We start from the raw sequence: 57,228 nt of genomic DNA on the forward strand, positions 1-57,228 counted from the left end.
GGCTCCCAGTAGACGACTGGGTTGATAGGCCGGATATGGAAGCCCTGTGAGGGGTGGAGTTGACCGGTACTAATAGGCCGAGGGCTTGTCCTCAGTTGCTCGCGTCCACTGTGTTGTTCTGAAACAACGACCCCCATGCCATGGTCACGGTGTGGGTGCGGTGAAAAGTTTCATAGTGTTTCGGTGGTCATAGCGTGAGGGAAACGCCCGGTTACATTCCGAACCCGGAAGCTAAGCCTCACAGCGCCGATGGTACTGCAGGGGGGACCCTGTGGGAGAGTAGGACGCCGCCGAACAATCATTCCAGAGAAGCCCTGACCGGTCACCGGTCAGGGCTTCTCTGCGTTTCCGGGACTTTCCGGGAGTTCTCGGACCGGCCGGCTGACGGGGTTTCTTCCGATGGCTGAACATTCGTTGACCCCGGTCGGGGCCGCTGCGACGCTGGGGGCGTGAGCCAATCCGAGCGCCTTGTGGGCCGCCTGCACGTCGATCTGCGACGTCACGCGAGCGCCCTCTGTGCTGTCTGTCGCTGACCGGCCTGCCGTGCCGGCGCAGTTCGCCGCGCTGACTCACCTGTCGGGCTGACCTTCTCGCCTGGCCATGCCGCCGCCGTTCCGCTTCCGGATGTCCGGACGTCCGGTGGCGCCGTCCGTCACCAGCGGGTGCCTCCGTCCGCCGCGTCCCCGCTCCCCGGCTTCCGTCCCCGTAGAAGCTTCCGTACCCGTAAAGGACCAGCCATGCCCGCTGCTGCTCAGCCGTCCCGCCGACACTTCCTCGCCCTGTCCGCCGTCGCGGCGGCGGCCGCCGCGTGCGGTCGGGCCACCGCGAGCAGCGGAGGAGGCACGGAGACCAGGAAACTCAGATACCAGGGCACCGTGGGGCAGGTGACCCTGCCCGAACTCGCCGAGGATCTGGGCTACTTGGGCGATGTGAAGCTGGAGTGGGTGGGCAACACCATCAGCGGGCCGCAGGACATCCAGTCGGCGGCGACCGGCCAGACCGACTTCGGCGGCGCGTTCAACGGAGCGGTGGTGAAGCTCATCGCGGCCGGAGCGCCGGTGAAGGCGGTGATCAGCTACTACGGCGTCGACGCCAACCTGTTCAGCGGCTACTACGTGCTGGAGGACAGCCCGATCCGGTCCGCGCGGGACCTGGTCGGCAAGAAGGTCGCGATGAACACCCTGGGGGCGCACAGCGAGGCGGTGCTCGACACCTACCTCCAGCGCAACGGCTTCGCGGCAGGGGAGTTGGGCAGGGTCGAGCGGATCGTGCTGCCGCCGGTCAACACGGAGCAGGCGCTGCGGCAGAAGCAGATCGAGGTCGCGGTGCTCGGCGGCATCCTGCGGGACAAAGCCGTGGCGGCCGGCGGGATCCGGCCGCTGCTCAGCGACTTCGACCTGCTGGGCTCCTTCAGTGCCGGTACCTACGTGCTGACCAACAGGTTCCTCAAGGCGAACCCCACCACCTCGAAGACCTTCGTCACCGGTGTGGCCAGGGCCGTGGAGTGGGCCAGGACGACGCCCCGCGAGGAGGTGGTCGCCCGCAGTGTGGAGATCGTCAGGAAGCGCGGCCGCAACGAGGACACCGCCACGCTGCAGTACTGGAAGTCGTTCGGGGTGGCCGAGCCGGGCGGCCGGCTCGGTGACCGGACCTTCCAGATCTGGATCGACTGGCTGACCACCCACGGCGACCTGAAGCAGGACCAGCTGAAGGCCGCCGACCTGTACACCAACGAGTTCAACGGCTACGGGAGTTGAGCAGCGATGACCGCGCACATCAGCTTCCGTCAGGTGACCAAGACCTTTCCGATCAGGGGCGGCGCCGTCTCCGGCCGCGGACCGGCCGTGTTCACGGCGCTGGACTCCGTCGAACTGGAGGTCCCGGCAGGTGAGTTCGTCGCGGTGGTCGGGCCCAGCGGTTGCGGCAAGTCGACGCTGCTCGACCTGCTCGGTGGGCTGACCGCGCCGACCTCCGGCGAGATCCTGCTGGGCGGCAGGCCGGTGACCGGTCCGGGGCCGGACCGCAGCATCGTCTTCCAGCAGTACGCGCTGCTGCCGTGGCGGACCGCGCAGGGCAATGTCGAGTTCGGCCTGGAGGCGATCGGTGTGCCGCGGCGGCAACGTGCCGCCCGGGCCCGGGAGTACCTGGACCTGGTCGGTCTGACGGGCTTCGAGGACCGGCACCCGCACGAGCTGTCGGGCGGGATGAAGCAGCGGGTGGCGATCGCCCGGAGCCTGGCCTACGACCCGGACGTGCTGCTGATGGACGAGCCGTTCGCGGCGCTCGACGCCCAGACCAGGGAGTCCCTGCAGGACGAGCTGCTGCGGATCTGGCGCAGCACCGGCAAGACGGTCGTGTTCATCACCCACGGCATCGAGGAGGCCGTCTACCTGGGCGGGCGGGTGGCCGTGCTCACCTCGCGGCCCGGGCGGGTGAAGGAGATCGTGGCGATCGACCTGGGGGAGCGGTCGGAGGGCCAGGACCTGCGGTCCAGCCCGGAGTTCGCGCGGTACCGGCATGAGATCTGGAGTCTGCTGCACGACGAGGTCAGCCGTGCGCAGCTGTTGGAGCGGGAGGTCAGCCAGGTATGAGCACCGATCTGAAGACGGCGGCGGTCGCCGACCGGGCCGTCGGGACGGGCGGGACGGGCGGGAACGGTGGGAGCGGCACGGCCGAGGAGGCCGAACGGGCCACGCGGGCGCCGCAGGACGCCCGGGAGGCCCCGGCCGCGGCGGTGGTGCGGCCGGGCCGTCCGGCGGTGGCGTTGCGGCGGTTGTCGAGGCTGCTGCTCGCCGGGCTCGGCAAGTCGGTGGCGGTGGCCGCGCTGCTGCTGCTCTGGGAGTTGGCGCCGCGCTTCGACCTGGTGGACCGGACCTTCCTGCCGCCGTTCTCCGAAGTGGCCGACGCCTGGGTCGGGTTGGTGGAGAGCGGCCAGCTGGCCGACAACACCTGGGCCAGTCTGACCCGTTCGCTGAGCGGGTTCGGGCTGGCGGTGGTGATCGGGGTGCCGCTGGGGCTGCTGATCGGCTGGTACCGGCCGGTGGCGAGCCTGTTGAGCCCGCTGCTGGAGCTGTTCCGCAACACGGCCGCGCTCGCACTGCTGCCGGTGTTCGTGCTGATCCTGGGGATCGGTGAGACGTCCAAGATCTCCATCGTGCTGTACGCCTGCCTCTGGCCGATCCTGTTGAACACCGTCAGCGCGGTGCGCAGCGTGGATCCGACGCTGATCCGCCTGGCGCGTTCGCTCGACCTCTCGGCGCCCCGGCTGTTCCAGAAGGTGATCCTGCCAGCGTCGGTGCCGATCGTCTTCACGGGCATCCGGCTGGCCGGGGCGGTCTCGATCCTGGTGCTGGTCGCCGCGGAGATGGTCGGGGCGAAGGCCGGGCTCGGCTACCTGATCAACGCCTCGCAGTACAACTTCGCGATTCCGCAGATGTACGCGGGGATCGTGACCATCTCGGTGATCGGGGTGGTCTTCAACCAGCTGCTGGTCGCCCTGGAGCGCCGGTTCACGGCCTGGCGTGCTCCGCTGGGCGGTTGAGGGACGTAGTACGGCGTGAGACCCGGGGCCGGGAGGGCCTCGGGTCTCACGCCGTACTGCCCGGACCCTAGGGTCCGTCTTTAGACGGATCCTAGGCGGCGGCGTAGCGGCCGGCCGGGCGGGGCAGGCCGTAGTGCTCGCGCAGGGTGCGGCCGGTGTAGCCGTCGCGGAAGAGGCCGCGGCGGCGCAGGATCGGCAGCACCTGCTCGGTGAAGTCGGTGAGCCCGCCGGGCAGGACGGGCGGCATGATGTTGAAGCCGTCGGCCGCGCCCCGGCCGAACCAGGTCCCGATGTGGTCGGCGATCTGCTCGGGGGTGCCGGTGACGACCTGGTGGCCGCGGCCGCCGCCGAGCCGGCCGACGAGCTGGCGCAGGGTCAGCCGGTCGCGCTCGGCCAGGTCGCGGATCAGCTCGAAGCGGCTCTTGGCGCCGTTGATCTCGGTGACCGGCGGCAGCGGGGGCAGCGGCTCGTCCAGCGGGTGGTCGGTGAGGTCGACGCCGAGGACGGTGGAGAGCACGCCGACCGCGCGGTCCGGGTTGATCAGCTCGTCCAGCTCCCGGTCCAGTCGCCGGGCCTCGGCCTCGGTGGAGCCGAGCACGGGCACGATGCCGGGCAGGATCTTGACGTGTCCGGGGTCGCGGCCCGCGGCGGCGGCCTGCCGCTTGAGGTCGGCGTAGAAGGCCTGGCCCTCCTCCAGGGTCTGCTGGGCGGTGAACACCGCCTCGGCCCAGCGGGCGGCGAAGGCCTTTCCGCTGGCGGAGGACCCGGCCTGGACGAGCAGCGGGTGGCCCTGTGGACTGCGCGGGATGTTGAGCGGGCCGCGGACCTGGAAGTGCTTGCCGACGTGGTCGATGTCGTGGACCCGGGCGGCGTCGGCGAACCGGCCGCTCGCGGGGTCGAGGACGAGTGCGCCGTCCTCCCAGCTGTCCCAGAGCGCGGTGACCACGTCCAGGAACTCGGCGGCCCGCTCGTAGCGGACGGCGTGCTCCTGGTTGGCGGTGCGGCTGAAGTTCTGGGCGGAGCGCTCGCCGGCCGAGGTGACGATGTTCCAGCCGGCCCGGCCGTGGCTGATGTGGTCGAGCGAGGCGAACTGGCGGGCCAGGTTGTAGGGCTCGGAGAAGCCGGTGGAGACGGTACCGATCAGGCCGATCCGCTCGGTCACCACGGCGAGCGCGGTGAGCAGGGTGAACGGTTCGAAGTGGCTGATCAGGCCCCACCCGCCGTCGGAGCGGGCCTCGACGCCGTCGGCGAGGAACACCGAGTCGAAGGACGCGGCCTCGGCCTCCTTCGCCAGTCGCTGGAAATGCGCGATGGAACCGGCGTCGGCCGGATCGGTGCGCGGATGGCGCCAGGCGGCCTCGTGGTGGCCGACGCCCATCAGGAACAGGTTGAAATGCAGCTGGCGGTTTTCGGGCACGGCGGAATCACTCCGGGAAGGGGAGGGAAAAGGGATACCCGAAATCCTTCCGGCCGGGCCCGGGGGCGACAACCATTCGCCAGGCCGTGGAATTAATCCGGCGTTGACGGGCGGTCACGCGTGACGGTCGGACACGGTGGTCCGGTGCGGTGGTCGTTCACGGTGGTCCGGCACGGTGGCCGGGCGGGCCGTCACCGGACGGCGCGCGCGGTGCGCAGCTCCATCGGCCGCTGGTAGACGCTGTCCAGTACCGGGGCGCAGGCCGCGACCGCGAGCACCTCGACGCCGAAGCCGGTCGCGGTGACCGACTGCTCGGGCCCGGCGTGCGAGTGGCGGCGGATCTGCTCGTACAGGTACGGGCGCAGCGAGGGCGCGACCATCAGGCCGGCCTCGCTGACCACCAGCACCTCGGGGTTGAGCATGTCGAGCAGCAGGGCGGCGGTGGGGGCGGCCAGCCGCAGCCGCTCCTCGAAGAGGCGCAGCGCGGTGCGGTCCCCGGCGCCGGCCAGAGCGAGCAGCAGGTCGAAGTCCGGTGCGGGGATGAGGCCCTGGGCGTGGGCGCGGCGGGCCAGGGTGTGTTCGGAGACGGTGGCCTGGAGGCAGCCGGTGCGCCCGCACGGGCAGGGCTCGGTGGAGCCGGGTACGGGGAGGTGGCCGATGTCCCCGGCCCGGGAGCGGCGGCCGTGCAGCACGGTGCCGCCGGTGGCGATGGCGGCGTCGACGACGTTGCCGATGAACAGCTGCACCAGTTCGGTGGCGCCGCTGCCGGCCCCGAAGAGCAGCTCGGCCCGGGCCAGGGCGCGGGCGTGGCCGTCGACGTGGACCGGCAGCCGGGTGGCGCCGACCAGGACCTCGCGGACGGGGACGTCGCGCCAGCCGAGCGGGCCGTGCTCGACGACGCTGCCGCGTTCGGAGTCGACCCAGCCACCGGTGACGACGCCGAGGCCGAGCAGCGAGTGCCCGGCGGCGCGGCGGGCCAGGAAGCCGGGGAGGTGGGCGCGGATCGCGGCGAGGACGGCGTCCGCGTCGCCGCGCCGGGGCAGGCGCTCGTGGGCGACGACCCGGCCGCGCAGGTCCAGCAGGGCGAAGGTGATCCACGGCACGCCGATGTGCACGCCGCAGGCGAGGTGGTGGCGGGTGTCGATGTCCAGCGGTAGCCGGGGGCGGCCGGCCCGGGGCGGGCCGTCGGCGGGCGGGAGCTCGCGCAGCAGCCCGAGGCCGGCGAGGTCCGCGGTGTGCCGGGAGACGGCGGCCGGGCTGAGCGCGGTGGCCCGGCCGAGGGCGGTCCGGGTGAGCGGGCCGCCGGCCAGGACGGCGCGCAGGACGGCCCCGGCCCCGCCGCCCTCCGCGGGCGGTCGGGCCCTGCCGGGGGAGGGCGGTGCGACCAGGGAGAGCATGCGGTTGATGCTTCCAGCGGCGTGTTGCGCGGGCGTGGCGGCGGCGTGAAGGGCCGGACCGCCCACCCCAGGGGCCTTAACCGCCGTCAATATGCCGCTAAAACTGCCTGATCAGCGCCCCGATCGGTGGAGAATCACCTGCCACGCCGTAGTCTCCAAGGTGAGGGGAACAGATGTCCGGGGTGGTACCCCGGGCAGGCCGGATCAAGAATGGTGCACATGGGACGCGGCAGGCTGCGGATCTTCCTCGGGGCGGCGCCCGGGGTCGGCAAGACGTACGCCATGCTGGCCGAGGCCCACCGCCGGCTGGAGCGCGGTACGGATGTCGTCGTCGGGTTCGTCGAGGACCACGGGCGCCGGAACACCGCGGAGCTGGTCCACGGTCTGGAGGTGGTCCCGCGCCGGGAGATGACCCACCGGGACGCCGCGTTCACCGAGATGGACCTGGACGCCGTCCTGGCCCGCCGCCCGCAGACGGTGCTGGTGGACGAGCTCGCGCACACCAACGTCCCCGGCAGCCGCAACACCAAGCGGTGGCAGGACGTCGAGGAGCTGCTGGCGGCCGGCGTCGACGTGGTCTCGACCGTCAACATCCAGCACCTGGAGTCGCTCGGCGACGTGGTCGAGGGCATCACCGGGGTGCGCCAGCGCGAGACCGTCCCGGACGAGGTGGTGCGGAGGGCCGACCAGATCGAGCTGGTCGACATGGACCCGCAGGCCCTGCGCCGCCGGCTGGCCCACGGCAACGTGTACGCGCCGGAGAAGATCGACGCCGCCCTCGCCCACTACTTCCGTCCGGGCAACCTCACCGCGCTGCGCGAGCTGGCGCTGCTCTGGACGGCCGACCGGGTCGACGAGTACCTGCAGCGGTACCGCGCCGAGCAGGGCATCCAGGGCACCTGGCAGGCCCGCGAGCGCATCGTGGTCGGCCTGACCGGCGGACCGGAGGGCGCGACGCTGATCCGCCGGGCGGCCCGGATCGCCGCCCGCGGCTCCGGCGGCGAACTGCTGGCCGTCCACATCTCCCGCTCCGACGGCCTGGCCGGCTCCGGTTCGGGCTCCTCGCAGGCGCTGATCGAGCAGCGGGCGCTGGTGGAGGGACTCGGCGGCAGCTACCACGCGGTGCTCGGCGACGACCCGGCCGCCGGGCTGCTGGACTTCGCGCGCGGCGTCAACGCCACCCAGATCGTGCTGGGCACCAGTCGCCGGCCCGCCTGGCAGTACGTCTACGGCCCGGGCGTGGGCACCACGGTGACCCGGGCGTCCGGCGACATCGACGTGCACATCGTCACCCACGAGCACGCCGCCAAGGGCCTCGGCCGGATCCCGATCCGCAAGGTCACCGACCTCGGCCGGACCCGGGCCGTCGCGGGCTGGCTGATCGGCCTCGGCGGGCCGCCGCTGCTGGCGCTGCTGCTGACCCACGTCGAGGGCCTCGGGCTCTCCACCGACATGCTGCTGTTCCTGTCGCTGACGGTGTGCGCGGCCCTGGTCGGCGGCCTGTTCCCGGCGATCGCCTCGGCGCTGGTCGGCTCCTCGGCGCTGAACTACTACTTCGCTCCGCCGATCCACACCTTCACCATCGACGAGCCGCAGAACATCATGGCGGTGGCGATATTCACCGCCGTCGGCATAGCGGTCGCCTCCGTGGTGGACCTCGCCGCGCGGCGCACCCACCAGGCGGCCCGCAGCCAGACCGAGGCGCAGACGCTCAGTGCGCTGGCCGGCACCGTGCTGCGCAAGGCGCCGAGTGGGGACGGCGTGCTGACCGCGCTGCTGGAGCAGGTCCGGGAGACCTTCCAGCAGGACTCCGCCGCTCTGCTGGAGCGGCCCGACCCGCTCCTGCCGTGGCAGACGGTGGCGGCGGCCGGTCCGCACCCGCCGCCGCGCCCCGAGGCCGCCGACGTGGACGTCCCGGTCGGCGACTCCCTGGCGCTGGTGCTGCGCGGGCGGGTGCTGCCCGCCGAGGACCGCCGGCTGCTCGGCGCGTTCGCCGCGCAGGCCGCGGTGCTGCTGGAGCGCCGCCGACTGGCCGGGGAGGCCGCCGCCGCCCGCCGGGAGGCCGAGGGCAACCGGATCCGCACCGCCCTGCTGGCCGCCGTCTCGCACGACCTGCGCACCCCGCTGGCGGGCATCAAGGCCTCGGTGAGCTCGTTGCGCTCGGCGGACGTCGAGTGGGACGAGGCGGACGAGGCCGAGCTGCTGGCCGTCATCGAGGCCGGCGCCGACCGGCTCGACCACCTGATCAACAACCTGCTCGACATGAGCCGGCTGCAGACCGGGACGGTCACGCCGCTCATCCAGGAGACCGACCTGGACGAGGTGGTGCCCTTCGCCCTCGGCGGGGTGCCGCCGGAGTCCGTTCGGCTGGACGTGCCGGAGACGCTGCCGATGATCCGGGCCGACGGCGGGCTGCTGGAGCGCTCGCTCGCCAACCTGGTCGAGAACGCCGTGAAGTACAGCCCGGACGGCGTCAAGGTGCTGGTCAAGGCCGACGCCCTGCACCCGGCGGGCGGCCGGGGCCGGGTCGAGCTGCGGATCGTCGACCGCGGGCCCGGCGTACCCGAGGACGCCAAGGAGCGGATCTTCGCGCCGTTCCAGCGCTACGGGGACGCCCCGCGCGGCGCCGGTGTCGGACTCGGGCTCGCGGTGGCGCGCGGCTTCGTCGAGGCGATGGACGGCACCGTCACCGCCGAGGACACCCCCGGCGGCGGACTCACCATGGTCGTCAGCCTGCCCGCCGTCGACCTGCCTGCCGTCGACCTGCCCGAAGTCAGCCTGCCCGCCGTCGACCGCCCGCCGGAGCCTGCCGAGACGCCGACGGCCGGGACGGCGGACCGCCCGGACCCCGTACGACCGCGCGACACCCACCCCTACCGACAGCTGTGAAAGGCGGAGCCCGTATGACCCGGGTCCTCGTCGTGGACGACGAACCGCAGATCGTCCGCGCGCTGGTGATCAACCTCAAGGCCCGCAAGTACGAGGTCGACGCGGCCCACGACGGCGCCGCCGCCCTGGAGCTGGCCGCCGCCCGCCACCCCGACGTGGTGGTCCTCGACCTCGGCCTGCCCGACATGGACGGCGTCGAGGTGATCAGGGGCCTGCGCGGCTGGACCAGGGTGCCGATCATCGTGCTCTCCGCCCGGCACGCCTCCGACGAGAAGGTCGAGGCGCTGGACGCGGGCGCGGACGACTACGTCACCAAGCCGTTCGGCATGGACGAGCTGCTCGCCCGGATGCGCGCCGCCCTGCGCCGGGCCGAACCGGTGGCCGGCGAGGACGACTCGCTGGTGGTCACCGACACCTTCACCGTCGACCTCGCGGCGAAGAAGGTCAACCGGGACGGCACCGACGTCCGCCTCACCCCGACCGAGTGGCACCTGCTGGAGGTCCTGGTCCGCAACGCCGGACGCCTGGTCAGCCAGACCCAGCTGCTCCAGGAGGTCTGGGGCCCGGCCTACCGCACCGAGACCAACTACCTGCGGGTCTACCTCGCCCAGCTGCGCCGCAAGCTGGAGCGCGACCCCTCGCACCCGCGCCACTTCATCACCGAGCCGGGCATGGGCTACCGCTTCGAGGGGTGAGCCGGGGGCGTGTCGGGGGTGAGCCGGGGGCCACCCGGCCTGGGCGGGCCGGACGGGCCGGGGACCGGACCCCCGGCGACTTCGCGGCCTGCCCCCGGGAGCCCGGAAACCGGTACCCTTCGGGCATGAGTGGTGACATCAGCAGCGACCAGCCGCAGGGCCGCTTCCGCCGCATGCTCAGCCGGCTGACCTCCTCCGCGGAGGAGCTGCAGGCCGAGGAGCTGCGCCAGGAGAGCGCGGCGGAGTCGGGCTGCACTCCGATCGCCAGCTGCGGGGACCGTGCACTGGTCACCGTCGCCGGCACCCTGCGAACCGTGACCCTGCGCCCCCGGGCCGGGGTGCCCGCGCTGGAGGCGGAGCTCTTCGACGGCACCGAGGCGCTGGACGTGGTCTGGCTCGGCCGCCGGTCCATCGCCGGCATAGAGCCCGGCCGCCGCCTGGTGGCCAGCGGCCGGATCAGCCACGCACGCGGGCGCCGCGTGCTGTTCAACCCCCGCTACGAGCTGCGTCCGGTCGGACACGGGAGCGAATGAGCGTGAGCAACCACCCCGGCGGCGAGACCGCCGCCCAGCTCGACCCGGTCGAGACCGCCGCCGGTGACGCGGTGGCCCGCGAGGCCGCCGCCCGCGAGGCCGCCTCCCGCGAGGCCGCCGACACCGTGATGAAGGCGTTCGGCGGTGTCCGGGGCATGGTCGACATGACGCTGCCCGGCCTCGTCTTCATCGTCACGTACAACATCACCCACCAGGTCCCGGCGGCCGCGTGGGCCGCGCTCGGCCTCAGCGGCCTGTTCGTGGTGGCCCGGCTGGCCCGGCGGGAGACCGTCCAGCACGCCTTCAGCGGCGTGTTCGGGGTCGCCATCGGTGCCTGGATCTCGATGAAGACCGGCAAGGCGGAGAACTTCTACCTGCCCGGCCTGCTCTGGAACGTCGGCTACGCCGTCGGCCTGGCCGTGTCGGCGCTGGTCCGCTGGCCGATGATCGGCCTGATGCTCGGCCCGATCACCGGCGAGATGTTCACCTGGCGCAAGCAGAATCCGGGCCGCCTCGCGGCCTACACCAAGGCCACCTGGGCCTGGGTGGTGATCATGGGCATCAAGCCGCTGATCCTCTTCCCGCTGTACTTCACCCACAACGTCAACCTGCTCGGCTGGCTGAAGGTGGCCCTCGGCATCCCGCCGATGCTGCTGGCGATGTACGTGACCTGGCAGATCCTGCTGAAGGCGCCGCCGCCGATCAAGGCGCAGCCGGACGACGAGCCCGACGAGAGGCCCGCCCGGGACGGATAGCGACGCGGGACGGACAGCGACGCGCGAGGGGCCCGCACTCGGATCGAGTGCGGGCCCCTCGCGCGTTCCGGGCGACCGGCTCTACTGGGCGCCGGAGGACGCCGAGAGCAGGTCCTCCAGCTCCTCCTCGCGCTCCTGCGCGGCCACGAAGAGCAGCTCGTCGCCGCCCTCCAGGGTGTCGTCCTTGCCCGGCGTGAGCACCCGGCCCTCGCGGATGATGGTCACCAGCGCGGTGTCCGGCGGCCACGGCACGTCGCCGACCCTCGTCCCGACCAGCTCGGTGTCGGCGGCCAGGGTCAGCTCGACCAGGTTGGCGTTGCCCTGGCTGAAGCGCATCAGCCGGACCAGGTCGCCGACGCTGACCGCCTCCTCGACCAGGGCGGACATCAGGCGCGGGGTGGAGACGGCCACGTCCACGCCCCAGGACTCGTTGAAGAGCCACTCGTTCTTGGGGTTGTTCACCCGGGCGACCACCCGCGGCACCCCGTACTCGGTCTTCGCGAGCAGCGAGACGACCAGGTTGACCTTGTCGTCGCCGGTCGCGGCGATCACCACGTGGCAGCGCTGCAGTGCGGCCTCGTCCAACGAGGTGATCTCACAGGCGTCGGCCAGCAGCCACTCCGCCATGGGGACCCGCTCCACCGAGATGGAGTTCGGGTTCTTGTCGATCAGCAGGACCTCGTGGCCGTTCTCCAACAGCTCGCCCGCGATCGAGCGGCCGACGGCACCGGCCCCGGCAATGGCGACCCGCATCAGTGACCCTCCTCTTCCGGGCCCTGCGCGAACGCGGCCTCGACCGCCGTCAGGTCGGCCCGGCGCAGCATCACGTGCACCAGGTCGCCCTCCTGCACCACCATCTGGGACGTGGGGAGGACGCCCTCCCCGAGCCGGGTGACGAACGACACGCGGGCGCCGGAGGCCTCCTCCAGCGCGCTGATCCGGTGACCGACCCAGCGCGGGTCGTACGCGACCTCGGCGAGCTGGACGGTGCCGCTCGGGTCCTGCCAGAGCGGCTCGGCGCCGCTGGGCAGCAGCCGGCGCAGCATCTGGTCGGCCGTCCAGCGGACGGTGGCCACGGTCGGGATGCCCAGGCGCTGGTAGACCTCGGCGCGACGGGGGTCGTAGATCCGGGCGGCGACGTTCTCCACACCGAAGTTCTCCCGGGCGACCCGGGCGGCGATGATGTTGGAGTTGTCGCCGCTGGAGACGGCCGCGAAGGCGCCGGCCTCCTCGATGCCCGCCTCCCGCAGGGTGTCCTGGTCGAAGCCGACACCCGTCACCCGGCGGCCGTTGAACCCGGCGCCGAGGCGGCGGAACGCCGTCGGGTCCTGGTCGACGACGGCGACCGAGTGGCCCTGTTTCTCCAGCGCTCTGGCGAGGGCGGAGCCCACGCGGCCGCAGCCCATGATGACGATGTGCACCGGCGCTACCTCACCCGTCCCGTTGGGGTCTTGACCTGCGCAAACACCGTTCATCATCCTTCCCCGCCCCACTGTGCGGGGCGAGCGTTCTCGTGTGGCCTGACGCGACAACTTGAGTGTTGCCCGCCTGCTCGTATCCGACACGCTAGCCGGTCCACCGAACACAGTCGCGACGAAGGGGGGGCCATAAGTCGGACCGCACGCCGAACAGCCCCTACGATTCCTTAACGTGCCTATGCCGACTGACCTTCCGAAACGCATCCTGATCGGGCGTGCGTTGCGCAGCGACAAACTCGGGGAGACGCTGCTCCCCAAGCGCATCGCGCTGCCCGTGTTCGCCTCGGACGCGCTCTCCTCGGTCGCGTACGCGCCCGAGGAAATCCTGCTGACGCTCTCCCTGGCGGGTGCCTCGGCCATCCACTTCTCCTGGCAGATCGGCGTCGTCGTCGCCATCGTCATGCTCGCGGTGGTGGCCTCGTACCGGCAGAACGTGCACGCGTACCCCAGCGGTGGCGGTGACTACGAGGTCGCCACCGTGAACCACGGGCCCAACTCGGGCCTGGTGGTCGCCAGCGCGCTGATGGTCGACTACATCCTCACCGTGGCGGTCTCCACCACCTCCGGCGTCGCGAACGTGGTCTCCGCGGTGCCCGCGCTGCGCGGCCACGAGCTGACCCTGTCCGTGGTCGTGGTCATCGTGCTGATGGGAATGAACCTGCGCGGGGTCCGCGAGTCCGGCTCGGCCTTCGCCGTCCCGACGTACGCCTTCATGGTCGGCGTGCTCGGCATGGTGGTCTACGGCGTGGTCCGGCACTTCGGCCTCGGGCAGGACATGCCCGCCGAGAGCGCCGGCTTCCACCTGCAGCCGACCGAGGGCAACGAGTCGCTGGCCGGCTTCGCCATGGTGTTCCTGCTGCTCAAGGCGTTCTCCTCGGGCTGCGCCGCGCTGACCGGTGTGGAGGCCATCTCCAACGGCGTGCCGGCCTTCCGCAAGCCGAAGAGCAAGAACGCGGCGACCACCCTGCTGATGATGGCGTCCATCGCCGTCGTGATGTTCATGGGCATCATCTGGCTGGCCCGCCTCACCGGCGTCCAGATGGCCGAGGAGCCCGCCGTCCAGCTGGGCGGCGCCCCCGGGGACTACCACCAGAAGACCGCGCTCGCCCAGATCAGCGAAGCCGTCTTCAACAACTTCACGCCCGGCTTCTACTTCGTCGCGGCCGTCACCGGCCTGATCCTGGTGCTCGCCGCCAACACCGCGTTCAACGGCTTCCCGGTGCTCGGCTCGATCCTCGCCCAGGACCGCTACCTGCCGCGCCAGCTGCACACCCGCGGCGACCGGCTGGCCTTCTCCAACGGCATCATCCTGCTGGCGCTGGCCGCGATCCTGTTCATCATCGCCTTCGACGCCGACCCGACCAGGCTGATCCAGCTCTACATCGTCGGCGTCTTCGTGTCCTTCAACATGAGCCAGTCCGGCATGATCCGGCACTGGACCAGGCTGCTGCGCACCGAGACCGACCCGGCCAAGCGCCGCCACATGCAGCGCAGCCGGGCGATCAACACCTTCGGCCTGGTGATGACCATGGCCGTCCTGATCGTCGTGCTCGCCACCAAGATCAGCCACGCCTGGATCGCGATCGCCGCGATGGTCGTGCTGTTCGTGATGATGAAGGCCATCCGCAAGCACTACGACCGGGTCTCCCACGAGCTGGTCGCCGCCGAGGAGCCGGACGACGTGGTGCTGCCCACCCGGGTGCACGCCATCGTGCTGGTCTCCAAGCTGCACAAGCCGGCCCTGCGGGCCCTGGCCTACGCCCGGCTGGCGCGCGCCCACACGCTGGAGGCCGTCACCGTCAACGTGGACCCGGCGGACACCGCGGCGCTGCGCAAGGAGTGGGACGAGCGCGGCATCGAGGTGCCGCTCAAGGTGCTGGACTCGCCGTTCCGCGAGATCACCGGCCCGGTCCTGGACTACGTGAAGAACCTGCGCCGCAGCAGCCCGCGCGACGTGGTCTCGGTCTACATCCCCGAGTACGTGGTCGGCCACTGGTACGAGCACCTGCTGCACAACCAGAGCGCGCTGCGGCTCAAGGGACGCCTGCTGTTCAAGCCCGGAGTGATGGTGACCTCCGTACCCTGGCAGTTGGAGTCCTCCGAGCGGCGCAAGCCGCAGAAGGCCTGGTCGGCCCCCGGCTCCGTCCGGCGTGGCGAGCCCCGGGCGCCGAAGGCCGTAAAGTCGAAGGTCTCCGCTCCGCCCGAAGGCACCGCTGACAGCAGCAAGGACTCCTCCCAGTGACCCGCAACACCCCGCCCCGCTCCAACGGCTCCTCGGGCAAGGGCGCCCGCAAGGGCGCCGCCAAGCCAGGCCAGGTCGCCCGGCCGCGCTGGGGCAAGCCCGTGCGCCCGGCCGCCACCGACCGCGACGGCTTCACCGCGCAGACCGCGCCGCTCGCGCCGGGCGAGCGCGCCCCCGAGCGCCCGGCGCCCGCCGAGCCGCGCAAGGAGAAGCCCAAGCAGGCCGCCAAGGAGAAGTCCCAGGGCGCCAAGGAGAGGTCCCAGGGCGGGGAGCGGCCGCGCAAGCAGGCCGTCCGCCCGCCCAAGGCGCTGCGCGCCGTTCGCGCGCCGCGCGCCGAGGCCGCCCCCCGGGGGCCCGGCGGCGATCCGCTGGTCGGCGAGCGCTACGAGGTCGAGGTCGGCCCGGTCGCGCACGGCGGCGGGCACTGCGTGGCCCGGCACGAGGGCCGGGTGCTGTTCGTCCGGCACGCGCTGCCCGGCGAGACGGTGGTCGCGCAGGTCACCGAGGGCACCACCAAGTCCCGCTTCCTGCGCGCCGACGCGGTGGAGATCCTCACCCCCGCGAAGGACCGGATCGCCCCGCCGTGCCCGTTCTCCGGGCCCGGCAAGTGCGGCGGCTGCGACTGGCAGCACGTCACGCCCGGCGGGCAGCGCAAGCTCAAGGTGCAGGTGCTCACCGAGCAGCTGGCCAAGCTGGCCGGCCTCACCCCGGCCGAGGCCGGCTGGGACGGCAGTGTTGAGCCGGTCGGCGGCAAGCTGCCGGCCGGGCAGGTGCCGGCCTGGCGCAGCCGGGTGCAGTACACGGTCGACCAGGAGACCGGCAAGGTCGGCCTGCGCAAGCACCGCTCGCACGACATCCAGCCGATCGACCACTGCCTGATCGCCTCCGAGGGCGTCACCGAGCTGGGCATCGAGGCCCGCGACTGGCCCGGTGTCACCTCGGTCGAGGTGATCGCGGCCTCCGGCTCCTCGGACCGCCAGGTCGTGCTGACCCCGGCGCCGGGCGCGCAGCTGCCGCTGGTGGAGCTGGACAAGCCGGTGTCGATCGCCCGGATCGACGACCACGACAACATCCACAAGGTGCACGGCCGCTCCTTCGTGCGCGAGCGCGCGGCCGGGCGGACCTGGCGGGTCAGCAACGGCGGCTTCTGGCAGATCCACCCCGAGGCCCCGGACACCCTGGTCGATGCCGTCCTGGACGGCCTGGACCCGCAGTGGGGCGAGAACGCGCTCGACCTGTACTGCGGTGTGGGCCTGTTCGCGGGCGCGCTGGCCGACCGGGTCGGCGAGGAGGGCGCGGTGCTCGGCATCGAGTCGTCCAAGCAGGCCGTCGTCGACGCCCGGCACAACCTGGCCGTGCTGGACAACGTCCGGATCGAGTGCGACCGGGTCGAGACGCTGCTGCCGCGCACCGGCATCACCGCCACCGACCTGATCGTCCTCGACCCGCCGCGGGCCGGGGCCGGTCGGGAGACAGTCGCGCACCTGGTCGGGCTGGGCGCCCGCCGGATCGCGTACGTGGCGTGTGACCCGGCCGCGCTCGCCCGTGACCTGGCGTTCTTCCGCGAGGGCGGCTACCGGCCGGTCTCGCTGCGGGCCTTCGACCTGTTCCCGATGACCCACCACTTCGAGTGCGTGGCGGTCCTGGAGCCGGCCGGCGAGTAGCCGTGACGTGACGGAGGCGGCACCCGGGGTTCCGGGTGCCGCCTCTGTGTGTTGTGCGGGGTGCTGCCTGTCGTGCGGTCGGTCGAGAAGGCGGAGAAGGTCGAGAAGGCGGAGAAGGTCGAGAAGGCGGAGAAGGTCGAGAAGGCGGAGAAGGTCGAGAAGGCGGAGAAGGTCGAGAGGATCGGGAGGGGTCGGGGCGGTCGTGGGGTCGGGTCCGCGGGCCGTCAGCCCTCGCCGTGCGCCTCGTCGGCGGTGTGCGGCAGGGTGATGCCGTGTTGGGCGGCGAGTCGGAGCAGTCCGGCGATCCGGCCCTCGTAGGCCTGGACGCCGTCGGCGTCCCCGTCGGCCCGGGCGGCCGCGAGTTCCTTGCGGGCCTGTGCGAGCTGCTCGCGCAGCTCCTGGTCGAAGATGGCTGTCATGTGCCGGCCTCCACACCGGTCGGTGCCGCTCCAGGGAATGCTCAGGGGGATTCAGACTCTACGAATGTGAAGAACTCTTCAAGTCTCGCTCCCCGTGGCGGCCCGGAGGGGCGGGGCAGGCCGGTCGGACGGGTGGTCCTGAAGGGGCCGCCCGGGCAGCGGGTGTCGAACGGTCCGGTCGTACGGGCGCTTTCGCGGGGAGGTGCGGCGCCGACCGGTCCCCGGAGCGGTGCGCGGGCGTCGTCGTCCCGGTCGGCTCCCGGGGGTTCGCGCCCCCGGCGCCGGGGCATGGGCCGGGGGTAGTGGAACCGTCGGGGTGGTGGGAGCCGGGGCGCGCAGGGGGTGTGCATGCGCCCTTGTTGTGCTAGCACTTCAGCGCTAGCTTGAGGTTCATGGGTAAGAAGCAGCTGAACGTCCGGGTGGACGCCACCACCGCGGAGATGGCCCGGGAACGGGCGGAGCAGCAGGGGATCAGCATGAACCAGTACATCGAGCGCCTGGTCCAGCAGGACATGGGCGAGGCCGGGCGGGCGTTCGTCGACGCCGCCGCCCAGTTCATGAAGGAGTACGAGACGGCCTTCCTGGCCGAGTTCGGCGGCGGGGCCGACCTCCAGGACGTGCGCCGTTGAACCTGGAGGTCGACCTCTCGTGGCTGCTCATGACCGCCGAGCAGTACACCCCCGGTGACCCGCAGGTCACCGACTACGGATCGCTGCTCGCCGCGGTCTCCCGCCACCAGGCCGAGATCTTCGACATCGCCGTCTACCCCGAACCGCAGGACCGCGCCGCCGCCCTGATGCACCAACTGATCCGGGTGCCGGCCCTGGAGAAGACCAACGAACTGTTCGCCACCGCCGTCGCCTACGCCTATCTGGTGGCCAGCGGCTGCACGGTGGCGACCACCGCCCGCGAGGTGCGCAGCCTCGCCCGGGCCATCCGCGAGGGCCGGCTCGGTGTGGCCGGGGTCGCCGAACGGCTGGCCGCCTGGGTCGTGGACGAGGCGGAGGACGAGGAGGTCAGCGGCGAGGAGGACGAGGACTCCGACTGACCCGCCCTCCCCGGCGGGTGCGGGTGCGGGTGCGTCGGGCCCGGGGCCGGGGCCGGTCAGGCTTCGGCGGGCTCGGCGATCAGGGCCGTCGCGAACGGGCGGAAGCCCAGCCGGCGGTAGATCCGGGCGACGTCCTCGTCGGCGGCGGACAGGAACACCGTCCGCACGCCGTTCGCCCGCGCGTGCGCGACCAGTGCCGCCGTCACCGCGAGACCGAGCCCCCGGCGGCGGGCCGACGGCAGGGTGCCGACACCGGCCACCTCGGTGACCGCGCCGACCGGGTTGTGCTGGCCCGCGCACAGTGCCGAGCCGTCCTGGACGGCCGCGGCGAGCACGGTGGCCCCGGCGGTGATCCGGCCGGCGATCCGGGCGACCGCGCCGTCCGCCGCCGACTTCTCGGCGGCCAGCGCCAGTTCCTCGGTGCCGGCGGCGCCCAGTCCGGTGCCCGGCTCGGCGAACGCCAGGTGCGCGACGGTCGCGGCGCTCGCCAGGTCCGGGTCGTCGGCGGCCAGGACCCGCACCGACACGCCCTCGGCCACGGCCGGCGCCGGGGCGTCCGACGCGTCGTCCGGGCCGAGCACCAGCAGCGGGTGCTCGTGCACCACCAGTCCGGCCTCCTCCACCGCCGCGCGCAGCAGCGGGTCGTGCTCGGCCACCCACTCGAAGGCCTCCGGCACCCCCAGCTCGCGCTGACGGGCCAGCACCCGGCGGACGTCCTCGGCGGTGGCGGCCGGACCGCCGTGGCCCAGCGCGGGCCGGGCGTAGTACGGCCAGCCCTCGCCGTCCCGGACGAACAGGCTGAGCGGACCGAAGTCCTCGACACGGGCGGCGGTGCGCGGCACGGCGTCGTAGTAGCGCTCGATCTCCTCGAGCAGCGGGCGGTGGGCGGGATCAAGATCAACGGAAGTCACGCCGTGCATCCAAGCAGGGCGGGCGCGGTCCTGCCAGCGTTTTGTACGGGCCGGTGGGGGGCGGCCGGGCCCGGGCGGCCGGTGCGCGGACCGGCCCCCCGGCGCGGCGCAGGCCGCCCGGGCCCGGGCATTTCGGACCGATTGTTGCCGAATGCTTACAGGCCGGGCGATCTTGCGTGCAGGCCGCGTGGCATCCTGGGGCCTTTACAGCTCTGCCGGGCGGGAACGGCGGACGTCCGCGCTGGGCGAGGCGAGGGGGATGACAGGCTCATGAGGCTCTGCTTTCTGGTCGAGGAGCACTACCGGCACGACGGCATGCCGCTCGACGTCGTACGCCAGCTCACCGCGTGGGGGCACCGGGTGGACGTCCTGCGCCCCGGCAACTCGCTGATGGCGATCTCCGAGGCGGTCCGGGCGGGCAGCCACGACGCCTGGGTGCTCAAGACCGTCTCCGGCGGGCCGGGCCTGACCCTGCTGGAGGCGGCCGCCGCCGTCGGCCTCACCACCGTCAACGACGTCCGCTCGATCCGCGGCGTCCGGGACAAGGCGCTCGCCTCGGTGATCGCCCGCACCCGCGGCCTGCCCGTCCCGGTGACCTACGCGGCCGCCCGCTGGGAGCGGCTCGCGGAGATCCCCCGGTCCGAGTACCCGCTGGTGGTCAAGCCCGCCGACGGCAGCTCCGGCCGGGCGGTACGGCTGGTGCCGACCCCCGAGCACCTCGCCGAACTCGGCCCCGAACTGGCCGGCGAGGGCCTGCTCATCGCCCAGCCGTACGTGCCCAACTCCGGCACCGACCTCAAGGTGTACTGCGTCGACGGCGAGCTGTACGCGACCGAGCGCTGCTCGCCGCTGCACCCCGGACAGGGCGTGCGCGAGCGGCAGGTCCCGCTGCCCGCCGAGGTGGCGCGGATCGCCGGCCAGGTGGGGGAGGTGTTCGGCCTCGACCTGTACGGCGTGGACGTGCTGCTCGGCCCGGATGGCCCGGTCGTGGTCGACATCAACGACTTCCCGAGCTTCCGGAAGGTGCCGGACGCGGTCGCCCGGGTCTCCCGGGCGGTGCTGCGGCTGGCCCGGACCGGGACGGCGGTCTCGGCACCGGCGTCCGTGCCGGCCTCCGCCGCGGAAGCCGTCCGACTGCCGGCCCAGGGGTCGGTCGTCGGCCTGGCCGCCCCGCTGGGCGCCCCCGCGTACGGCGATGCGGCCCCGGTGGGCGGCGCGGCGTACGGCGGCCTGGGCGTCGGTGGCCTTGGCATCGGTGGCCTGGGCGTCGGCGGCTCGATATGAGGATCTGCCTCCTCACCCCCGACCCCGGGCACCCGCTGCTGGCCGCCACCGCCGAACTGCTGGCGCCGGACCACCGGGTGGAGAGCCTCGACCCCACCGCCGGCCACGCCCCGCCCGCCGAACTGCTCGGCCCCGGCCCGCTCGCCGACGTCTACCTCCTCAAGGCCCGGACCCCGCGGGCCCTCGCGCTCGCCCGCCACCTGGAGGAGTGCGGCGCCCCCGTGGTCAACTCCGCCGCCGCGACCGGGTTCTGCCAGGACCGCACCGGGATGGCCGAACTGGCCCGGGCGGCCGGACTGCCGTTCGCCGCCACCCGCACCGCGGCCACCCTCGCCCAACTGCCCGACCCGGACTTCCCGTTGGTCGTCAAGAGTCGCTACAGCCGCCGCCACGACCTGGTCGCCCGGGTCGACGACGCCGCGCAGCTGCACGCCCTCGCCGAACAGTGGCCCGACGAGCCGGTGATCGCCCAGCCCTACCTCGCCAACACCGGTTGGGACCAGAAGCTGTGGGTGATCGCCGGGCAGGTGTTCTGCGCCCGCCGCCGCTCCGAACTCGCCGCGGCCGCCGTCGCCCCGGCCCCGGGCGCCGACGCGTTCGGCCCCCGGGAGCTGCCCGCCGAGCGGGCCGACCTGGCCCTGCGGGTCGGCGAGGTCTTCGGCCTCGACGTGTACGGCGTCGACCTGCTGGACGGGCCCGCCGAACCGGTGATCGTCGATGTCAACGCCTTCCCCGGAATCCGCGGACAGGCGGGCGCCCCCGAGGCCCTGGCCGCACTCGCGCTGTACGCGGCCCACCACGGCCCCGCTCCCCGCGTGCCCGCCGCTCTCCGGGTGCCCGGCGCTCTCCGGGTGACCGGCGCTCCCCGGGTGCCCGGCCAGCGGAGCGCCGGTCGTTAGGCTTGCCCTTCCGGCCGCCGCCCCGGCCGGGATCGCGAGAGAGACGGACCGTGCTGCAGGACATCGAGCCCTACCTGGCGTGCCCGCACTGCGCGCAGGCCCTCACCCCCGACGGGCGCACCCTGCGCTGCCCGTCCGGCCACAGCTTCGACATCGCCAGACAGGGCTACGTCAGCCTGCTCGCCGGTGACGCGCACACCGGCACCGGCGACACCGCCGAGATGGTGGCCGCCCGCGGCGACTTCCTCGCCGCCGGGCACTACCGCCCGATCGCCGAGGCCCTCGCCGACGCCGCCGGGGCCGCCGACCCCGAAGGCCTGGTCGCCGACCTCGGCGCCGGCACCGGCCACTACCTGGCGCACGTCCTCGACGCCCTGCCCGGCCGGCCCGGCGCCGCCCTGGACATCTCCAAGTTCGCGCTGCGCCGCGCCGCCCGGGCCCACCCCCGGATCGGCGCCGTGGTCTGCGACGCCTGGCGCCCGCTGCCGCTGCGGGACGCCTCCGCCGGGCTGATGCTCAACGTCTTCGCGCCGCGCAACGGCCCGGAGATCCGCCGGGTGCTGCGGCCCGGGGGGACTCTGCTGCTGGTCTCGCCGACCCCTCGCCACCTGCGGGAACTCGTCGACGCGCTGGGCCTGCTCTCGGTGGACGAGGACAAACAGCGGCGGATCGACGAGAAGCTCGGCCCGTACCTGACGCCGGTCGGGCGGCGGGAGGTCGAGTTCCCGCTGCGGCTGTCGGCGGCCGACGTCCGGACCGTGGTGGGGATGGGCCCCAGCGCCTGGCACACCGACCCGGTCCGGTTGGAGGAACGGCTCGGGGCGCTGCCCGACCCGGTGGGGGTGACGGCCTCGGTGACGGTCGCCGAGTACCGCCGCTGACGCCGAGTACCGCCGCTGAATACCGCCATCGAGTACCGCCGCTGAGGGGAGCGGGGAGGCGCGGAGTGGGGCGGGCCGGGGCGGGTGTGACAGGTGGGGCTCAGGTGACTTTGACGGGTCGTCCGGGCCATGGACCTCGTTGGGATGAATCTGCTGAGCAGGCACGTTTCTGCCTCCTGAGCTGCGGCTAACGTCCGACGGGTGAACCGAGAAGCCGCCCGGCCCACCCTCCCGGCCCACCCCGACCCGCGTCCCCCGGGACGGGGCGAGCAGCCCCTCCGGAGACCGGGTGAGCAGCCCGCACGGGGCGGCCAGCCCGTGCAGCGGGAGTCGGCCGTTCAGCGGGAGTCGGCCGTCCAGCACGAGGCGGCTGTGCAGCGCGAAGCCGGCCTGCAGCGCGGGGAGCCCGTGAAGCGCCCCACCGTCGAGGAGATCCGGCTCACCTCGTTCAAGTCCTACCGGCGCGCGGTCCTGCCGCTCGCGCCCCTCACCGTGCTGCACGGCCCTGCCGGGGTCGGCAAGTCCAACGCCCTCGACGCGCTGGCCGTCCTCTCCCGCCTCGCCCTCGGCGAGGAGATCGCCGACTCCCTCGACGGAGTGCCCGGACTGACCGGCCCGCTGGCCACCCCCGTCCGCGGCGGCCTGGCCGGCTGCGTCCCGCACGGCCGCAACGCGATGATCCTCGGCTGCACCGTCCGCTCCGGCGAGGGGCCGATCCGGCTGGAACTGGTGATCCGCACGGACGGCCCGGTCCGGATCGCCCGCGAGTGGCTCACCCTCGACGGACGGACCCTGGTCGAGACCGGCGAACAGGACGTCCGGCACCGCCGGATCAACGTCACCTGGCACAACGACACCCGCCAGGGCGACATCCGGGCGCCCTTCCCCAGCGGCGGCCTGGTCACCGCGCAGATCCCGCTGCGGGTGGCCGGTTCCTCGACCGGCGAACGCACGGTGCTGGCCGCCGCCGAACAACTGCTCACCGCGCTGCGCGAGGTCTTCCCCGTCCACCCCGTGCCCGCCCTGATGCGGGACTGGGCCCGGCCCGACCCGCAGGCCCGACTGGTCAGCAGTGCCGCCAACATCTCCGCCGTGATCGCCCGCCTCGCCGGCGAGTGCGCCCGCCGCTACGGCCAGCTCCTGCGGGTCGTCCAGTCGGCCGCGCCGCACCCGCTGCTCGGGCTCGACCTCGCCCGCCGGGGCGACGGAGCCCAGGAACGGGTCCTGGCCGTGTTCGACGAGGGCGTGCTCGGCCGCACCGGCGCCGACCAGGCCTCCGACGGCATGCTGCGCCACCTCGCGTTCGCCGCGGTGCTGCTCACCGGTGCCGGGGTGCTCGACGTGGACGCGGCCGCCGAGGTGCCCTGGGCGCACCGGCAGCTCACCGTGCTCGCCGAGGACCTCGGCGCCGGGCTCGGCACCGAGCAGGCCGCCTCGCTGCTGCGGCTGGCGCGCGAGATGTCCGGGCGCAACCAGCTGAGGGTCCTGGCGGCGCTCCAGGAGCCGGCCGCGGCCCGTGAGGCGCTCGGCGGGCCGGGGGAGCTGCCGCCGGGGGTGGCGCTGGTCGAGTGCCGGCGCGATCCCGGGTCCGGGCACACCGTGCTGCGGACCGAGACGGCCCGGGTGCCGGCGCAGGCGGTGCGCGGGGCGGGCGGCGCGGGGGAGGGGGAGGGCGCGGGCCCGGGCGCGGATGAGGTAGACCTGGACGGATGAGCGAACGAGTGACGGAGCCGTCGGCCGCAGGGGCGCTGCCGGGGGAGGGCGCGCGGTCGGGGGAGGCTGCGGGACCCACGTTGGAGAGCCTGCGGGAGCGGTTGGCGCAGTTCGCCGCCGCCCGGGACTGGGGGCCCTTCCACACGCCGAAGAACCTGGCCGCGGCGCTGAGCGTGGAGGCCGGCGAACTGCTGGAGATCTTCCAGTGGCTCACACCCGAGCAGGCCGCCTCGGTGATGTCCGATCCGGACAGCGCACACCGGGTGCGCGACGAGGTGGCCGACGTACTCGCGTACTTGGTGCAGTTCTGCACGGCGGTGGGCGTGGACCCCCTGGCGGCGCTGGCGGCCAAGATCGAGCGGAACGAACTGCGCTTCCCGGTGCCCGGAGCCGCGCGTGACGTCAAGCCTGACGTGGGTGATCAACCCGTGTGAGGGACGGAAGTTATCCACACCCCGGGGGTTGTCCACAGCTTCTGACGAGGCGGCTGCGCCGATCCCGGCCTCCGTGCACGCTTTCGCCGTGACCACCCGACCGCGACACCCGCGGTCGTGCGGTGGTCGCGGTCGGAGTGTTCACGAGCGAAAGGGGTGGCGGCCATGGAGGCGCTGCGACTGATCAAGACGGCCCGGCACGCCCTGGCCGAGGCCAGGAACGTCCCGGACGTGGTGGCCGAGGCGCGGCAGGCCGCGCTGCTCACCGAGGCGGTGGGCGCCCGGCTGGCCGAGCTGGACGACGGGGAGCTGACCGGGCTCGGCCAGCAGCTGTCCGAGGCGGGCGGCCACGCGGCGGGGTGCCTGGACCAGCCGTCGGCCGAGCCGGGCGCCGCGCTCGGCCTGGGCGGTCGGCGGGCCGACCGGCTCGGCGAGCTCGGTGCGCTCGACCCGATGCTGGCAGAGCTCGGCGGACTGCTGCGGGACGTCGCCGAGACGCTGGTGGTGCTGGCGTGTGGGGCGGAGACGGAGAGCCTGTACTGGACGTGCATCGACGGGGTCGACGCGGGTGCCGAGTGCCAGGCGCTGGTCGCCCGGCTGCACCAGGCCGTGCGGGGGGAGGCGGAGGAGTGCGACCGGACTCCGGCGGAGCCCGCGATGGCCGACCCTCCGCCGCCGGTGCCTCAGCCGTCTGTACCTCAGCCGTCGGAGCGGGAGACGCCGTTACTGGTGCTGAGGCTTGACCCGCCGTCCGCCCAGGCGTCCGCGCCGCCGGGGCCCCGGACGCCGGACGACTGCAGCTCCGCGAGGTCCGCGGTCACCGAGGCGAGCAGTTCCTGCAGCTGCTCCAGCAGGCTCTTCGGAGTGGCCGGCGCCGCCGACGCGTCGACGGCCGGATGCTGTGGCGCGACGGATGCCGCGGACCAGGCTTCGGACATGAGGGAACCTCTTCGGATCGGTGGTGCGGTGTGAAACGGCTGGCGGCGGCTCGGCGCGTGGACTTCGCCGCCGGGGCAGGAGCCCTCGCCCTTGCAACCAACGAACCGCCCGATACCGGGTCACCGGCCACCACCCGATGCGGTCCAACTCCGTTGGGAGGTAAGCCTCCCGGGTGACCTTGGCTTGCCGCCCGCGGGCCGCCTCGGCTAGGACCCGTCCGGTCGATCGGGCGGGCAGGTCCAGGGCGGGCAGGTCCAGGGCGGGCAGGTCCAGGGCGGGCAGGTCCCTTGGCGGGCAGGCCCCTTTGCCGGCAGGTCTCGGGCGGGAAGGTCCCGGGCGGGCCGGAGGGGAGCTGTGCCCGGGGAGAAACGCGGTCTGCGCGTGGTGTCCTCGGTGATGAGCGCTCACCGCCGAGGGCGTCACGGGAGGTCGGCCGCTGGCGGCTGCGCGAGTGGCAGGCGTCGCCCGGTGGGCCCGCGAGTGGCGGGAGTGCGCCCGGCTGCCCGGTGCCGGGGCTGCCCTGGCACCGGGCAGCCACCCCGGGGACGGGTTCCGGAGTTCAGGGGCGAGGGAGGGCGGGGAGGGGTGGGGGAGGGGCCCCGAAGAAGAGCAACCGAGAAGAACAACCGCGGGGAAGACAACCGCCAGGGAAACCCGAAGGCCCCCGGCACCGCAGCAGCGGCGCCGGGGGCCCGAGACCCCGGAAGAGGGAGGAGGTCAGTTGTGGGCGTGCAGCTCGGCGTTCAGGCCGCCCCAGGAGCCGGAGCGGGCGATGACCTCGACGGCGCCGGTCTGGGAGTTGCGGCGGAACAGCAGGTTGTCCTGGCCGGACAGCTCGACCGCCTTGGCCACCTTGCCGTCCGGGGTGGTCACCCGGGTGCCGGCGGTGACGTAGAGGCCGGCCTCGACCACGCAGTCGCTGCCCAGCGAGATGCCGATACCCGCGTTGGCACCGAGCAGGCAGCGCTCGCCGACCGCGACGACCTGCTTGCCGCCGCCGGACAGGGTGCCCATGATCGAGGCGCCGCCGCCGATGTCGCTGTGGTCGCCGACCACGACGCCCGCGCTGATCCGGCCCTCGACCATGGAGGTGCCCAGGGTGCCGGCGTTGAAGTTGACGAAGCCCTCGTGCATCACGGTGGTGCCGGCGGCCAGGTGGGCGCCGAGCCGGACGCGGTCCGCGTGGGCGATGCGCACGCCCGACGGCGCGACGTAGTCGGTCATCCGCGGGAACTTGTCGATCCCGTAGACGGCGAGCTGGCCGCCCTGGGCGCGGACGGCGAGACGGGCCTGCTCGACCTTGTCCACCTGCACCGGGCCGATGCTGGTCCACGCCACGTTGGCGAGCAGACCGAAGAGGCCGTCCAGGTTCTGGCCGTGCGGCTTCACCAGGCGGTGGCTCAGCAGGTGCAGCCGCAGGTAGGCGTCGTGCGCGTCGATCGGCTTCTCGTCCAGCGAGGCGATGGTGGTGCGCACGGCGACCACCTCGACGCCGCGGCGTGCGTCGGCGCGCAGCGCCTCGGCCGCGCCGGCGCCCAGTTCGGCCTCGGCCTGCTCGGTGGTCAGGCGGACGGTGCCGGCCGGGCCGGGCGCGGCGGCCAGCGCGGGGGCGGGGTACCAGGTGTCGAGGACGGTGCCGTCGGCGGCGATGGTGGCCAGACCGGCGGCGACGGCGCCGCTTGCGAGGGAGGTGGATTCAGCAGTCACATCGTGCACGTTAACGAATACGGGCGGCCGGTGCCGAACACGCTCACCGTGCGGACACGGCCGGGCCGCGGTGGCGCGGGGCGACGGCCGGGGTCGCGGGCGGTGTCGGGACGGCCGTCGGGGAGATGCCCGGGCAGGGGTAAAACCCGGTGCTCAGGGGGTGGATGCTCGGCAATACTCGGACGGGTGTTCATCTCGATCTCCACCACGGGCACGGCCGAGAGCCCTGCCACCGACCTCGGCTTCCTGCTGCACAAACACCCGGACAAGGTCCAACGGTTCGGCACGTCGCACGGCGAGGCCCACGTCTTCTACCCCGCTGCGGGCGACGAGCTCTGCACGGCGGCCCTGCTCCTGGACATCGACCCGATCGCACTGGTCCGCCGGGGCCGGGGCAAGGGCCGCGGCGGCTCGCCCGACTTCGCGCTCGCCCAGTACGTCAACGACCGCCCCTACGCGGCGTCCTCGCTGCTCGCGGTGGCGCTGCGGACGGTGTTCCGGTCGGCGATGAAGGGTGTCTGCGAGGGGCGGCCCGGTCTGGCCGAGCAGGCCCGGCCGCTGCGGATCTCGCTGCCCGCCGTGCCCGCGAACGGCGCGGGCGAGGGCGGCGGCACCGCGATGGTCCGCCGGCTGTTCGAGCCGCTGGGCTGGCAGGTCGAGGCGACGGCGATCCCCCTGGACGAGGCCTTCCCCGAGTGGGGCGAGTCGCGCTACGTCCGGATCGAGCTGACCGCGGCGACGCTGCGCCTGGCCGACGCGCTCCAGCAGCTGTACGTGCTGCTGCCGGTGCTCGACGGCGCCAAGCACTACTGGGTCGCCCCGGACGAGGTGGACAAGCTGCTCGCGGCCGGGCAGGGCTGGCTCGCCGACCACCCCGAGCAGGCGCTGATCGCGCGCCGCTACCTGTCCCGGCGCTGGGCGCTCACCCGACGGGCGATCGAGCGCCTGGAGCTGGCCCGGCTGGCGGAGGCCGACGACCGCGAGGTCGAGGAGATCGACAACGCGGTCGACGACACGGCCGAGGCCGAGGCCGGCGAAGCCGGGCAGCCGGTGCCGGCGGCCGCTGGCGAGGCCGCCGCGGGAGTGGCCGCCACGGGAGCCGCAGTCGCAGGAGAAGCGCTCGCGGAGAACGGCGCGGAGAAGAACGTCCCGCTCGCGGAGCAGCGCAGGGCGGCGATCCTCGACGCCCTGCGCGAGGTCGGGGCGGCCCGGGTGGCCGACCTCGGCTGCGGGCAGGGCGAGCTGATCGGAGCACTCCTCAAGGACCCCCGGTTCACCGAGGTGCTGGGCGTGGACGTGTCGGCGCGGGCGCTGTCGGCGGCCGCGCGCAGGCTGCGGCTGGAGCGGATGTCGGAGCGCCAGGCGGCCCGGGTCGAGCTGGTCCAGGGGGCCCTGACGTACACCGACGCACGGCTGAAGGGCTTTGACGCGGCGGTGCTCTGCGAGGTCATCGAGCATGTCGACCTGCCCCGGCTGCCCGCCCTGGAGTACGCCGTCCTCGGCGTCGCGCGCCCGGCGGCGGTCGTCGTGACCACGCCGAACGTCGAGTACAACGTCCGCTGGGAGAGCCTGCCGGCCGGTCATGTCCGGCACGCCGACCACCGGTTCGAGTGGGACCGCGCGCAGTTCCGGTCCTGGGCCGAGCGGGTGGCGGCGGTGTACGGCTACACCGTCGTCCTGCGCCCTGTCGGGCCGGAGGATCCCGAGGTGGGCGCACCGACCCAGCTCGCGCTGTTCCGGATCGGGACACCGCCCGAGCCGACGACCACGGCCGCGACGAACGCGACCACGACCACCACCGTGAGCACCACCGCCACCACCACGCCCGAAGGGGGCGAGACCCGATGACCGACGACGCACAGCCCCTGCAGCCGACCGAGCCCGCGCCGACCGAGGCCGCGCCCATCGAGCCCGCGCCCGCCGAGGCCGCGCCGACCGAGGCCGGGCTCACCCCCGCCGAGGCCGCGCCCATCGAGGCCGAGCCCACCCCCGGCAAGCCCCGCCGCCTCCCGGTCACCGACGTCTCCCTCGTCGTCCTGATCGGCACCAGCGGCGCGGGCAAGTCCAGCTTCGCCCGCAAGCACTTCCTGCCCACCCAGGTGATCTCCTCCGACTTCTGCCGGGGCCTGGTGGCCGACGACGAGAACGACCAGTCGGCCTCCACCGAGGCCTTCGCGCTGCTGCACCACATCGTCGGCATGCGCCTGGCCGCCGGCCGGCTGACCGTGGTGGACGCCACCAACGTCCAGCCGGAGGCCCGCAAGCAGCTCGTCCGGATCGCCCGCGACCACGACGTGCTGCCGATCGCGATCGTGCTGGACGTCCCGCCGGGCGTCTGCGCCGAGCGCAACCGGACCCGCCCCGACCGCCAGCTGCCGCCGCACGTGATCCCCCGCCAGCACCGGGAGCTGCGCCGCTCGCTGCGCGGCCTGGAGCGCGAGGGCTTCCGCAAGGTGCACGTCCTGCGCGGCGAGGCGGAGGTGACGGCCGCCGAGATCGTGCCGGAGAAGCGGTTCAACGACCTGCGCCACCTGACCGGCCCGTTCGACATCGTCGGTGACATCCACGGCTGCCGCTCCGAGCTGGAGACCCTGCTCACCCGCCTCGGCTACGGCCTGACCCGGGACGCCGAGGGCCGGGCGGTCGACGCCGCGCACCCGCAGGGCCGCACGGCCGTCTTCGTCGGCGACCTGGTCGACCGCGGTCCGGACACGCCCGGTGTGCTGCGCCTGGTGATGGGCATGGTCGCAGCCGGCCACGCCGTCTGCGTGCCGGGCAACCACGAGAACAAGCTCGGCCGGGCGATGGACGGCAGGAAGGTCACCGTCTCGCACGGTCTCCAGGAGTCGCTGGACCAGCTGGCGGGGGAGCCGGAGGAGTTCCGCGCCGAGGTCCGGGCGTTCATGCGCGGACTGGTCAGCCACTACCTGCTGGACGGCGGCGCCCTGGTGGTCTGCCACGCCGGCCTGCCGGAGAAGTACCACGGCCGGGCCTCCGGCCGGGTCCGCTCGCACGCGCTGTACGGCGACACCACCGGCGAGACCGACGAGTACGGCCTGCCGGTGCGCTACCCGTGGGCGGAGGAGTACCGGGGCAGGGCGCTGGTGGTCTACGGCCACACGCCGGTGCCGGTGGCGAGCTTCCTGAACAACACCATCTGCCTGGACACCGGCTGCGTCTTCGGCGGCAGCCTGACCGCCCTGCGCTACCCGGAGCGCGAGCTGGTGAGCGTCGAGGCGGAGCAGGAGTGGTACGCGCCGGTGCGCCCGATGACCACGGACGCGCCGGGCTCCCGCGAGGGCCGTCCGCTGGACCTCGCCGACGTGGCCGGCCGCCGGGTGGTCGAGACGGCGCTGCACGGGCGGGTGGCGGTCCGGGAGGAGAACGCGGCCGCCGCGCTGGAGGTGATGAGCCGGTTCGCGATCGACCCGCGACTGCTCGCCTACCTGCCGCCGACGATGGCGCCGAGCGCGACCTCGCGCCGTCCGGGCTACCTCGAACACCCCGAGGAGGCCTTCTTCGCCTACCGCGAGGACGGCGTGCGGCAGGTCCTCTGCGAGGAGAAGCACATGGGCTCCCGCGCGGTGGTGCTGGTCGCCCGGGGCGACGGGGCGCTGGAGAAGCGGTTCGGCATCGCCGGGCCGGGCGCGATCTGGACCAGGACGGGCCGGGCGTTCCTCGGCGACGACGCCCTCACCGCCGCGGTCCTGGACCGGCTGCGGGCCGCCGCCGAGCGGTCCGGGCTGTTCGAGGAGCTGGGCACCGGCTGGCTGCTGCTGGACGCCGAGCTGATGCCGTGGTCGCTGAAGGCCGCCGAGCTGCTGCGCCGCCAGTACGCGGCGGTCGGCGCGGCGGCGGGCGCCGCCCTGCCCGAGGTGCTGTCGGCGCTGGAGCAGGCGGCCGGCCGCGGGCTGGACCTCGCGGACCTGACCGCCCGCCAGCGGCAGCGCGCCGCCGACGCACAGGCCTTCACCGAGGCGTACCGGCGCTACTGCTGGCCGACCGAGGGGCTGTCCGGCATCCGTCTGGCGCCGTTCCAGGTGCTGGCCGCCGAGGGGGCGAACCTCGCGGTGCGCCCGCACGACGTGCACCTGGGGTGGATCGACCGGCTGGTCGCGGCGGACGATCCGCAGGCCCCGATCCTGCACGGCACCGGCCGGCTGCTGGTCGACACCGCCGACGAGGCGTCCATCGCGGCGGGCGTCGCCTGGTGGGAGGAGCTGACGGCGGCCGGCGGCGAGGGCATGGTGGTCAAGCCGCTCGCCTCGCTGGTCCGGGGCAAGGCCGGGGAGGGGCGGCCCGGCGGGCTGGTCCAGCCCGGGGTGAAGGTCCGCGGCCGGGAGTACCTGCGGATCATCTACGGTCCGGACTACACCGAGTACCTGGACCAGCTGCGCCAGCGCTTCCTCGGACACAAGCGCTCGCTGGCGCTGCGCGAGTACGCGCTCGGCCTGGAGGCGCTGGACCGCCTGGCGGCCGGCGAGCCGCTGTGGCGGGTGCACGAGCCGGTGTTCGCCGTGCTCGCGCTGGAGTCCGAGCCGGTCGACCCCCGGCTGTAGCGGCCCCGGCCGCCCGCCCCGCACACGGAGGGCGGCCCGGCCGCGCCCGGGAGGAACAGGCCCCGCAGTCGCCCTGCGGGGCCTGTTGGGTTCCCGTCTTCCCGATAGCTGCATAGAAATTCCGAGTGTCGTATACAATTGCCGCTTCAGTTCACGAACCCGCGTCACCACTCAGGAGCCCGGCATGGCTTTCAACCTCCGGAACAGGCACTTCCTCAAGGAGCTCGACTTCACGCCCCAGGAGTTCCGTTTCCTGGTGGACCTCGCCGCCGAGCTCAAGGCGGCGAAGTACGCGGGCACCGAGCAGCCCCGGCTACGGGGAAAGAACATCGCGCTGATCTTCGAGAAGACCTCCACCCGGACGCGTTGCGCCTTCGAGGTCGCCGCCCACGACCAGGGCGCCGCCACCACCTACCTCGACCCGTCGGGCTCGCAGATCGGCCACAAGGAGTCGATCAAGGACACCGCGCGGGTGCTGGGCCGGATGTTCGACGGTATCGAGTACCGGGGCCACGGCCAGGAGGTGGTCGAGGAGCTGGCCGCGTACGCGGGCGTCCCGGTCTGGAACGGCCTCACCGAGGAGTGGCACCCGACCCAGCTGCTCGCCGACGTGCTGACGATCAAGGAGCACACCGCCAAGCCGCTCGACGAGGTGACCCTCGTCTACCTCGGCGACGCCCGCTTCAACATGGGCAACTCCCTGCTCGTCACCGGCGCGCTGCTCGGGATGGACGTCCGGATCGTCGCGCCCCGCTCGCTCTGGCCCGCCGAGGAGGTCCGCAAGGCCGCCGAGGCGCTCGCCGGGACCACCGGCGCCCGGATCACCCTCACCGAGGACGTCGACGAGGGCGTGGCCGGCGCGGACTTCCTCTACACCGACGTCTGGGTCTCGATGGGCGAGCCCAAGGAGGTCTGGGCCGAGCGGATCGCGCTGCTCAGGCCCTACCAGGTCTCGATGGACACGGTCCGGGCCACCGGCAACCCGGCCGTGCGGTTCCTGCACTGCCTGCCGGCCTTCCACGACCTCGGCACGGTGGTCGGCCGGCAGATGCACGAGCTGACCGGGATGACCGAGCTGGAGTGCACCGACGAGCTCTTCGAGTCGGAGCACTCCATCGTGTTCGACCAGGCGGAGAACCGCCTGCACACCATCAAGGCCGTCCTGGTCGCCACCCTCGGGTCGTAGCCGGGGCCTACTCGGAGAGGTTCACGCAGGCCACCCGATCGCCCGCGGCGTGCGGGCCGGCCGGGGTGCCCGCGTGCAGCACCAGCGAACGGGCCTCGCCCGGCCGGGGCTGCCAGGCCACCGAGGCCCCCGTCGTACCGTCGCCCCGCCCGTCCGTCCGCAGCGCCAGCCGCAGCTCGTTGCGGTCGTTGGCGTACGCCGGGTCGGTGGACGGCCGCACCGGGTCCACGGCGTCCTGGTAGTGCGGACCGGAGGCGGCGGGATCGGCCCCGCACGGGCCGGTGTGCAGGTGGGCGGGGAACTCGTGCCCCGGCGCCAGGCCGGTCACGGACAGCGTCAGCACCGTCCGCCCGGCCGCCGAGCGGTCGACCACCACGCGGACGTGCGAGCCGTAGGGGACGAGGTCGGTCGCGTAGCTGACGGCGGTCGGCGGGACGAAGGCCGTCGCCGGGTCGAAGTCCGCCTCGACCACGGAGACCGGGGAGACCACCGAGACCGGGGAGGCCGGGGAGGCGGCGGGCGCCAGCAGGGCGAGCGGGAGCAGGGCGGCGGCGAACGGAGCGGGCATCGGGGGCCTTCCGGAGACGGTGGGGCGGACGCCGTGCTCAACGGCCGCCCGCACCGAACGGACACCCCCGCGGGCACCCGGAGCCCACCCGGTCCGCGCCCGTGCCCGGGCCCCGCCCCCGGCCCCGCCCCGCGCCTCAGTCGGCGGAGCGGCGGATCCCCCGGATCTCGCAGCGCGGTCCGCTGGCCCGCATCAGCCGCAGGTCCGCCGTCACCAGCGGCACCCCGTACTGCTCGGCCACGGCGACGTACGCGGCGTCGTCCGGGGTGAGGTTGTCCTTCAGCTCCCAGATCCGGCCGAGCAGCGGGGCGATCTCGACCTTCCGGACGGCCAGCCCGGGCAGCTCGGCCGCGAGCTCGCCGACCCGCTCGGCGGTGAGCTCCTTCGCGAGGTAGAGGCCGCGCAGCGACTGCATCACCTCGATCACGACGTGCTCGGGGGCCACCCACTCGCCGCCCGCCGCGAGTTCGGCCCGGGCCGCGATCCCCCGCTCGCCCTCGTCCGCCAGCGCCAGTACCAGCGCGGACGCGTCCACCACGATCATCAGTCGGCCCCCGGCCTCGTCCAGTGTCGAACAGTGTCGAACTCCCCGGTCACCGTACCCGGCGGCCCCCTCGGCGGCCCCGGCGACGGTGCGCGGGTCGCGCGCGCGGTAGGAAGGCAGTAGGCAAGAGGTGGGCTGACGGGGAAGGATCAGCCCGGGGCATGCCTGCGGTGGTGAACGCGTGGGCATGCACTATGGTTTATCTCGACATCGAGATAACTGCCCCTTACGATATATCTCGACATCAAGATACTTGCCGAGAGGCGCTCACCGGCGATGCGGGCAAGGTCAACCTAAGTAAGGCTGACCTTACCACCGTGGCGGCCGGCATACCGCACGAAGCACCTAGAAGGAGTCAGTCGTGTCCGCGAACAGCTTCGACGCCCGCAGCTCGCTGCAGGTGGGCGACGAGTCGTACGAGATCTTCAAGCTCTCCGCCGTCGAGGGTTCCGAGCGGCTGCCGTACAGCCTCAAGGTGCTGCTGGAGAACCTGCTCCGCACGGAGGACGGCGCGAACATCACCGCCGACCACATCCGGGCCCTCGGCAACTGGGACGCCGACGCCCAGCCGAGCCAGGAGATCCAGTTCACGCCGGCCCGCGTGATCATGCAGGACTTCACCGGCGTGCCGTGCGTGGTCGACCTCGCCACCATGCGTGAGGCCGTCAAGGAGCTGGGCGGCGACCCGGCGAAGATCAACCCGCTGGCCCCGGCCGAGCTGGTCATCGATCACTCCGTCATCGCCGACAAGTTCGGCACCCCGGACGCCTTCGTCCAGAACGTCGAGATCGAGTACGGCCGCAACAAGGAGCGCTACCAGTTCCTGCGCTGGGGCCAGACCGCGTTCGACGAGTTCAAGGTCGTCCCGCCGGGCACCGGCATCGTCCACCAGGTGAACATCGAGCACCTGGCCCGCACCGTCATGGTCCGGGGCGGCCAGGCGTACCCCGACACCTGCGTCGGCACCGACTCGCACACCACCATGGTCAACGGCCTGGGCGTGCTGGGCTGGGGCGTCGGCGGCATCGAGGCCGAGGCCGCGATGCTCGGCCAGCCGGTCTCCATGCTGATCCCGCGCGTGGTTGGCTTCAAGCTCAACGGCCAGCTGCCGGCCGGCACCACCGCCACCGACCTGGTGCTCACCATCACCGAGATGCTGCGCAAGCACGGTGTGGTCGGCAAGTTCGTCGAGTTCTACGGCGAGGGCGTCACCGCGATCCCGCTGGCCAACCGCGCCACCATCGGCAACATGTCGCCGGAGTTCGGCTCGACCTGTGCGATCTTCCCGATCGACGCCGAGACCATCAACTACCTGAAGCTCACCGGCCGCGACGCGCAGCAGCTCGCCCTGGTCGAGGCGTACGCCAAGGAGCAGGGCCTCTGGCACGACCCGTCGGTCGAGCCGGTCTACTCCGAGTACCTCGAGCTGGACGTCTCCACCGTCGTCCCGTCGATCTCCGGCCCGAAGCGCCCGCAGGACCGCGTGATCCTGGCCGAGGCCGCCACCAAGTTCGCCGAGGCGCTGCCGACCTACTCGGCCGAGGCCTCGAAGCCGACCGCGGTGACCGCCCCCGACGGCTCGACCTACGAGATCGACAACGGCGCGGTCGTGATCGCCTCGATCACCTCCTGCACCAACACCTCCAACCCCTCCGTCATGCTGGGCGCCGCCCTGCTGGCGAAGAAGGCCGTGGAGAAGGGCCTGACCGTCAAGCCCTGGGTCAAGACCACCCTGGCCCCCGGGTCCAAGGTCGTCATGGACTACTACGAGAAGGCCGGCCTGCTCCCGTACATGGAGAAGCTGGGCTTCAACCTGGTCGGCTACGGCTGCGTCACCTGCATCGGCAACTCGGGCCCGCTGCCCGAGGAGGTCTCGGCCGCCGTCAACGAGTCCGACCTGGCGGTCGTCTCGGTGCTCTCCGGCAACCGCAACTTCGAGGGCCGGATCAACCCGGACGTCAAGATGAACTACCTGGCCTCCCCGCCGCTGGTGGTCGCCTACGCCCTCGCCGGCAACATGAACATCGACATCACCCGTGACGCCCTGGGCCAGGACGCCGACGGCAACGACGTCTTCCTCGCCGACATCTGGCCGTCCGAGCAGGAGGTCGCCGACACCGTCGCCGGCTCCATCGACGAGGCCATGTTCGACAAGGGCTACCAGGACGTCTTCGCCGGCGACCACCGCTGGCAGTCGCTCCCGGTCCCGACCGGCAACACCTTCGAGTGGGACGCCGAGTCCACCTACGTCCGCAAGCCCCCGTACTTCGAGGGCATGGCCAAGACCCCGAGCCCGGTGAACGACATCGCCGGCGCCCGCGTCCTGGCCAAGCTGGGCGACTCGGTCACCACCGACCACATCTCCCCGGCCGGCAACATCAAGCCCGGCACCCCGGCGGCGCAGTACCTGACCGCCAACGGCGTGGAGAAGCGCGACTTCAACTCGTACGGCTCGCGCCGTGGCAACCACGAGGTGATGATCCGCGGCACCTTCGCCAACATCCGCCTGCGCAACCAGATCGCGCCGGGCACCGAGGGCGGCTACACCCGCGACTTCACCCAGGCCGACGCGCCGGTGTCGTTCATCTACGACGCCTCGCAGAACTACCAGGCCGCCGGCACCCCGCTGGTCGTCCTGGCGGGCAAGGAGTACGGCTCCGGCTCGTCCCGCGACTGGGCCGCCAAGGGCACCGCGCTGCTCGGCGTCAAGGCCGTCATCGCCGAGTCCTACGAGCGCATCCACCGCTCGAACCTGATCGGCATGGGCGTCCTGCCGCTGCAGTACCCCGAGGGCCAGACCGCCGACTCCCTCGGCCTGACCGGCGAGGAGACCTTCTCCTTCACCGGCGTGACCGAGCTCAACGAGGGCCGCACCCCGAAGACCGTCAAGGTCAAGGCCGGTGACGTCGAGTTCGACGCGGTCGTGCGCATCGACACCCCCGGTGAGGCGGACTACTACCGCAACGGCGGCATCCTGCAGTACGTGCTGCGCAGCCTGATCGGCTGACCGTAGCGGCTGGTCAGGCCGCTGCACACACGAGGTCGACAAGAGGCCGGATCGCGTCCACGCGGTCCGGCCTCTTGTGTGTCCGGAACAAATGGACTAAACCTCTGTCTCAGCTTGGTCCAGACCATTTGACGCTGAATCAGAGAAAGCCGCAGGTCTTCTCCCATGCGCATGTTCAGTCGTACCGCCGCCCTCATCGCCGCCGCCACGGTGGCCGCCGCCCTCGCCGCCCCCACGGCCCAGGCCCACGACCGCGACCACGGCCCGAAGCTGAAGGGGCAGCGGGTCGGCTACTTCACCCAGTGGGGCGCCGACAGCTCCGCGAAGCGGGTGCAGGAGTCCGGTCAGGCCGGGAAGCTCACCGTCATCAACTACGCCTTCGGCAACGTCTCCGCTGAGGGCACCTGCTTCGAGACCAACGAGTCCGGCCAGGGCGACGCCCTGAACGACTACCAGCGCCCGTTCAGCGCCGCCGAGTCGGTGGACGGCGTGGCCGACCGCGCCGACCAGAAGCTCAAGGGCCACTTCAACCAGCTGCGCAAGCTCAAGGCCGAGAACCCGCAGCTGAAGACCGTGATCTCGCTCGGCGGGTGGAGCTGGTCCAAGTACTTCTCGGACGCCGCCGCGACCGAGGAGTCCCGCAAGCGGTTCGTCTCCTCCTGCATCGACCTGTACATCAAGGGCAACCTGCCCCAGCTCGGCACCGCCGAGGGAGGCAAGGGCGTCGCCGCCGGGGTCTTCGACGGCATCGACCTGGACTGGGAGTACCCGGGCGGTGGCGGTGACGGCGGCAACGTCGTGCGCCCCGAGGACGGCCGCAACTTCACCCTGCTGGTCCAGGAGTTCCGCCGCCAGCTGGACCAGCTCAGCGGCCGCAAGGGCCCGCACTACCTGCTGACCGCGGCCGTCGCCGCCAACGAGACCGTCGCCGCCCGGCTGGAGCTGCCCACGCTCTCGCGCTCGATCGACTGGCTCAACCTGATGACCTACGACCTGCACGGCCCGTGGGAGGGCGCCGGCCCGACCGCCCACCACGCCAACCTCTACTCGGACCCGAAGGACCCGTCGCCGCTGCAGCGCAGCGCCGACCGGGCGGTCGACTTCTACGCCCAGCACGGCCTGCCGGGCTCCAAGACCGTCCTCGGCGTGCCGTTCTACGCCCACGGCTGGACCGGGGTGCAGGCAGGCGGCAGCAACGGCCTGTACCAGCCGGCCGCCAAGGCCACGGCCGACTTCACCTACAACGAGATCTCCAAGCTGCCCGGCAAGGTCTACACCGACCGCGACCACGGCGCGTCCTGGAAGTACGACGGCACCAGCTTCTACAGCTACGACAACGCCGAGGTGCTCACCCAGAAGGCCCGCTACACCCGCTGGAACGACCTGGCCGGTGTGATGGTCTGGTCGCTGGACGGCGACGACGCCAAGGGCAGCGCGCTCGCCGCCCTGGACCGCGGCCTCCAGCGCGGCTGACCGGAGTCGGCTGATCGGAGTCGGCCGACCGGATCCGGCCGACCTGTGGGGCCGACCGGAACGCCCGAAGGGCCCGCCGCGATCGCTCGCGGCGGGCCCTTCGGGTGGTGCGCCGTGCCGTGGTGCCGTGGTGCCGTGCCGCGCCGGACTCAGGCGCGGTCGCAGGCCTGCGCCCGCAGCGCCCGGGCCAGGTCGTCGCGGCACTCCAGCACCAGCCGGCGCAGCGCGGGCGCGGCGCCCCGGTTGCCGTCCAGCCAGGCGTCCGCCTCGGCCAGGGTCTGCTCGCTGATCTGGGCCCGCGGGAAGAAGCCGCCGACGATCCGCATCGCGATCTCGATGGTCCGGTCGGCCCAGACCCGCTCCAGCAGCTTGAAGTAGGGCGCGGCGTAGAGCGCGGTCAGATCGCGGTGGGCGGGCAGCGCGAAACCGGCGATGTTCGCCTCGACCAGCGCGTTGGGCAGCTCCTCCGAGTCGATCACCGCGGACCAGGCGGCGGCCTTGGCCTCGGGCGTCGGCCGGGCGGCCAGCGCCTGGGTGTACTGGCGCTTGCCGCTGGCGGTGTTGTCGGCCGCCAGCTCCCCGGCCAGCTCCTCGTCGGAGGCCTGGCCGGCCGCGGCCAGCGTCAGCCAGAGCGACCAGCGCAGCTCCTGGTCGACGTCCAGGCCGTCGATCCGGGCGGTGCCGGCCAGCAGGCCGCGGACCAGGCCGAGGTGCTCGGAGCCGTTGGCGGTCTGCGCCAGGAACCGGGCCCAGGCCAGCTGGTGGTCGCTGCCCGGGGCGGCGGCGCGCAGCTCGCGCAGCGCGCCGTCGGCCAGCAGCCGGCCGCCCTCGCCGCGCCAGGCCGGGTCGGCGTACAGGTCGACGGCGCCCTTGGCCTGCTGGTGCAGCGACTGCAGCACGCCGATGTTGGACTCCTGGCCGGCGAAGCGCAGCACCAGCGCGACGTAGTCGCGGGCCGGCATCAGGCCGTCGCGGGTCAGGTTCCACACCGCGGACCAGGACAGCGCCCGGGCCAGGTCGTCCTGGATGTCGCCGAGGCCGGCCCGCAGGGTCTCCAGCGACTCGGCGTCGAAGCGGATCTTGCAGTAGGTCAGGTCGTCGTCGTTGAGCAGGACCAGCGCGGGCCGGGTGCGGCCGACGGCCTCGGCGACCACGGTCCGGGCGCCGGTGACGTCCAGCTCGATCCGGGCGGTGCGGACCAGGGCGCCGTCGGCGTCCCGGTCGTAGAGGCCGACCGCGATCCGGTGCGGGCGCAGCACGTCCCCGTCCTGGAGGACGGCGAGTTCGGTGATCCGCCCCTCGGAGTCCACGGTGACCTGCGGGGTGAGCGAGTCGACCCCGGCGGTCTGCAGCCAGGCCGCCGCCCAGGACTTGAGGTCGCGGCCGCTGGTCTCCTCCAGGATGTCCAGCAGGTCGGCGAGCTCGGTGTTGCCGAAGGCGTGCCGCTTGAAGTACCGGCGGGCGCCCTCGAAGAAGGCCTCCGAACCGACGTACGCCACCAGCTGCTTGAGCACCGAGGCGCCCTTGGCGTAGGTGATGCCGTCGAAGTTGAGCTTGGCGTCCTCGAGGTCCCGGATGTCCGCGGTGATCGGGTGGGTGGTCGGGAACTGGTCCTGCCGGTAGGCCCACGCCTTGCGCTGGTTGGCGAAGGTGATCCAGGCCGAGGAGTAGCGGGTGCGGGCGCCGATCAGCGCGTAGGAGCCCATGAAGTCCGCGAAGGACTCCTTCAGCCACAGGTCGTCCCACCAGCGCATGGTGACCAGGTCGCCGAACCACATGTGCGCCATCTCGTGCAGGATGACGTTGGCCCGGCCCTCGTAGGCGGCGTCGGTGACCTTCGAGCGGAAGACGAACTCCTCGCGGAAGGTGACGCAGCCGGGGTTCTCCATCGCGCCGATGTTGTACTCGGGCACGAAGGCCTGGTCGTACTTGCCGAAGGGGTACGGGTAGTCGAACTCCTCGTGGAAGAAGTCGAGTCCGAGCTTGGTGACGCCGAGGATCTCGTCCGCGTCGAAGTACGGGGCGAGCGAGCGGCGGCACATCGCGGAGAGCGGGATCTCCAGGGTGGAGCCGTCGGCCAGCGTGCGGCTGTAGTGGTCGCGGGCCACGTGGTACGGGCCGGCCACCACGGCGGTGAGGTAGGTGGAGATCGGCTGCGTCGGCGCGAACTCCCAGGTGCGGGCGTCGCCCTCGGCGGTGACGCGCTCGTGCACGGCGTTGGACCAGACGTCCCAGGCGGCGGGCGCGGTGACGGTGAAGGTGAAGGGCGCCTTCAGGTCCGGCTGCTCGAAGGTGGCGAACACCCGGCGGGCGTCGGCCGGCTCGTAGTGGGTGTAGAGGTAGGTCTCGTGGTCCACCGGGTCGGTGAAGCGGTGCAGGCCCTCGCCGGTGCGGCTGTACGCGCAGTCGGCGTCGACCACCAGGACGTTCTCCGCGGCCAGGCCGTCGACGTGGACGCGGGCGCCGTCGAAGGCGGTGGCCGGGTCCAGCTCGCGACCGTTCAGGGTGACGCCGCGCACGGCGGTGGCGAGCAGGTCCAGGAAGGTGGCGGCGCCCGGCTCGGAGCAGCGGAACGTGAGGGTGGTGGTGGAGCGGAAGGTGGCGGCCGCCGGGTCGGGGGCGGAGGTCACGTCCAGCTGGACCTGGTAGCCGTCCACGGCCAGGATGCTGGCCCGCTGCTGGGCTTCGTCGCGGCTCAGGTTCTTGCCCGGCACGGCGGTACTCCTTTGTCCGGTCCCGCACGGTGGTGCGGTCTGCGGGGTGGTGCGGTCGGGGTGCTGCTTCCCGTGCACGTGCTGTTCCGTGCACTGGGGGGCATCCTTTCACGGCACCCGCGCCGGTACCATTGCACAATCCGGTACCCGGAGGCGGAATCAGTGGCGGCGGGCGGGTGTTGGGCCCGGGGAAGCCCCGTGCGGGGGCCTGCCCGACTCTGACGAAGGACGACAGCCGTGACGACTGCCGCTGAGCGCAAGACCGCCGATTTCTGGTTCGACCCGGCCTGCCCGTGGGCCTGGATGACGTCCCGCTGGCTGATCGAGGTCCAGCAGCTGCGCCCGGTGGACGTGAACTGGCACGTGATGAGCCTGTCCGTGCTGAACGAGCACCGCGACCTGCCGCAGGAGTACCGCACCCTGCTGGACAACGCCTGGGGCGCCGTCCGGGTCGCCATCGCGGCCGCCGAGAAGCACGGGGACGAGGTGCTCGGCCGCCTCTACACCGAGCTGGGCACCCGTTTCCACAACCAGGGCCTGCCGCAGAACCGCGAGACGATCGAGGCGGCGCTGGTCGCGGCCGGCCTGCCGGTCGAGCTGGCCGACGCGGCCGACACCGACGCCTACGACGAGGCCCTGCGCGCCTCGCACAAGGAGGGCATCACCCTGGTCGGCGAGGACGTCGGCACCCCGGTGATCGCCGTCGAGGGCGCGGACGGCGAGCGGGTGGCCTTCTTCGGCCCGGTCGTCACCCCGACCCCGCGCGGCGAGGCCGCCGCCCGCCTGTGGGACGGCACCCTGCTGGTGGCCTCCACCCCGGGCTTCTACGAGATCAAGCGCACCCGTACGGCGGGCCCGTCCTTCGAGTAGGCCCCCGCACGGCACCACGCACAGGGGCCCGGTACCGCGACGCGGTACCGGGCCCCTGTGTCTGTCCGTCCGTCCTGCCGTTGCCCGGCGCTCGCGCTCGGGCCCTGCCGGCCCCGGTCAGCCCTGCCGGCCCCGGTCAGCCCTGGTGGGCCGCCGCGGCGTCCCGGCGCTGCTTGAGCAGGCCCGCGCCCGCCAGCAGGGCGACCAGCACCCCGGCCGCGTACAGCTGCTCCCGGTTGCCCTCGGTGGTGGTCATCAGGCCGAGGATGCCGACCACGGCGGCCATCGCGACCCAGGTCAGGTACGGGAAGCCCCACATCTTGACGGTGAGCAGCTCGGGCGCCTCGCGCTCCAGGCGCCGGCGCATCCGCAGCTGGACGATGCAGATGAAGAGCCAGACCACCAGGATGGCGACGCCGGTGGTGTTCATCAGCCAGGTGAAGACGGTGTCCGGCCAGAACTTGCCGGCCAGCACCGCGCCGAAGCCGAACAGGCAGGAGGCCAGTACGGCCATCCGCGGCACGCCGCCGCCGACCTTCGCCAGCGCCTTCGGGCCCTGGCCGCGGGAGACCAGCGAGTACGCCATCCGGGAGGAGCCGTAGATGTTGGCGTTCATCGCGGAGAGCAGGGCGATCAGCACCACGACCTCCATGATGGTGCCCGCGCCGGGCACGCCCAGGTGCTGGAGCACGGTCACGTACGGGCCGTTGTCGACGATCGACGGGTCCTTCCAGGACACCAGGGTGACGACCAGCGCCATCGAGCCGATGTAGAAGATCGCGATCCGCCAGACCGCGGTGCGCACCGCGTTGGCCACGTTCTTCTGGGGGTCGTCCGACTCGGCGGCGGCGATGGTCACGGTCTCCAGGCCGCCGTAGGCGAACACCGAGGCGAGCAGGCCGACGATCAGGCCGCTGGTGCCGTTGGGCAGGAAGCCGCCCTGCCCGGTGAGGTTGGCGGCGCCGGGGGCGCCGTCGCCGAGCACCCCGGTGACGCCCAGCGTGCCGAGCACCAGGAAGGCCAGGATCGCGGCGACCTTCACCGCGGCGAACCAGAACTCGAACTCGCCGAAGTTCTTCACCGCGGTCAGGTTGCTGGCGCAGAAGAAGACCATGAAGAGGCCGACCCAGATCCAGGCGGAGACGCCGGGGACCCAGCCGTTCATGATCTTGCCGGCGGCGGTGGCCTCGGCCGCGACGCCGCAGCAGAGCATCACCCAGTACATCCAGCCGGCGGTGACCCCGGCCCACGGGCCGATCTCCTTCTCGGCGTGCACCGAGAACGAGCCGGAGGCCGGGCGGGCCGCGGACATCTCGCCCAGCATCCGCATGATCATCATGACCAGCAGGCCGGAGAGCGTGAACGCCAGGATGATCGCCGGTCCGGCCGCCGCGATGCCCGCGCCGGAGCCCACGAACAGGCCGGCGCCGATCACGCCGCCGAGCGCGATCATCGAGAGGTGGCGCTGCTTGAGCCCTCTCGAGAGCTGCTGGCCGTCGGACGGGGGAGTGCCGGTGGAGGTCGTCCCGGGCGCCGGGGGCGCGGAGGTACGGGCCATGAGGGTGGATCCAGACTGTTCGGACAGCGGGGTGAGTCGCCCAATATCCGGTGAACAAGTTGTCCATGCCAAGAATGGGGGAGCGGGGCTCACCATCCGGAACGGTCGATGGCGGGCGGTAGTCGTCAGTCTACGCTCCGGAATCGTCCCTGGGTCGGACCCGACAACCGGGGGCCCCGGGGGTTTGTCAGGTTCCCTGACGGTGCCTCGGGCGATCAGAGCGTAGGTTCACAGTTGTTCACTCACCTGATCATCCGACCACCCGACCGTCCCACCGTGCGGAGAACCCCGATGGCCACTGCCAGCACCCCGACACCGACCCGTGCCGTCCTCGCCGACCTGCTGCCCGCCGCGACCACCCGGGCCGGCGCGCAGGCCCGCGACCTCGCCCTGGTGGCGGGCGGCGCCGCCCTCACCGGTCTGGCCGCCCAGTTCTCGGTGAACGTCGTGGGCTCGCCGGTGCCCGTCACCGGCCAGACCTTCGCCGCACTGCTGGTCGGCACCGCGCTCGGCACCCGTCGGGGCATCGCCTCGCTCGGCCTCTACCTGCTCGCCGGCATGGCCGGCCTGCCGTGGTTCGCCGAGGCCTCCTCCGGCTGGGCGATGCCCACCCTCGGCTACGTGCTGGGCTTCGTCCTCGCGGCCGGCCTGACCGGCGCGCTGGCCCGCCGCGGCGCCGACCGCACCCCGCTGAACACCGCCGTCGCGATGGTCCTCGGCACCCTCGCCATCTACGCCGTCGGCGTGCCCTACCTGGCCTTCTCGCTGGACGTCCCGCTCTCCCGCGCCGCCGAGCTGGGCCTCTACCCGTACCTGGTCGGCGACGCCCTGAAGGCCGTCCTGGCGGCCGGCGCCCTGCCGCTCGCCTGGAAGCTCCTGGGCAGGCGCGGCTGACCGCCGCCAGCCCCGCTGAGGAGCCCGGGTGCCCGCGCATGCCACACTGCTGCCATGCGCGTGTACCTGGGCTCCGACCATGCCGGCTACGAACTGAAGAACCACCTCGTGGAGTGGCTCAAGGAGGCCGGCCACGAGCCGGTCGACTGCGGGCCGCACATCTACGACGCCCTCGACGACTATCCGCCGTTCTGCCTGCGCGCCGCCGAGCGCACCGCCGCGGACCCGGAGGCACTGGGCGTCGTGATCGGCGGCTCGGGCAACGGTGAGGCGATCGCCGCCAACAAGGTCAAGGGCGTGCGGGCCGCACTGGCCTGGAGCGAGCAGACCGCCTCGCTCGGCCGCGAGCACAACAACGCCAACGTGATCTCCATCGGCGGCCGGATGCACACCGAGGCCGAGGCCACCAAGTTCGTCGAGGTCTTCCTTGCGACCCCGTACAGCGGCGACGAGCGGCACACCCGCCGGATCGACATGCTGAGCGAGTACGAGACCACCGGCGAGCTCCCGCCGATCCCGGCCCACCACCCGCAGGGCTGATCCACCCCTTCCCTCCGGCCCCGAACGGCCGGCCGCGCACCATGCCGCGGCCGGCCGTCGTGCTGTCCCGGCCCGCTGTGCCGGTGCGGTCCCGGCCCGCCGCGCCCGCCGCGTGCTGCCCCCGGGCCGCGCCGCACCGCCGCGCCCCGGGGCCGCGCTGTGTCGTCGGCCACAGCGCCCGCCCCGCCCGGACGGCGCCCTCCGGAGCCCGTGCGCGGGGCGCACGCCGTTCACCTGGTTCGTACGCCCAACCGGCGCACGCCTCCTGACGCAGCGGCTGCGGCCGCCCCGATCGGCCGAAACCCGCTGACGCGCCCGCGCCACGGCGGCGGCGCCCGCGCACAAGCCGTCGACGCAGACCCGTACCGGTGGATATGGTCGGTCCCCATGGCTGGCAGACCGCAGGGCGCACCGCCCCAGACGACTGCGACGAGGCCCGACGCCGCTCCGGTGAAGGACCCCGTGACGGCCCGGTTGCGCAAGAGGCTCCGCCGGGTCCGCCGAAGGCTGCGCACGGCCGGGGTGGACTACTTCCGCGGCGGCCCGGCCGACTGGCCGGTGCTCTGCGTGCTCGCCCTGCTCGTCCCGCTGCTGATCATGCTCAACATCTGGATCCCCGCCTGGGCCCCGCCCACCGCCCTGGTCCTGCCGATCCTGGCCGCCGCCCTGCTGCTGCGCCCCGGCAGCCTGGTGGTGCTGTACGCGCTGACCGCCCTCGGCCTCTCCGCCGAGTCCGTGATCCACACCGGCCAGCGGGTCGCCAGCGCCGATCCGGACGCCTACACCTACGGGGTCACGCCCGGCGCCGCCCTGGTGGTCGGCGCGGCCGGGGTCGGCGGCCTGCTGCTGGCCCAGTTCCGCAGCCGGGTCGGCGTGCCCTGGTGGGGCGGCTCCACCATGCTCTTCGACCTGCGCGAGCGGCTGCGGGTGCAGAGCCGCGTCCCGAAGCTGCCGGAGGGCTGGCACGCCGACATGGCGCTGCGCCCGGCCGGCGGACAGTCCTTCTCCGGGGACTTCGTGGTGGCGGCCCGTACCGGTCCGGGCCAGCGGGTGCTGGAGGTGGTCCTCGCGGACGTCTCCGGCAAGGGCATGGACGCCGGCTCCCGGGCGCTGCTGCTCTCCGGCGCGTTCGGCGGCCTGCTCGGCTCGCTGCCCGCGCACGAGTTCCTGCCCGCCGCCAACGGCTACCTGCTCCGGCAGTCCTGGGAGGAGGGCTTCGCCACCGCCGTCCAGCTGGTGCTGGACCTGGACACCGGCGAGTACGAGCTGCTCTCGGCCGGCCACCTGCCGGGCATGCAGCGGCTGGCGGGCGCCGGGCGCTGGGAGATCAAGGAGACCTCCGAGGGGCCGCTGCTCGGGATCTACGACGGCGCCAAGTTCGAGGGCGTCCGCGGCCGGCTGAACCGCGGCGACGTCCTGCTGCTCTGCACCGACGGCATGGTCGAGGCGCCCGGGCGCGATCTCTCCGAGGGCATGGACCGGCTGATGGGCGAGGCCGACCGGCTGGTCCCCGGCAGCGGCCCCGGCGCCGGGAGCGGCGCGGCGTCCCGGCTGATCGAGACGGTCGCCCGGGACATCAACGACGACCGCGCGGTGCTGCTGCTGTGGCGGGACTGACCCGCCGTGGATATGCCGCGGGCAGCTGCTGTCAAGGCTGGCAGCTGATCTTCGGCCATTTCCGACCCGCCGTCGGCTGAGCGGACCAGGCGGTTCCGGTCCGAGCCGCCGGGCGCTTCCCGGCCGCTCAGCGCGCCCCGTCGACGATTCGTCAGAACGCCTCCGCTATCGTCTCGCTCGGCGGAAACTCGTCTCACATCGCAGGATATCGGCGTTCGACTGACAGTCAGACCTTTACGCAATCGGCACGGTCGACCACACTGAGTCCGGGCGGGACTGGTCAGAACTCGGGGGATGGGGGCGTCGCGTGCGGCACGACGAGAACTGTGCGGCACGGAACTCCTCTCCGGTGCGACGTACCGGACGATCGGCAATTCCGCCTCGGGACCGTCGGACAGACCGGGGTCCGGCTTCGCAGGGGCTACCAGTCGAGGGCGCCCCGCTATGAAACGAGGAAGTGAGTCCGGGTGGCACTCTCCGTCTCCGCGCTGGTCCTGTTCGGCGTCATCTGCTTCATCTTCATCCGCAACAAGCAGCTGAAGGTCGGACACGCCATCCTGGCCGCCCTCTTCGGCTTCATGCTGAACCAGAGCACCGCGGCCAAGCCGATCCAGGATTTCCTGAGCCAGATCGCCAAGAGCATCTCCAACATCGCCAGCTGACCCCCACGGGGTTCTGCGGGGCCCTGCGGGGCCGAGCGGGGGAGGGGCCGGCCGCCCGCGTTACCGGTCGGCCCGTCTGGCCTGCCGCCAGCGGCTGAACAGGCCCCGGGGGCGGGTCGCCGCCGGGACGGTCGCGCGCGCCGGCCCGGGCGCCTGCGGGCCCGCCTGCGCCGCCGGTCGCTGCGCCGTGTCCGGGGCCGCCAGCAGGACGAACAGCCGCGCCCAGCAGAGCCGTTCGCCGCGCGGCCAGTCCAGCGCGCGCAGCGCCGTCGACGCGGCCTCGGAGACCTCGCCGTTCACCCGGACCTCGGCGACGTCGTCCCCCGCCTTGCCGCCCAGGAACAGCTTCACCCCGTTCAGCGGCCGGCCGGCCAGCTCCGGCAGCAGCGCGGGCGCCAGCGCGGGCAGCACCCGGTGCTCCGCGAGCCAGCCCGCCAGCTTCTCGTTGCCGAAGCCGAACACCGCGGCCGGCCCCTGCACGGCGTGCCAGCCCGGCAGTTCGGGGTGGTCGTGGTGGTCGCCGTGCGCGCCGCGCCGCTCCGTCAGCTCGACCAGCGCCGAGGCGGTGGTGGTCGCCCACATCCGCACCGCGTTGGCGAGCTTCTCCTCCTCGGTCTTGCCGAGTCCGGCCGCGCAGTCCCAGACCACCGGTGCGTCGGCGCGCCCCAGGTGCAGCACGAAGCCCAGGTCGACATGGCCCCCGTCGTCGCCGGGGTGCTCCCGGACGGCCACCGCCGTGGTGCCCGGACCGCGCACCACCTCGCCGTCGATGACGAACACCTGCCCGAGTCGCGCCATCTCCCGGACCACACAGCGCTGTATGACGTCCAGTCGGTCCTGGGGACGCACGGGAACTCCTCCACCCTCGGGCTCGGCACGTTCTCGAACTGCTCTCGAACGCCCGCCGAGGCTATCGGCCCGGAGCCTTGCCGGGAAACCGCCGTGGGCCCGGCCCCGGCGCCGGGCGGCCACCTCTCCGGTCGCGGGAATGCCCCATATGCACCATTTTGGGTAGCGGCAACCGTAGGCACCCGCCTGGAGAACCCGCATGCCCCGCACCGAACTGACGCCCCCTTCGCCGGCCCTGCTCACCCCGGGCGGCTCCGGGCTGGTCGCCGAGATCGAGGCGTACCTGGCCTCACTGCCCGCCCCGGCGCGCACCCCGGCGCCCTACGCCGGCCGGCCGTACGTCTGCCCGCTGGGCTCGGCGCTCCAGCCGTGGCACGCCGGCCACCCCTCGCCCCGGGCCACCCTGCTGGACCGGGCGCTGCGCCGCCCGGCCCGCCCGGTGCCGGTGACCGCCGCCGAGCACCTGCGGCTCGCCTCCCGCTACCTCGGGGCCTTCGGCTGGGTGCAGGGGGCGATGTGGGACGGCGCCGGCCGGGTCTGCCTGCTCGGGGCCCAGGCCGCCGTGCTCGCCCACGGCTACGGCACGCCGTCGACGGTCCGCACCGCCCGGGTGCAGCTGATGGAGGTGCTGCACGCCACCGGCCGGCCGGCGGCCTCCCCCGACGAGTACAACGACCGCCCGACGACCCGCCAGGCCGACGTCCACCAGCTGCTCGACCGGGCCGCGGCCCGGGCCCTGCGGCTGGGGCTCTGAGGCGGGCTGCGGGGAGCTGCCGCGGCCTCCGGGGGTTCTGACGGGCCCTCGGGAACGCGAACGGCCCCGGAGGGGCGCTGGGCGTCTCTCCGGGGCCGGACGTTCGGAGCGGGTGACGAGAATCGAACTCGCGTGACTAGTTTGGAAGACTAGGGCTCTACCATTGAGCTACACCCGCACTGATCCTCCGGCCGTCGCCGGACGGAAGGTCGGGGAACAGCGTACCTGGTCCGGTCGGCCTCGCGCACACCGGATTCGCCCGGAGGGCCCCGGATATGTCGGGGAGCGGGGAGGGCCCGGCGTGTACGCTTCCTCTCGGCACCACGGGGTGTGGCGCAGTTTGGTAGCGCGTCCGCTTTGGGAGCGGAAGGCCGTCGGTTCGAATCCGGTCACCCCGACAGTGCGGCAGGGTCTCGTCGTCGGCGGGGCCCTGTTGGCGTTTTCGGTGCTGTTGTCGTTTTCGTCCGGGTCCGGCATGGTGGGTGGTTGATTTTTCACCCAAGTGCTGGAGCCCCGGATGAGCCCGATGAGGATGAACCCCAAGATCGCGGTCGGAGTCGTCTTCGTCGCCTCGCTGTTCATGTCGATCATGGACACCACGATCGTCAACGTCGCCCTGCCCGCGATCGGGCGCCAGTTCGGCACCGACCCGGCCGGCGTCGGCGTGATCAACGTCGGCTACCTGGTGAGCCTGGCCGTGTTCGTCCCGCTCTCCGGCTGGCTGGGGGACCGCTACGGCACCCGCCGGGTCTTCCTCGTCTCGCTCACCCTGTTCACCGTCGCCTCGCTGCTCTGCGGCGCGGCCGACTCGATGACCCAGCTCACCCTGTACCGGATCTTCCAGGGCGCGGCCGGCGGACTGCTCACCCCGGTCGGGATGACCATGCTCTTCCGGGCCTACCCGCAGGAGGAGCGGATGCGGGCCACCCGCATCCTGATGCTGCCCACCGCCGTGGCGCCCGCCGCGGGCCCGGTGCTCGGCGGCTGGCTGGTGGACGGCTGGTCCTGGCACTGGGTCTTCATCGTCAACGTGCCGGTCGGCATCGCGGCCCTGGTCTTCGGCCTGCTCTTCCTCCCCGACTACCGGGCCGAGCGGGCCGGGCGCTTCGACGCGGCCGGCTTCCTGCTCTCCGCCGTCGGCTTCGGCGCGGCGATGTACGCGCTCTCCGAGGGCGCGTCCCAGGGCTGGGGGAGCGCGCGGATCGTCGCCGCGGCGCTCGTCGGCGTGCTCGCGCTGGTGGTGCTGGTGCCGGTCGAGCTGCGCCGCCCCGAGCCGATGCTCGACCTGCGGCTCTTCCGGGACCGCATCTTCCGCACCACCAACCTGCTCTCGCTGTTCTCCGGCGCGGCCTTCCTCGGGATGCTCTACCTCTTCCCGCTGCTGATGCAGGACGCGCTCGGCATGGACGCCCTGCACAGCGGTCTGATGGTCTTCCCCGAGGCGCTCGGTGTGATGCTCGCCTCCCAGGTGGCGGCCCGGCTCTACCCGCGGATCGGCCCGCGCCGGATCCTGGTCACCGGCGCCACGGTGGTGGCCTGCTGCCTGGCCCTGATGGCCACGATCGGCCCGGAGAGCAACCTCTGGGCGGTGCGGGCCCTGATGTTCCTCACCGGCTACGCGATGTCGCACGTCTTCATGCCCTCGCAGACCGCCGCCTTCGCCACCATCACCCCGGCCTCCACCGGCGCCGCCTCCACGCTCTACAACGCGCAGCGCCAGCTCGGCTCCGCCCTCGGCGTCGCGGTGCTCGGCACCGTCCTGACCGCCGTCGGCGCCTTCACGACGGACGCTTCGGGTACGCCCGTGGCGAACCTCGCCGCCTACCGCGCCGCCTTCCTCACGGCCGCCGCGCTGGCCCTGGTGGCGGCCGCGATCGCCGTGCTGGTACGGGATTCGGACGCCGCCGCGACCATGCGCCCGGTACCGGCGGGGGGTACCGCCGAGCCGGTCGGGAAGAGCGCTCCGGAGCCCGTCGGCAAGGCCTGACCGGCCCCGGACGGCAGCGTCCTGGCGTCCGCCTTTCGTGGTACCGGTAGGATGGGGCGCTGGCGGTAGTCCCTGTGGCGTCCACCCAGGTCAACCGCACGAGGGCGAGGAGTCACGCTCACCGTCCACCCCCCACGGGAGATGCAGCTCCAACCGCCCATCGCCCGTCTTCGCCCGACCCGCCCGTACGGCCCCGGCCGACGGCAGGGAGGGCGCAGGCAACCTGACCGCAAGCCCATAGGAGACCAAACCGTGAAGAGCGCCGTCGAGACTCTGAACCCGACCCGGGTTCGACTCACCGTCGAGGTGCCCTTCGAGGAGCTCAAGCCCAGCCTCGACGCGGCGTACAAGAAGATCAACCAGCAGGTCTCGGTCCCGGGCTTCCGCAAGGGCAAGATCCCGAACCGGGTCATCGACCAGCGTTTCGGTCGTGGCGCCGTGCTGGAGGAGGCCGTCAACGACGCCCTCCCGCGCTTCTACACGCAGGCAGTCGACGAGGGCAAGATCGAGGTTCTCGGACAGCCCGACATCACCAACATCGAGGGTGTCGAGAAGATCGCCGATGGCGGCGACCTGAAGTTCACCGCCGAGGTGGACATCCGCCCGGAGATCACCCTCCCGGACTTCTCGACCATCGAGGTCGTCGTCGACCCGATCGTGGTCGCCGACGAGGACATCGACAAGTCGCTGGAGCAGCTGCGCGAGCGCTTCTCCTCGGTCAAGGACGTCGAGCGCGCCGCGGCCGCCGGCGACATCGTGGTCGTCGACCTCGAGGCCAAGGTCGACGGCGAGGTGCCGGAGGACGGCACCGCCGCCGGCGTCAGCTACGAGATCGGCTCCGGCCGCCTGATCGACGGCATCGACGACGCCGTCATCGGCCTGGAGGCCGGTGGCACCGCCACCTTCGACACCGAGCTCAAGGGCGGCACCCAGGCGGGCAAGACCTCCGAGGTCACCGTCACCGTCACCGCCGTCCAGGAGAAGGAGCTGCCCGAGCTGGACGACGAGTTCGCCCAGCTGGCCAGCGAGTTCGACACCCTGGAGGACCTGCGCGCCGACTCCCGCAAGCGCCTCGAGCGCATGAAGGAGTACGACCAGGCCACCCAGGCCCAGGAGAAGGTGCTCGACGCGCTGCTGGCGCTGGTCGAGATCGAGTTCCCGGAGAAGCTCCTCAAGGACGAGATCGAGACCCGCAAGCACAACCTGGAGCACCACCAGCTGGAGCCCATGGGCCTCAACCTCGCCGCGTACCTGGAGACCCAGGGCAAGACCGAGGAGGAGTTCCTGGCGGAGACCGAGGAGCAGGCGAAGAAGGGCATCAAGACCCAGTTCGTCCTGGACCAGATCGTCGCCGACGAGGAGCTGGGTGTTAACCAGGAGGAGCTCACCGAGCACCTCATCCGCCGTGCCGCCGGTTCGGGTATGACCCCGGACCAGTTCGCGCAGCAGGTCGTCCAGGGTGGCCAGGTGCCGCTGCTGGTCGGCGAGGTCGCCCGCGGCAAGGCGCTGGCCACCGTGGTCGAGGCCGCCAAGGTCACCGACACCGAGGGCAACGAGATCAACTTCGACGACGACGAGACCGACGAGTCGGGCGAGACCGTCGAGGCTCCGGCCGCCGAGGCCGAGGCCGAGGAGAAGACCGAGGCCTGATCGCCCCGGTCACGCTGACAGAGCAGCGGGCCCGGACGCCGTACGCGGTGTCCGGGCCCGCTGTTGTTCCGTCCTGCGCCCCCGCCGACCCTGCGCTCACAGCGAACAGTTCTGCGTGGGGGATTCTGCGGCCCGGCCTGCGCGTTAGGGTCCTTGGACAGCAACAATCACACCGTGATACCCGGAAGCTGTGCGACACGTGACGGCCGTGGAGCGACCGTCCAAATCGACTGAGCAGGTGGCTAAGTGACGTTCCCGCAGATGCAGATGGGCCCGATGGCGCCGCACGCCGCCTCTGGTGACGTGCTCGGCGGCCTGGGCGACCAGGTCTACAACCGGCTCCTGAACGAGCGGATCATCTTCCTCGGCCAGCAGGTCGACGACGACATCGCCAACAAGATCACCGCCCAGCTGCTCCTGCTGGCCGCGGACCCGGAAAAGGACATCTTCCTTTACATCAACTCCCCGGGCGGCTCGATCTCGGCCGGCATGGCGATCTACGACACCATGCAGTACATCAAGAACGACGTCGTCACCATCGCGATGGGCATGGCCGCCTCGATGGGTCAGTTCCTGCTGACCGCCGGCGCCAAGGGCAAGCGCTTCTCGCTGCCGAACGCCAACATCCTGATGCACCAGCCCTCCGCCGGTCTGGGCGGTTCGGCCACCGACATCCGCATCCAGGCGGAGCAGCTGCTCCGCACCAAGAAGCGGATGTCCGAGCTGATCGCCTTCCACAGCGGCCAGTCCTTCGAGCAGATCACCTCGGACTCCGACCGCGACCGCTGGTTCACGCCCGAGGAGGCCCTGGAGTACGGCCTGATCGACGCGATCATGCACAGCGCCGCGGACGTCCCGGGCGGCGGCGGCACGGGCGCCTGAGCCTCGGCCCCGGCTCCCACGAGACCACAGCCCCAACGCTCCGGAGGACAAGAACCCCCATGAACATCCCCAGCCTGTCCAGCGCCAAGGCACGCGTCGAGGACATGCGCGCCGAGGGCCGCTACATCGTCCCGCGCTTCGTCGAGCGCACCTCGCAGGGCATCCGTGAGTACGACCCGTACGCCAAGCTGTTCGAGGAGCGCATCATCTTCCTCGGCTCGCAGGTCGACGACGTGTCGGCGAACGACATCATGGCGCAGCTGCTGTGCCTGGAGTCGATGGACCCGGACCGCGAGATCCAGATGTACATCAACTCGCCCGGCGGCTCGTTCACGGCCCTGACGGCCATCTACGACACCATGCAGTACGTGAAGCCGGACATCACCACCGTCTGCATGGGCCAGGCGGCCTCGGCGGCGGCCGTCCTGCTCGCGGCCGGCACCCCCGGCAAGCGGATGGCGCTGCCGAACGCCCGGATCCTGATCCACCAGCCGTACACCGAGACCGGCCGCGGCCAGGTCTCGGACCTGGAGATCCAGGCCAAGGAGATCTTCCGGATGCGCGAGCAGCTGGAGGAGATGCTCTCCAAGCACTCCAACAAGCCGGTGGAGCAGGTGCGCGACGACATCGAGCGCGACAAGATCCTCACCGCCGAGGAGGCCCTGGAGTACGGCCTGATCGACCAGATCATCTCCACCCGCAAGTCCTCGCTGACCTCCTGAGGCCGGCATCCGCCGGGGGCGGAGCGCGCAGCGGTTGCGCGCCCGGCCCCCGGCCCGCCGACGGCGGCGGCTCCGGCATCTGTTCGGTATCAATTCGCCCAGGGCGTAGGGCAGACCTGGCGAAGAGGACGGAATCCCGGGCCCGGCAGAGTACCGTCGGATAGCGAGACCGAGCGCCGACGGCGCGGACGGTCCACAGCACCAGGCCCCGGAACCCCCGCGGGGCCCCTGGCGAAGGGGAAGCACCTCGTGGCACGCATCGGAGACGGTGGCGACCTGCTCAAGTGCTCGTTCTGCGGCAAGTCGCAGAAGCAGGTGAAGAAGCTGATCGCCGGCCCAGGCGTGTACATCTGCGACGAGTGCATCGACCTGTGCAACGAGATCATCGAGGAGGAGCTCGCCGAGACCTCCGAGGTGCGCTTCGAGGAGCTCCCGAAGCCCCGCGAGATCTACGAGTTCCTGGACCAGTACGTGGTCGGCCAGGACCTCGCGAAGAAGGCGCTGTCGGTGGCCGTCTACAACCACTACAAGCGCGTGCAGGCGGGCGAGGCCGGGCGTAGCGGCGGCAACGGCCGTGAGGACGCCATCGAGCTGGCGAAGTCCAACATCCTGCTGCTCGGGCCCACCGGCTCCGGCAAGACGCTGCTGGCGCAGACCCTGGCCCGGATGCTGAACGTGCCGTTCGCGATCGCCGACGCCACCGCGCTGACCGAGGCCGGGTACGTCGGCGAGGACGTCGAGAACATCCTGCTCAAGCTGATCCAGGCGGCCGACTACGACGTCAAGAAGGCCGAGACCGGGATCATCTACATCGACGAGATCGACAAGGTCGCCCGCAAGAGCGAGAACCCGTCGATCACCCGCGATGTCTCCGGCGAGGGCGTCCAGCAGGCGCTGCTGAAGATCCTGGAGGGCACCACCGCCTCGGTGCCGCCGCAGGGCGGGCGCAAGCACCCGCACCAGGAGTTCATCCAGATCGACACCACCAACGTGCTGTTCATCGTGGGTGGCGCGTTCGCCGGCCTGGAGCGGATCATCGAGGGCCGCGCGGGTGCCAAGGGCATCGGCTTCGGCGCCAACATCCGCTCCAAGCGGGAGTCGGACGCCAGCGACCACTTCCGTCAGGTGATGCCGGAGGACCTGGTCAAGTTCGGCATGATCCCGGAGTTCATCGGCCGGCTGCCGGTGATCACCAGCGTGCACAACCTGGACCGCGAGGCGCTGCTGCAGATCCTCACCGAGCCGAAGAACGCGCTGGTCAAGCAGTACCGCAAGCTCTTCGAACTGGACGGCGTGGAGCTGGAGTTCTCCCGCGACGCGCTGGAGGCCATCGCCGACCAGGCGATCCTGCGCGGCACCGGGGCGCGCGGCCTGCGGGCCATCATGGAGGAGGTGCTGATGTCCGTGATGTACGAGGTGCCCTCGCGTCAGGACGTCGCCCGCGTGGTGGTCACCGGGGACGTCGTCTCCAAGCACGCCATCCCGACGCTCGTCCCGCGCGACATGATCAAGCGCGAGCGGCGCGAGAAGAGCGCCTGACCCGCAGCCTGTGACGGCGGCCCCGCTCCGGATCCTCTCCGGTGCGGGGCCGCCGTCGTGCTCCGGCCGGGGCCGGAGGGTGGGAGGTTACTTGGGGACCTCGGAGATCGCCCGCAGGTCGCGCGCCTCGGCGGCGAGCGCGTTGAGGTCGGGGGACTTGCCCTCCTGGGGCGCCCGCATCAGCATGACCAGGCTGCTGTTGTCCGCCCACGCGCACAGGCCGATCTCGGAGCCGTCCTCGGTGGCCTTGGCGCACTCCATGGTGCCGCCCTTGGAACCGGCGTCGACCGAGTGCCGGTCGGTGATGCTCGGCCCGCTGCTGGAGACGCCCTTGAACATGGCGTCCATCTCCTGCTTGGGGAGCAGCACCTTGCCGTAGCCGCCGACCACGATCAACTGCGGCTCGCTGTCGCGGTCCTGGTACACCGCGCTGACGCCGGTCGGGTTCCAGGCACCGTCGCCCTTGCCGAACTCGCTGGTGATGTCGTCCTCCAGCTTCTTGGCGATCTCGCTGTTCTCGTCCCTGCTGAGGTCCTTGAACTTGGCCGGGAGCACGATCTTCTGGGTGCCGGCGTTGGAGGTCACGTCGAAGACGAAGTACGCCAGCAGGCCGCCGATCAGGGCCAGCACGCCGACGAGGACGCCGATCAGGATCCAGAGCGTCTTGCGGGACTTGCGCGGCGGCGGCGCCGGGGCGTACGCGCCGTACCCCGGGTAGCCGGGCTGGCCGCCGGGTGCGGGGTAGCCGGGCTGGCCCCCGCCCGGCGCCGGGTACCCGGGCGGCGGGGCCTGCGGCGGGACGGCGCCGTAGGCCGGTCCGGCCGGCTGCGGGGGCACCGCGCCGTAGCCCGGCTGCGGGGGCGGCGGTGCGCCGTACGGCTGGCCGGCCGGCGGCTGCGGAGTGCCGTAGGGGTTCTGGTCGGTCACGGGGTCCCTTTCCTGTTCTTGGACGGACGGGGGTGCGCTGCCGCCCGGCACGGGAGGCCGGTGTGAGGCGCTGCCACCACGGTGGGGACGGCTACTTGCCGGAGACCATCGCGTCGCGGATCGCCCGGGTCTTCGCGGCGGCCTCGGCGGGTGTGAGCGGCGCCGGAGAGGCGCCGGTGAGGCTGGACTTCTGGAAGGAGACCCGGGCGGTGGTCGACTTGTCCGCCCAGACGCAGACGGCGGACTGACTCTTCCCGGCGACGACGCTGAACACACCGCAGGAGAGCTTCCCCGAGGAGTTGCGGCTGTCCTGTGCGGGGAAGTCGGTCATCGGGGTGGTCCAGGTGGCGGCGCCGTCGGACTTCTTGGAGTCCTCGATGATCTTGTCCGGGTCGTTGAGCGTGCCGTAGACGGCGATCACGCTGATGCTGTCCAGCACGTCCGCGCCCTTGGCGTAGCTGGCGACCAGGACGTGCAGGTCCGTGCCGAGCTTCGAGGTCTCGCTCTTGGAGGGGTCGGCCGCCTGCTCCTTGGCCGACTTCTGCGTGTAGCCGTCCGGCAGCGACGGGGGGGCGGTGACCTTGTACTTCCCGCCCTTGTCGCCGCCGAGCAGCTTGTACAGGCCGAACCCGCCGCCGCCCAGCACCAGGGCGCCGATCACCAGGCCGATCACCAGTCCGGCCTTCCCCTTCTTCGGCGGCGGCGCCATCGGGTAGCCGGGGCCGCCGTAGGGGGCCTGCGGGGGCACGCCGTACTGCGGCTGCGGGGCGCCGTACTGCGGTTGGGGAGCGCCGTACTGCGGGGCCGGGGCGCCCTGCTGCGGGTAGCCGTACTGGGGCTGCGGCGCACCGTACTGCGGGGGCTGGCCCCCGTACGGCGG

Annotated in this window: 48 protein-coding genes, 2 tRNA genes and 2 rRNA genes (1 of these 52 only partly in view); 37 read left to right on the forward strand and 15 right to left on the reverse strand. The window is 72.6% G+C overall.

Features of this window, described 5'->3' with window-relative positions:
• The 6 genes from ACFVVX_RS00005 to ACFVVX_RS00030 form a co-directional block, all read left to right on the forward strand.
• Positions 1-93, forward strand: a 23S ribosomal RNA gene (locus ACFVVX_RS00005); the annotation flags it as partial.
• Between the two features lie 86 nt (positions 94-179).
• Positions 180-296: ribosomal RNA gene (rrf, locus tag ACFVVX_RS00010) — 5S ribosomal RNA — on the forward strand.
• Positions 297-449: 153 nt separating this feature from the next.
• Entirely contained in the window at positions 450-533 is an 84-nt protein-coding gene (locus tag ACFVVX_RS00015; RefSeq protein ID WP_387940615.1) for a putative leader peptide, read from the forward strand.
• 204 nt (positions 534-737) lie between these two features.
• A complete protein-coding gene (locus ACFVVX_RS00020; protein WP_387939596.1) occupies positions 738-1,757 on the forward strand; it encodes an ABC transporter substrate-binding protein in 1,020 nt (339 codons plus the stop codon).
• Positions 1,758-1,763: 6 nt separating this feature from the next.
• Positions 1,764-2,591 carry an ABC transporter ATP-binding protein gene (locus ACFVVX_RS00025; protein ID WP_387939598.1) on the forward strand — a complete coding sequence of 276 codons (828 nt, stop codon included), beginning with the start codon at positions 1,764-1,766 and terminating at the stop codon, positions 2,589-2,591.
• Positions 2,588-3,541: an ABC transporter permease gene (locus tag ACFVVX_RS00030; protein WP_387939600.1), complete on the forward strand. Its 954-nt coding sequence runs from the start codon at positions 2,588-2,590 to the stop codon at positions 3,539-3,541. Before ACFVVX_RS00025 ends, ACFVVX_RS00030 begins: the two co-directional genes overlap by 4 nt.
• Before the next feature lie 91 nt (positions 3,542-3,632).
• Here the strand turns inward: ACFVVX_RS00030 and ACFVVX_RS00035 are convergent, their stop codons facing one another.
• On the reverse strand, positions 3,633-4,958 hold the full coding sequence (locus ACFVVX_RS00035) for an LLM class flavin-dependent oxidoreductase (protein ID WP_387939602.1): 1,326 nt from the start codon (positions 4,956-4,958) through the stop codon (positions 3,633-3,635).
• Between the two features lie 191 nt (positions 4,959-5,149).
• Positions 5,150-6,355 carry an ROK family protein gene (locus ACFVVX_RS00040; protein WP_387939604.1) on the reverse strand — a complete coding sequence of 402 codons (1,206 nt, stop codon included), beginning with the start codon at positions 6,353-6,355 and terminating at the stop codon, positions 5,150-5,152.
• Between the two features lie 219 nt (positions 6,356-6,574).
• On the opposite strand from ACFVVX_RS00040, the gene ACFVVX_RS00045 reads away from it, so the two are divergent.
• From ACFVVX_RS00045 to ACFVVX_RS00060, 4 genes are all read left to right on the forward strand, one after another.
• Complete coding sequence (locus tag ACFVVX_RS00045) at positions 6,575-9,244, forward strand: ATP-binding protein (RefSeq protein WP_387939606.1); 2,670 nt, start codon at positions 6,575-6,577, stop codon at positions 9,242-9,244.
• Between the two features lie 14 nt (positions 9,245-9,258).
• Positions 9,259-9,939, forward strand: a complete 681-nt coding sequence (locus ACFVVX_RS00050; protein WP_387939608.1) for a response regulator — start codon at positions 9,259-9,261, stop codon at positions 9,937-9,939.
• 125 nt (positions 9,940-10,064) lie between these two features.
• Positions 10,065-10,472 (forward strand): OB-fold nucleic acid binding domain-containing protein, encoded by a 408-nt coding sequence (locus ACFVVX_RS00055; protein ID WP_387939610.1) that lies wholly within the window; start codon positions 10,065-10,067, stop codon positions 10,470-10,472.
• Between the two features lie 2 nt (positions 10,473-10,474).
• Positions 10,475-11,227: a DUF3159 domain-containing protein gene (locus tag ACFVVX_RS00060; RefSeq protein ID WP_387939612.1), complete on the forward strand. Its 753-nt coding sequence runs from the start codon at positions 10,475-10,477 to the stop codon at positions 11,225-11,227.
• Between the two features lie 81 nt (positions 11,228-11,308).
• Here ACFVVX_RS00060 and ACFVVX_RS00065 read toward each other — a convergent pair whose 3' ends face one another.
• Positions 11,309-11,980 carry a potassium channel family protein gene (locus tag ACFVVX_RS00065; protein WP_387939614.1) on the reverse strand — a complete coding sequence of 224 codons (672 nt, stop codon included), beginning with the start codon at positions 11,978-11,980 and terminating at the stop codon, positions 11,309-11,311.
• Positions 11,980-12,648 carry a potassium channel family protein gene (locus ACFVVX_RS00070; protein WP_387939616.1) on the reverse strand — a complete coding sequence of 223 codons (669 nt, stop codon included), beginning with the start codon at positions 12,646-12,648 and terminating at the stop codon, positions 11,980-11,982. The genes ACFVVX_RS00065 and ACFVVX_RS00070 overlap by 1 nt, the downstream gene beginning before the upstream one ends.
• A 229-nt stretch (positions 12,649-12,877) precedes the next feature.
• Between ACFVVX_RS00070 and ACFVVX_RS00075 the strand changes: the two genes are divergently transcribed.
• Together ACFVVX_RS00075 and ACFVVX_RS00080 are read left to right on the forward strand one after the other, a co-directional pair.
• A complete protein-coding gene (locus ACFVVX_RS00075; RefSeq protein ID WP_387939618.1) occupies positions 12,878-14,947 on the forward strand; it encodes an APC family permease in 2,070 nt (689 codons plus the stop codon).
• A gap of 308 nt (positions 14,948-15,255) precedes the next feature.
• A complete protein-coding gene (locus ACFVVX_RS00080) occupies positions 15,256-16,611 on the forward strand; it encodes a class I SAM-dependent RNA methyltransferase (RefSeq protein WP_387940617.1) in 1,356 nt (451 codons plus the stop codon).
• A 224-nt stretch (positions 16,612-16,835) separates the two neighbouring features.
• On the opposite strand, the gene ACFVVX_RS00085 is transcribed toward ACFVVX_RS00080, so the two are convergent.
• Complete coding sequence (locus ACFVVX_RS00085; RefSeq protein WP_387939620.1) at positions 16,836-17,030, reverse strand: hypothetical protein; 195 nt, start codon at positions 17,028-17,030, stop codon at positions 16,836-16,838.
• A 392-nt stretch (positions 17,031-17,422) separates the two neighbouring features.
• Between ACFVVX_RS00085 and ACFVVX_RS00090 the strand changes: the two genes are divergently transcribed.
• Positions 17,423-17,659, forward strand: coding sequence for a toxin-antitoxin system HicB family antitoxin (locus tag ACFVVX_RS00090; RefSeq protein WP_387939622.1), 237 nt, complete (start codon positions 17,423-17,425; stop codon positions 17,657-17,659).
• On the forward strand, positions 17,656-18,078 hold the full coding sequence (locus ACFVVX_RS00095; RefSeq protein ID WP_387939624.1) for a fic family toxin-antitoxin system, toxin component: 423 nt from the start codon (positions 17,656-17,658) through the stop codon (positions 18,076-18,078). The genes ACFVVX_RS00090 and ACFVVX_RS00095 overlap by 4 nt, the downstream gene beginning before the upstream one ends.
• A 56-nt stretch (positions 18,079-18,134) precedes the next feature.
• Here the strand turns inward: ACFVVX_RS00095 and ACFVVX_RS00100 are convergent, their stop codons facing one another.
• Positions 18,135-18,989: a GNAT family N-acetyltransferase gene (locus tag ACFVVX_RS00100; protein WP_387939626.1), complete on the reverse strand. Its 855-nt coding sequence runs from the start codon at positions 18,987-18,989 to the stop codon at positions 18,135-18,137.
• Between the two features lie 270 nt (positions 18,990-19,259).
• Between ACFVVX_RS00100 and ACFVVX_RS00105 the strand changes: the two genes are divergently transcribed.
• The 6 genes from ACFVVX_RS00105 to ACFVVX_RS00130 all read left to right on the forward strand — a co-directional run bounded on the left by ACFVVX_RS00105 (position 19,260) and on the right by ACFVVX_RS00130 (position 25,172).
• Entirely contained in the window at positions 19,260-20,273 is a 1,014-nt protein-coding gene (locus tag ACFVVX_RS00105) for a RimK family alpha-L-glutamate ligase (protein ID WP_387939628.1), read from the forward strand.
• Positions 20,270-21,172 carry a RimK family alpha-L-glutamate ligase gene (locus ACFVVX_RS00110; RefSeq protein ID WP_387939630.1) on the forward strand — a complete coding sequence of 301 codons (903 nt, stop codon included), beginning with the start codon at positions 20,270-20,272 and terminating at the stop codon, positions 21,170-21,172. The genes ACFVVX_RS00105 and ACFVVX_RS00110 overlap by 4 nt, the downstream gene beginning before the upstream one ends.
• Before the next feature lie 50 nt (positions 21,173-21,222).
• The gene (locus tag ACFVVX_RS00115; RefSeq protein ID WP_387939632.1) at positions 21,223-22,053 is read left to right on the forward strand and encodes a putative RNA methyltransferase; all 831 of its coding nucleotides are present in this window, start codon (positions 21,223-21,225) and stop codon (positions 22,051-22,053) included.
• A 408-nt stretch (positions 22,054-22,461) separates the two neighbouring features.
• Positions 22,462-23,766 carry an AAA family ATPase gene (locus ACFVVX_RS00120; protein ID WP_387939634.1) on the forward strand — a complete coding sequence of 435 codons (1,305 nt, stop codon included), beginning with the start codon at positions 22,462-22,464 and terminating at the stop codon, positions 23,764-23,766.
• A gap of 89 nt (positions 23,767-23,855) precedes the next feature.
• Complete coding sequence (locus ACFVVX_RS00125; protein ID WP_387940619.1) at positions 23,856-24,200, forward strand: nucleotide pyrophosphohydrolase; 345 nt, start codon at positions 23,856-23,858, stop codon at positions 24,198-24,200.
• Between the two features lie 165 nt (positions 24,201-24,365).
• Positions 24,366-25,172 (forward strand): DUF6099 family protein, encoded by an 807-nt coding sequence (locus tag ACFVVX_RS00130; protein WP_387939636.1) that lies wholly within the window; start codon positions 24,366-24,368, stop codon positions 25,170-25,172.
• Between the two features lie 684 nt (positions 25,173-25,856).
• Here the strand turns inward: ACFVVX_RS00130 and dapD are convergent.
• Positions 25,857-26,846 carry a 2,3,4,5-tetrahydropyridine-2,6-dicarboxylate N-succinyltransferase gene (gene dapD, locus ACFVVX_RS00135; protein WP_387939638.1) on the reverse strand — a complete coding sequence of 330 codons (990 nt, stop codon included), beginning with the start codon at positions 26,844-26,846 and terminating at the stop codon, positions 25,857-25,859.
• Between the two features lie 186 nt (positions 26,847-27,032).
• Here dapD and ACFVVX_RS00140 point away from each other — a divergent pair, with 186 nt between their 5' ends.
• The 3 genes from ACFVVX_RS00140 to argF all read left to right on the forward strand — a co-directional run bounded on the left by ACFVVX_RS00140 (position 27,033) and on the right by argF (position 32,591).
• On the forward strand, positions 27,033-28,694 hold the full coding sequence (locus ACFVVX_RS00140; RefSeq protein WP_387939640.1) for a 3' terminal RNA ribose 2'-O-methyltransferase Hen1: 1,662 nt from the start codon (positions 27,033-27,035) through the stop codon (positions 28,692-28,694).
• Positions 28,691-31,405: a polynucleotide kinase-phosphatase gene (locus tag ACFVVX_RS00145; RefSeq protein ID WP_387939642.1), complete on the forward strand. Its 2,715-nt coding sequence runs from the start codon at positions 28,691-28,693 to the stop codon at positions 31,403-31,405. Before ACFVVX_RS00140 ends, ACFVVX_RS00145 begins: the two co-directional genes overlap by 4 nt.
• A gap of 184 nt (positions 31,406-31,589) precedes the next feature.
• On the forward strand, positions 31,590-32,591 hold the full coding sequence (argF, locus tag ACFVVX_RS00150) for an ornithine carbamoyltransferase (protein WP_387939644.1): 1,002 nt from the start codon (positions 31,590-31,592) through the stop codon (positions 32,589-32,591).
• 7 nt (positions 32,592-32,598) lie between these two features.
• Here argF and ACFVVX_RS00155 read toward each other — a convergent pair whose 3' ends face one another.
• Positions 32,599-33,159, reverse strand: a complete 561-nt coding sequence (locus ACFVVX_RS00155; protein WP_387939646.1) for a superoxide dismutase family protein — start codon at positions 33,157-33,159, stop codon at positions 32,599-32,601.
• 136 nt (positions 33,160-33,295) lie between these two features.
• Positions 33,296-33,703 carry a type II toxin-antitoxin system VapC family toxin gene (locus tag ACFVVX_RS00160; protein WP_387939648.1) on the reverse strand — a complete coding sequence of 136 codons (408 nt, stop codon included), beginning with the start codon at positions 33,701-33,703 and terminating at the stop codon, positions 33,296-33,298.
• A 361-nt stretch (positions 33,704-34,064) separates the two neighbouring features.
• On the opposite strand from ACFVVX_RS00160, the gene acnA reads away from it, so the two are divergent.
• Both acnA and ACFVVX_RS00170 read left to right on the forward strand, forming a co-directional pair.
• Entirely contained in the window at positions 34,065-36,710 is a 2,646-nt protein-coding gene (acnA, locus tag ACFVVX_RS00165) for an aconitate hydratase AcnA (protein ID WP_387939650.1), read from the forward strand.
• A gap of 171 nt (positions 36,711-36,881) precedes the next feature.
• Complete coding sequence (locus ACFVVX_RS00170; protein ID WP_387939652.1) at positions 36,882-38,183, forward strand: glycoside hydrolase family 18 protein; 1,302 nt, start codon at positions 36,882-36,884, stop codon at positions 38,181-38,183.
• Positions 38,184-38,332: 149 nt separating this feature from the next.
• Here the strand turns inward: ACFVVX_RS00170 and pepN are convergent, their stop codons facing one another.
• Positions 38,333-40,897 (reverse strand): aminopeptidase N, encoded by a 2,565-nt coding sequence (gene pepN / locus ACFVVX_RS00175; protein WP_387939654.1) that lies wholly within the window; start codon positions 40,895-40,897, stop codon positions 38,333-38,335.
• A 237-nt stretch (positions 40,898-41,134) separates the two neighbouring features.
• Between pepN and ACFVVX_RS00180 the strand changes: the two genes are divergently transcribed.
• Positions 41,135-41,767: a DsbA family protein gene (locus tag ACFVVX_RS00180; protein WP_387939656.1), complete on the forward strand. Its 633-nt coding sequence runs from the start codon at positions 41,135-41,137 to the stop codon at positions 41,765-41,767.
• A 136-nt stretch (positions 41,768-41,903) separates the two neighbouring features.
• On the opposite strand, the gene ACFVVX_RS00185 is transcribed toward ACFVVX_RS00180, so the two are convergent.
• Positions 41,904-43,325, reverse strand: coding sequence for an amino acid permease (locus tag ACFVVX_RS00185; protein ID WP_387939658.1), 1,422 nt, complete (start codon positions 43,323-43,325; stop codon positions 41,904-41,906).
• Between the two features lie 291 nt (positions 43,326-43,616).
• Between ACFVVX_RS00185 and ACFVVX_RS00190 the strand changes: the two genes are divergently transcribed.
• From ACFVVX_RS00190 to ACFVVX_RS00205, 4 genes are all read left to right on the forward strand, one after another.
• Positions 43,617-44,219, forward strand: a complete 603-nt coding sequence (locus ACFVVX_RS00190; protein WP_387939660.1) for a biotin transporter BioY — start codon at positions 43,617-43,619, stop codon at positions 44,217-44,219.
• Positions 44,220-44,273: 54 nt separating this feature from the next.
• Positions 44,274-44,759, forward strand: a complete 486-nt coding sequence (locus ACFVVX_RS00195; RefSeq protein ID WP_387939662.1) for a ribose-5-phosphate isomerase — start codon at positions 44,274-44,276, stop codon at positions 44,757-44,759.
• A gap of 387 nt (positions 44,760-45,146) precedes the next feature.
• A complete protein-coding gene (locus tag ACFVVX_RS00200) occupies positions 45,147-46,376 on the forward strand; it encodes a PP2C family protein-serine/threonine phosphatase (RefSeq protein WP_387939664.1) in 1,230 nt (409 codons plus the stop codon).
• A 467-nt stretch (positions 46,377-46,843) separates the two neighbouring features.
• The gene (locus ACFVVX_RS00205) at positions 46,844-47,038 is read left to right on the forward strand and encodes a hypothetical protein (protein WP_329487645.1); all 195 of its coding nucleotides are present in this window, start codon (positions 46,844-46,846) and stop codon (positions 47,036-47,038) included.
• A 60-nt stretch (positions 47,039-47,098) separates the two neighbouring features.
• Here the strand turns inward: ACFVVX_RS00205 and ACFVVX_RS00210 are convergent, their stop codons facing one another.
• Positions 47,099-47,887, reverse strand: a complete 789-nt coding sequence (locus tag ACFVVX_RS00210) for a DUF6348 family protein (protein WP_387939666.1) — start codon at positions 47,885-47,887, stop codon at positions 47,099-47,101.
• A 199-nt stretch (positions 47,888-48,086) separates the two neighbouring features.
• Between ACFVVX_RS00210 and ACFVVX_RS00215 the strand changes: the two genes are divergently transcribed.
• Entirely contained in the window at positions 48,087-48,641 is a 555-nt protein-coding gene (locus tag ACFVVX_RS00215; protein ID WP_387939668.1) for a hypothetical protein, read from the forward strand.
• A gap of 107 nt (positions 48,642-48,748) precedes the next feature.
• Here ACFVVX_RS00215 and ACFVVX_RS00220 read toward each other — a convergent pair.
• Positions 48,749-48,819, reverse strand: a tRNA-Gly gene (locus ACFVVX_RS00220).
• Between the two features lie 146 nt (positions 48,820-48,965).
• Here ACFVVX_RS00220 and ACFVVX_RS00225 point away from each other — a divergent pair.
• The 6 genes from ACFVVX_RS00225 to clpX all read left to right on the forward strand — a co-directional run bounded on the left by ACFVVX_RS00225 (position 48,966) and on the right by clpX (position 55,421).
• Positions 48,966-49,039, forward strand: a tRNA-Pro gene (locus ACFVVX_RS00225).
• Between the two features lie 119 nt (positions 49,040-49,158).
• Complete coding sequence (locus ACFVVX_RS00230; protein ID WP_387939670.1) at positions 49,159-50,628, forward strand: MDR family MFS transporter; 1,470 nt, start codon at positions 49,159-49,161, stop codon at positions 50,626-50,628.
• Positions 50,629-50,880: 252 nt separating this feature from the next.
• Positions 50,881-52,278: a trigger factor gene (gene tig / locus ACFVVX_RS00235; protein ID WP_387939672.1), complete on the forward strand. Its 1,398-nt coding sequence runs from the start codon at positions 50,881-50,883 to the stop codon at positions 52,276-52,278.
• Between the two features lie 267 nt (positions 52,279-52,545).
• On the forward strand, positions 52,546-53,160 hold the full coding sequence (locus ACFVVX_RS00240) for an ATP-dependent Clp protease proteolytic subunit (protein WP_387940621.1): 615 nt from the start codon (positions 52,546-52,548) through the stop codon (positions 53,158-53,160).
• Between the two features lie 59 nt (positions 53,161-53,219).
• Entirely contained in the window at positions 53,220-53,882 is a 663-nt protein-coding gene (locus ACFVVX_RS00245) for an ATP-dependent Clp protease proteolytic subunit (protein ID WP_387939674.1), read from the forward strand.
• 249 nt (positions 53,883-54,131) lie between these two features.
• Complete coding sequence (gene clpX / locus ACFVVX_RS00250; protein ID WP_063347569.1) at positions 54,132-55,421, forward strand: ATP-dependent Clp protease ATP-binding subunit ClpX; 1,290 nt, start codon at positions 54,132-54,134, stop codon at positions 55,419-55,421.
• A gap of 87 nt (positions 55,422-55,508) precedes the next feature.
• Here clpX and ACFVVX_RS00255 read toward each other — a convergent pair whose 3' ends face one another.
• Together ACFVVX_RS00255 and ACFVVX_RS00260 are read right to left on the reverse strand one after the other, a co-directional pair.
• A complete protein-coding gene (locus ACFVVX_RS00255) occupies positions 55,509-56,348 on the reverse strand; it encodes a hypothetical protein (protein ID WP_387939676.1) in 840 nt (279 codons plus the stop codon).
• Between the two features lie 91 nt (positions 56,349-56,439).
• A protein-coding gene (locus ACFVVX_RS00260; RefSeq protein ID WP_387939678.1) for a hypothetical protein crosses the window boundary here: on the reverse strand, positions 56,440-57,228 show its 3' portion. 84 nt of this gene lie beyond the right edge of the window; only the last 789 of its 873 coding nucleotides appear in the window; its start codon lies off the right edge, out of view — the gene reads right to left on this strand; the stop codon is at positions 56,440-56,442.

It is taken from the genome of Kitasatospora sp. NPDC058170 (assembly GCF_042883905.1).
Taxonomy (GTDB): Bacteria; Actinomycetota; Actinomycetes; order Streptomycetales; family Streptomycetaceae; genus Kitasatospora.

What these genes read in the sequence shown, in the direction of transcription:
- ACFVVX_RS00020 (WP_387939596.1), top strand. Translation starts at nt 738, where the DNA reads ATGCCCGCTGCTGCTCAGCCGTCCCGCCGACACTTCCTCGCCCTGTCC.
- ACFVVX_RS00025 (WP_387939598.1), top strand. Translation starts at nt 1,764, where the DNA reads ATGACCGCGCACATCAGCTTCCGTCAGGTGACCAAGACCTTTCCGATC.
- ACFVVX_RS00030 (WP_387939600.1), top strand. Translation starts at nt 2,588, where the DNA reads ATGAGCACCGATCTGAAGACGGCGGCGGTCGCCGACCGGGCCGTCGGG.
- ACFVVX_RS00040 (WP_387939604.1), bottom strand. Translation starts at nt 6,355, where the DNA reads ATGCTCTCCCTGGTCGCACCGCCCTCCCCCGGCAGGGCCCGACCGCCC.
- ACFVVX_RS00045 (WP_387939606.1), top strand. Translation starts at nt 6,575, where the DNA reads ATGGGACGCGGCAGGCTGCGGATCTTCCTCGGGGCGGCGCCCGGGGTC.
- ACFVVX_RS00050 (WP_387939608.1), top strand. Translation starts at nt 9,259, where the DNA reads ATGACCCGGGTCCTCGTCGTGGACGACGAACCGCAGATCGTCCGCGCG.
- ACFVVX_RS00055 (WP_387939610.1), top strand. Translation starts at nt 10,065, where the DNA reads ATGAGTGGTGACATCAGCAGCGACCAGCCGCAGGGCCGCTTCCGCCGC.
- ACFVVX_RS00065 (WP_387939614.1), bottom strand. Translation starts at nt 11,980, where the DNA reads ATGCGGGTCGCCATTGCCGGGGCCGGTGCCGTCGGCCGCTCGATCGCG.
- ACFVVX_RS00085 (WP_387939620.1), bottom strand. Translation starts at nt 17,030, where the DNA reads ATGACAGCCATCTTCGACCAGGAGCTGCGCGAGCAGCTCGCACAGGCC.
- ACFVVX_RS00090 (WP_387939622.1), top strand. Translation starts at nt 17,423, where the DNA reads ATGGGTAAGAAGCAGCTGAACGTCCGGGTGGACGCCACCACCGCGGAG.
- ACFVVX_RS00105 (WP_387939628.1), top strand. Translation starts at nt 19,260, where the DNA reads ATGAGGCTCTGCTTTCTGGTCGAGGAGCACTACCGGCACGACGGCATG.
- ACFVVX_RS00110 (WP_387939630.1), top strand. Translation starts at nt 20,270, where the DNA reads ATGAGGATCTGCCTCCTCACCCCCGACCCCGGGCACCCGCTGCTGGCC.
- ACFVVX_RS00130 (WP_387939636.1), top strand. Translation starts at nt 24,366, where the DNA reads ATGGAGGCGCTGCGACTGATCAAGACGGCCCGGCACGCCCTGGCCGAG.
- ACFVVX_RS00145 (WP_387939642.1), top strand. Translation starts at nt 28,691, where the DNA reads ATGACCGACGACGCACAGCCCCTGCAGCCGACCGAGCCCGCGCCGACC.
- argF (WP_387939644.1), top strand. Translation starts at nt 31,590, where the DNA reads ATGGCTTTCAACCTCCGGAACAGGCACTTCCTCAAGGAGCTCGACTTC.
- ACFVVX_RS00155 (WP_387939646.1), bottom strand. Translation starts at nt 33,159, where the DNA reads ATGCCCGCTCCGTTCGCCGCCGCCCTGCTCCCGCTCGCCCTGCTGGCG.
- ACFVVX_RS00160 (WP_387939648.1), bottom strand. Translation starts at nt 33,703, where the DNA reads ATGATCGTGGTGGACGCGTCCGCGCTGGTACTGGCGCTGGCGGACGAG.
- ACFVVX_RS00170 (WP_387939652.1), top strand. Translation starts at nt 36,882, where the DNA reads ATGTTCAGTCGTACCGCCGCCCTCATCGCCGCCGCCACGGTGGCCGCC.
- ACFVVX_RS00185 (WP_387939658.1), bottom strand. Translation starts at nt 43,325, where the DNA reads ATGGCCCGTACCTCCGCGCCCCCGGCGCCCGGGACGACCTCCACCGGC.
- ACFVVX_RS00190 (WP_387939660.1), top strand. Translation starts at nt 43,617, where the DNA reads ATGGCCACTGCCAGCACCCCGACACCGACCCGTGCCGTCCTCGCCGAC.
- ACFVVX_RS00195 (WP_387939662.1), top strand. Translation starts at nt 44,274, where the DNA reads ATGCGCGTGTACCTGGGCTCCGACCATGCCGGCTACGAACTGAAGAAC.
- ACFVVX_RS00200 (WP_387939664.1), top strand. Translation starts at nt 45,147, where the DNA reads ATGGCTGGCAGACCGCAGGGCGCACCGCCCCAGACGACTGCGACGAGG.
- ACFVVX_RS00215 (WP_387939668.1), top strand. Translation starts at nt 48,087, where the DNA reads ATGCCCCGCACCGAACTGACGCCCCCTTCGCCGGCCCTGCTCACCCCG.
- ACFVVX_RS00230 (WP_387939670.1), top strand. Translation starts at nt 49,159, where the DNA reads ATGAGCCCGATGAGGATGAACCCCAAGATCGCGGTCGGAGTCGTCTTC.
- ACFVVX_RS00240 (WP_387940621.1), top strand. Translation starts at nt 52,546, where the DNA reads ATGGGCCCGATGGCGCCGCACGCCGCCTCTGGTGACGTGCTCGGCGGC.
- ACFVVX_RS00245 (WP_387939674.1), top strand. Translation starts at nt 53,220, where the DNA reads ATGAACATCCCCAGCCTGTCCAGCGCCAAGGCACGCGTCGAGGACATG.